This window comes from Pseudoxanthomonas sp. SE1 (genome assembly GCF_029542205.1).
Lineage (GTDB): Bacteria > Pseudomonadota > Gammaproteobacteria > Xanthomonadales > Xanthomonadaceae > Pseudoxanthomonas_A.
Genome location: NZ_CP113783.1, coordinates 1,227,514 through 1,283,847, shown reverse-complemented (window position 1 = coordinate 1,283,847; position 56,334 = coordinate 1,227,514). Strand labels below are relative to the sequence as shown.

General features: G+C 66.6%; 52 protein-coding genes, 1 tRNA gene and 1 pseudogene (2 of these 54 cut by a window edge). 30 read left to right on the top strand and 24 right to left on the bottom strand.

Annotation, left to right across the window (positions count from 1 at the left end; genetic code table 11):
• On the bottom strand, positions 1-689 hold the 5' portion of the coding sequence (locus tag OY559_RS05870) for a bifunctional riboflavin kinase/FAD synthetase (RefSeq protein WP_277729125.1). The gene continues 259 nt to the left of window position 1, outside the view; only the first 689 of its 948 coding nucleotides appear in the window; it begins with the start codon at positions 687-689; its stop codon lies off the left edge, out of view.
• Between the two features lie 79 nt (positions 690-768).
• On the bottom strand, positions 769-2,379 hold the full coding sequence (gene murJ, locus OY559_RS05865) for a murein biosynthesis integral membrane protein MurJ (RefSeq protein WP_277729124.1): 1,611 nt from the start codon (positions 2,377-2,379) through the stop codon (positions 769-771).
• Positions 2,380-2,506: 127 nt separating this feature from the next.
• Here murJ and rpsT point away from each other — a divergent pair, with 127 nt between their 5' ends.
• Positions 2,507-2,776 carry a 30S ribosomal protein S20 gene (gene rpsT, locus OY559_RS05860; RefSeq protein ID WP_062355047.1) on the top strand — a complete coding sequence of 90 codons (270 nt, stop codon included), beginning with the start codon at positions 2,507-2,509 and terminating at the stop codon, positions 2,774-2,776.
• A gap of 127 nt (positions 2,777-2,903) precedes the next feature.
• Here the strand turns inward: rpsT and cgtA are convergent, their stop codons facing one another.
• The 3 genes from cgtA to rplU all read right to left on the bottom strand — a co-directional run bounded on the left by cgtA (position 2,904) and on the right by rplU (position 4,672).
• Complete coding sequence (cgtA, locus tag OY559_RS05855) at positions 2,904-3,956, bottom strand: Obg family GTPase CgtA (protein WP_277729123.1); 1,053 nt, start codon at positions 3,954-3,956, stop codon at positions 2,904-2,906.
• Between the two features lie 134 nt (positions 3,957-4,090).
• The gene (gene rpmA / locus OY559_RS05850; RefSeq protein WP_142123858.1) at positions 4,091-4,351 is read right to left on the bottom strand and encodes a 50S ribosomal protein L27; all 261 of its coding nucleotides are present in this window, start codon (positions 4,349-4,351) and stop codon (positions 4,091-4,093) included.
• Positions 4,352-4,363: 12 nt separating this feature from the next.
• Positions 4,364-4,672 carry a 50S ribosomal protein L21 gene (gene rplU / locus OY559_RS05845; RefSeq protein WP_055935657.1) on the bottom strand — a complete coding sequence of 103 codons (309 nt, stop codon included), beginning with the start codon at positions 4,670-4,672 and terminating at the stop codon, positions 4,364-4,366.
• Between the two features lie 444 nt (positions 4,673-5,116).
• Here rplU and uvrA point away from each other — a divergent pair, with 444 nt between their 5' ends.
• On the top strand, positions 5,117-8,062 hold the full coding sequence (gene uvrA / locus OY559_RS05840) for an excinuclease ABC subunit UvrA (protein ID WP_277729122.1): 2,946 nt from the start codon (positions 5,117-5,119) through the stop codon (positions 8,060-8,062).
• Positions 8,059-8,484: an acyl-CoA thioesterase gene (locus OY559_RS05835; protein ID WP_277729121.1), complete on the top strand. Its 426-nt coding sequence runs from the start codon at positions 8,059-8,061 to the stop codon at positions 8,482-8,484. Before uvrA ends, OY559_RS05835 begins: the two co-directional genes overlap by 4 nt.
• A gap of 103 nt (positions 8,485-8,587) precedes the next feature.
• Here the strand turns inward: OY559_RS05835 and OY559_RS05830 are convergent, their stop codons facing one another.
• Positions 8,588-9,031, bottom strand: coding sequence for a copper chaperone PCu(A)C (locus tag OY559_RS05830; protein WP_277729120.1), 444 nt, complete (start codon positions 9,029-9,031; stop codon positions 8,588-8,590).
• A gap of 38 nt (positions 9,032-9,069) precedes the next feature.
• Here OY559_RS05830 and OY559_RS05825 point away from each other — a divergent pair, with 38 nt between their 5' ends.
• A complete protein-coding gene (locus tag OY559_RS05825) occupies positions 9,070-9,846 on the top strand; it encodes an enoyl-CoA hydratase/isomerase family protein (RefSeq protein ID WP_277729119.1) in 777 nt (258 codons plus the stop codon).
• 12 nt (positions 9,847-9,858) lie between these two features.
• Here the strand turns inward: OY559_RS05825 and OY559_RS05820 are convergent, their stop codons facing one another.
• The 3 genes from OY559_RS05820 to OY559_RS05810 all read right to left on the bottom strand — a co-directional run bounded on the left by OY559_RS05820 (position 9,859) and on the right by OY559_RS05810 (position 12,398).
• Complete coding sequence (locus OY559_RS05820; protein WP_277729118.1) at positions 9,859-10,722, bottom strand: sulfurtransferase; 864 nt, start codon at positions 10,720-10,722, stop codon at positions 9,859-9,861.
• Positions 10,719-11,522, bottom strand: a complete 804-nt coding sequence (locus tag OY559_RS05815) for a CoA pyrophosphatase (RefSeq protein ID WP_277729117.1) — start codon at positions 11,520-11,522, stop codon at positions 10,719-10,721. The genes OY559_RS05820 and OY559_RS05815 overlap by 4 nt, the downstream gene beginning before the upstream one ends.
• 174 nt (positions 11,523-11,696) lie before the next feature.
• The gene (locus OY559_RS05810; RefSeq protein WP_277729116.1) at positions 11,697-12,398 is read right to left on the bottom strand and encodes an FKBP-type peptidyl-prolyl cis-trans isomerase N-terminal domain-containing protein; all 702 of its coding nucleotides are present in this window, start codon (positions 12,396-12,398) and stop codon (positions 11,697-11,699) included.
• A gap of 163 nt (positions 12,399-12,561) precedes the next feature.
• On the opposite strand from OY559_RS05810, the gene OY559_RS05805 reads away from it, so the two are divergent.
• The 3 genes from OY559_RS05805 to nth are packed head-to-tail and all read left to right on the top strand — an operon-like array spanning position 12,562 to position 14,409.
• Positions 12,562-13,344 (top strand): enoyl-CoA hydratase/isomerase family protein, encoded by a 783-nt coding sequence (locus tag OY559_RS05805; protein WP_277729115.1) that lies wholly within the window; start codon positions 12,562-12,564, stop codon positions 13,342-13,344.
• Between the two features lie 10 nt (positions 13,345-13,354).
• Positions 13,355-13,744, top strand: coding sequence for a hypothetical protein (locus tag OY559_RS05800; protein ID WP_277729114.1), 390 nt, complete (start codon positions 13,355-13,357; stop codon positions 13,742-13,744).
• Positions 13,741-14,409: an endonuclease III gene (nth, locus tag OY559_RS05795; RefSeq protein WP_277729113.1), complete on the top strand. Its 669-nt coding sequence runs from the start codon at positions 13,741-13,743 to the stop codon at positions 14,407-14,409. Before OY559_RS05800 ends, nth begins: the two co-directional genes overlap by 4 nt.
• Before the next feature lie 177 nt (positions 14,410-14,586).
• On the opposite strand, the gene OY559_RS05790 is transcribed toward nth, so the two are convergent.
• A complete protein-coding gene (locus OY559_RS05790; RefSeq protein ID WP_277729112.1) occupies positions 14,587-15,885 on the bottom strand; it encodes an OprO/OprP family phosphate-selective porin in 1,299 nt (432 codons plus the stop codon).
• Positions 15,886-16,324: 439 nt separating this feature from the next.
• On the opposite strand from OY559_RS05790, the gene pstS (OY559_RS05785) reads away from it, so the two are divergent.
• The 10 genes from pstS (OY559_RS05785) to rnt all read left to right on the top strand — a co-directional run bounded on the left by pstS (OY559_RS05785) (position 16,325) and on the right by rnt (position 25,181).
• Positions 16,325-17,344, top strand: coding sequence for a phosphate ABC transporter substrate-binding protein PstS (pstS, locus tag OY559_RS05785; protein ID WP_277729111.1), 1,020 nt, complete (start codon positions 16,325-16,327; stop codon positions 17,342-17,344).
• A 214-nt stretch (positions 17,345-17,558) separates the two neighbouring features.
• Entirely contained in the window at positions 17,559-18,653 is a 1,095-nt protein-coding gene (gene pstS, locus OY559_RS05780; RefSeq protein ID WP_277729110.1) for a phosphate ABC transporter substrate-binding protein PstS, read from the top strand.
• An 82-nt stretch (positions 18,654-18,735) separates the two neighbouring features.
• Positions 18,736-19,707, top strand: a complete 972-nt coding sequence (gene pstC, locus OY559_RS05775) for a phosphate ABC transporter permease subunit PstC (protein ID WP_277729109.1) — start codon at positions 18,736-18,738, stop codon at positions 19,705-19,707.
• A complete protein-coding gene (pstA, locus tag OY559_RS05770; RefSeq protein WP_142123844.1) occupies positions 19,707-20,561 on the top strand; it encodes a phosphate ABC transporter permease PstA in 855 nt (284 codons plus the stop codon). Before pstC ends, pstA begins: the two co-directional genes overlap by 1 nt.
• Positions 20,562-20,622: 61 nt before the next feature.
• Entirely contained in the window at positions 20,623-21,408 is a 786-nt protein-coding gene (pstB, locus tag OY559_RS05765) for a phosphate ABC transporter ATP-binding protein PstB (RefSeq protein WP_277729935.1), read from the top strand.
• Positions 21,409-21,416: 8 nt separating this feature from the next.
• On the top strand, positions 21,417-22,127 hold the full coding sequence (phoU, locus tag OY559_RS05760; RefSeq protein ID WP_277729108.1) for a phosphate signaling complex protein PhoU: 711 nt from the start codon (positions 21,417-21,419) through the stop codon (positions 22,125-22,127).
• A gap of 148 nt (positions 22,128-22,275) precedes the next feature.
• Positions 22,276-22,686: an HvfA family oxazolone/thioamide-modified RiPP metallophore gene (locus tag OY559_RS05755; RefSeq protein ID WP_277729107.1), complete on the top strand. Its 411-nt coding sequence runs from the start codon at positions 22,276-22,278 to the stop codon at positions 22,684-22,686.
• A 60-nt stretch (positions 22,687-22,746) separates the two neighbouring features.
• Positions 22,747-23,598: an HvfB family MNIO-type RiPP peptide maturase gene (locus tag OY559_RS05750; RefSeq protein ID WP_277729106.1), complete on the top strand. Its 852-nt coding sequence runs from the start codon at positions 22,747-22,749 to the stop codon at positions 23,596-23,598.
• Positions 23,591-24,340, top strand: coding sequence for an HvfC family RiPP maturation protein (locus tag OY559_RS05745; protein ID WP_277729105.1), 750 nt, complete (start codon positions 23,591-23,593; stop codon positions 24,338-24,340). Before OY559_RS05750 ends, OY559_RS05745 begins: the two co-directional genes overlap by 8 nt.
• Positions 24,341-24,551: 211 nt before the next feature.
• Complete coding sequence (rnt, locus tag OY559_RS05740) at positions 24,552-25,181, top strand: ribonuclease T (protein WP_277729104.1); 630 nt, start codon at positions 24,552-24,554, stop codon at positions 25,179-25,181.
• A 10-nt stretch (positions 25,182-25,191) separates the two neighbouring features.
• On the opposite strand, the gene rhtA is transcribed toward rnt, so the two are convergent.
• Positions 25,192-26,079 carry a threonine/homoserine exporter RhtA gene (gene rhtA, locus OY559_RS05735; protein ID WP_277729103.1) on the bottom strand — a complete coding sequence of 296 codons (888 nt, stop codon included), beginning with the start codon at positions 26,077-26,079 and terminating at the stop codon, positions 25,192-25,194.
• A gap of 114 nt (positions 26,080-26,193) precedes the next feature.
• Here rhtA and OY559_RS05730 point away from each other — a divergent pair, with 114 nt between their 5' ends.
• A complete protein-coding gene (locus OY559_RS05730; RefSeq protein ID WP_277729102.1) occupies positions 26,194-26,733 on the top strand; it encodes a helix-turn-helix domain-containing protein in 540 nt (179 codons plus the stop codon).
• 12 nt (positions 26,734-26,745) lie between these two features.
• On the opposite strand, the gene OY559_RS05725 is transcribed toward OY559_RS05730, so the two are convergent.
• The 4 genes from OY559_RS05725 to rnr form a co-directional block, all read right to left on the bottom strand.
• Entirely contained in the window at positions 26,746-27,939 is a 1,194-nt protein-coding gene (locus tag OY559_RS05725; RefSeq protein ID WP_277729101.1) for a DmpA family aminopeptidase, read from the bottom strand.
• Positions 27,940-27,949: 10 nt separating this feature from the next.
• The gene (rlmB, locus tag OY559_RS05720; protein WP_277729100.1) at positions 27,950-28,693 is read right to left on the bottom strand and encodes a 23S rRNA (guanosine(2251)-2'-O)-methyltransferase RlmB; all 744 of its coding nucleotides are present in this window, start codon (positions 28,691-28,693) and stop codon (positions 27,950-27,952) included.
• Between the two features lie 51 nt (positions 28,694-28,744).
• On the bottom strand, positions 28,745-29,218 hold the full coding sequence (locus OY559_RS05715) for a GFA family protein (protein WP_277729099.1): 474 nt from the start codon (positions 29,216-29,218) through the stop codon (positions 28,745-28,747).
• 395 nt (positions 29,219-29,613) lie between these two features.
• A complete protein-coding gene (gene rnr / locus OY559_RS05710; RefSeq protein ID WP_277729098.1) occupies positions 29,614-32,121 on the bottom strand; it encodes a ribonuclease R in 2,508 nt (835 codons plus the stop codon).
• Positions 32,122-32,214: 93 nt separating this feature from the next.
• Here rnr and OY559_RS05705 point away from each other — a divergent pair.
• The 4 genes from OY559_RS05705 (at position 32,215) to OY559_RS05690 (ending at position 37,421) form a co-directional block, all read left to right on the top strand.
• Positions 32,215-32,299, top strand: a tRNA-Leu gene (locus OY559_RS05705).
• A gap of 161 nt (positions 32,300-32,460) precedes the next feature.
• A complete protein-coding gene (locus OY559_RS05700; protein WP_277729097.1) occupies positions 32,461-34,281 on the top strand; it encodes an SLC13 family permease in 1,821 nt (606 codons plus the stop codon).
• A gap of 58 nt (positions 34,282-34,339) precedes the next feature.
• Positions 34,340-36,583: a DNA topoisomerase IV subunit A gene (gene parC, locus OY559_RS05695; RefSeq protein ID WP_277729096.1), complete on the top strand. Its 2,244-nt coding sequence runs from the start codon at positions 34,340-34,342 to the stop codon at positions 36,581-36,583.
• A gap of 181 nt (positions 36,584-36,764) precedes the next feature.
• Positions 36,765-37,421: a thiopurine S-methyltransferase gene (locus tag OY559_RS05690; protein ID WP_277729934.1), complete on the top strand. Its 657-nt coding sequence runs from the start codon at positions 36,765-36,767 to the stop codon at positions 37,419-37,421.
• Positions 37,422-37,501: 80 nt separating this feature from the next.
• Here OY559_RS05690 and bfr read toward each other — a convergent pair whose 3' ends face one another.
• A complete protein-coding gene (gene bfr, locus OY559_RS05685; RefSeq protein WP_277729095.1) occupies positions 37,502-37,987 on the bottom strand; it encodes a bacterioferritin in 486 nt (161 codons plus the stop codon).
• Between the two features lie 163 nt (positions 37,988-38,150).
• Here bfr and OY559_RS05680 point away from each other — a divergent pair, with 163 nt between their 5' ends.
• Positions 38,151-40,565: a penicillin acylase family protein gene (locus tag OY559_RS05680; RefSeq protein WP_277729094.1), complete on the top strand. Its 2,415-nt coding sequence runs from the start codon at positions 38,151-38,153 to the stop codon at positions 40,563-40,565.
• Here the strand turns inward: OY559_RS05680 and OY559_RS05675 are convergent.
• The 7 genes and pseudogenes from OY559_RS05675 to map form a co-directional block, all read right to left on the bottom strand.
• Positions 40,553-40,921, bottom strand: a complete 369-nt coding sequence (locus OY559_RS05675) for a nuclear transport factor 2 family protein (protein ID WP_277729093.1) — start codon at positions 40,919-40,921, stop codon at positions 40,553-40,555. The two genes, OY559_RS05680 and OY559_RS05675, sit on opposite strands and share 13 nt — an antisense overlap.
• Positions 40,918-42,621, bottom strand: coding sequence for an asparagine synthase B (asnB, locus tag OY559_RS05670; protein ID WP_277729092.1), 1,704 nt, complete (start codon positions 42,619-42,621; stop codon positions 40,918-40,920). Before asnB ends, OY559_RS05675 begins: the two co-directional genes overlap by 4 nt.
• A gap of 325 nt (positions 42,622-42,946) precedes the next feature.
• Positions 42,947-44,092 carry a succinyl-diaminopimelate desuccinylase gene (dapE, locus tag OY559_RS05665; RefSeq protein ID WP_277729091.1) on the bottom strand — a complete coding sequence of 382 codons (1,146 nt, stop codon included), beginning with the start codon at positions 44,090-44,092 and terminating at the stop codon, positions 42,947-42,949.
• A complete protein-coding gene (locus OY559_RS05660) occupies positions 44,089-44,448 on the bottom strand; it encodes an arsenate reductase (protein WP_277729090.1) in 360 nt (119 codons plus the stop codon). Before OY559_RS05660 ends, dapE begins: the two co-directional genes overlap by 4 nt.
• A gap of 159 nt (positions 44,449-44,607) precedes the next feature.
• Positions 44,608-45,438: pseudogene (dapD, locus tag OY559_RS05655) on the bottom strand (2,3,4,5-tetrahydropyridine-2,6-dicarboxylate N-succinyltransferase); the annotation flags it as partial.
• A gap of 47 nt (positions 45,439-45,485) precedes the next feature.
• Positions 45,486-48,128 carry a [protein-PII] uridylyltransferase gene (gene glnD / locus OY559_RS05650; RefSeq protein WP_277729089.1) on the bottom strand — a complete coding sequence of 881 codons (2,643 nt, stop codon included), beginning with the start codon at positions 48,126-48,128 and terminating at the stop codon, positions 45,486-45,488.
• Complete coding sequence (gene map / locus OY559_RS05645) at positions 48,125-48,901, bottom strand: type I methionyl aminopeptidase (protein WP_277729088.1); 777 nt, start codon at positions 48,899-48,901, stop codon at positions 48,125-48,127. The genes glnD and map overlap by 4 nt, the downstream gene beginning before the upstream one ends.
• 321 nt (positions 48,902-49,222) lie before the next feature.
• Between map and rpsB the strand changes: the two genes are divergently transcribed.
• The 3 genes from rpsB to OY559_RS05630 all read left to right on the top strand — a co-directional run bounded on the left by rpsB (position 49,223) and on the right by OY559_RS05630 (position 52,814).
• A complete protein-coding gene (gene rpsB, locus OY559_RS05640) occupies positions 49,223-50,026 on the top strand; it encodes a 30S ribosomal protein S2 (RefSeq protein ID WP_142123818.1) in 804 nt (267 codons plus the stop codon).
• Positions 50,027-50,221: 195 nt separating this feature from the next.
• Entirely contained in the window at positions 50,222-51,100 is an 879-nt protein-coding gene (tsf, locus tag OY559_RS05635; protein WP_277729087.1) for a translation elongation factor Ts, read from the top strand.
• 220 nt (positions 51,101-51,320) lie between these two features.
• Entirely contained in the window at positions 51,321-52,814 is a 1,494-nt protein-coding gene (locus OY559_RS05630) for a GGDEF domain-containing protein (protein ID WP_277729933.1), read from the top strand.
• Between the two features lie 12 nt (positions 52,815-52,826).
• On the opposite strand, the gene OY559_RS05625 is transcribed toward OY559_RS05630, so the two are convergent.
• Positions 52,827-53,522 carry an AIM24 family protein gene (locus tag OY559_RS05625; RefSeq protein ID WP_277729086.1) on the bottom strand — a complete coding sequence of 232 codons (696 nt, stop codon included), beginning with the start codon at positions 53,520-53,522 and terminating at the stop codon, positions 52,827-52,829.
• 64 nt (positions 53,523-53,586) lie between these two features.
• Between OY559_RS05625 and OY559_RS05620 the strand changes: the two genes are divergently transcribed.
• From OY559_RS05620 to frr, 4 genes are all read left to right on the top strand, one after another.
• The gene (locus OY559_RS05620) at positions 53,587-53,943 is read left to right on the top strand and encodes a cupin domain-containing protein (RefSeq protein ID WP_277729085.1); all 357 of its coding nucleotides are present in this window, start codon (positions 53,587-53,589) and stop codon (positions 53,941-53,943) included.
• A gap of 54 nt (positions 53,944-53,997) precedes the next feature.
• A complete protein-coding gene (gene pyrH, locus OY559_RS05615) occupies positions 53,998-54,723 on the top strand; it encodes a UMP kinase (RefSeq protein WP_277729084.1) in 726 nt (241 codons plus the stop codon).
• Positions 54,724-54,894: 171 nt separating this feature from the next.
• The gene (locus OY559_RS05610) at positions 54,895-55,824 is read left to right on the top strand and encodes a cation diffusion facilitator family transporter (RefSeq protein ID WP_277729083.1); all 930 of its coding nucleotides are present in this window, start codon (positions 54,895-54,897) and stop codon (positions 55,822-55,824) included.
• A gap of 77 nt (positions 55,825-55,901) precedes the next feature.
• Positions 55,902-56,334, top strand: partial view of a ribosome recycling factor gene (gene frr / locus OY559_RS05605; RefSeq protein WP_277729082.1) — the 5' portion only. The gene runs 125 nt beyond the window's last position; 433 of the gene's 558 nt are visible here — the first part of the coding sequence; its start codon is at positions 55,902-55,904; the stop codon falls past the right edge of the window.

Below are 56,334 nucleotides of genomic sequence, written 5' to 3'. Positions count from 1 at the left end.
CCGTGCACCCAGGTGGCGTAGATGCCGGAAAGGGCCGGCGTCTTCGGGAAGCGCAGGTTGGCGGTCGGAAACCCGAGCGTGCGTCCGAGCTGCTTGCCGCGCACGACGCGGCCGCCGATCGCATACGCCCGACCCAGCAGGCGGGTGGCGGTGGTGAAGTCGCCGGCCTTCAGCGCTTCGCGGATGCGGGTGCTGGAGACGCGGTCGCCCTGCACTTCGACCGGCGGGATCGAGTCGGCACTGAAGCCGAGTTCGCTCCCCATCGCCTGCAACAGGCCGACGTCGCCGCCACGGCGATGGCCGAAGCGGAATTCCGGGCCGATCCAAACCTCGCGGGCTGCCAGCCGGCCGACCAGCAGGGTGCGGACGAAGTCCTCTGCCGACATCGCCGAAAGCTTGGCATCGAAGCGCAGCAGGCCGACGCGATCAGCGCCAAGGTCCAGCAGGCCCTTGACCTTGGCGCGCGCCAGGGTCAGGCGCGGCGGCGGATGGTCCTTCGAGAAGAACTCGCGCGGCAGCGGCTCGAAGGTGATTACCACCGCCGGCACGCCGAGCGCGCGGGCACGGGCGACGGCATGCCGCACCAGCGCACGGTGGCCCGAGTGCAGGCCATCGAAGGCGCCGATGCAGACCACGCTACCGTGCGGGCACAGAGACCCGCCATCGACGTCACGGAACAGCCTGCTCATGGATTCCTGTCAGAACGGATGCGCCCACGGCGGATCCGGGATATTGCAAGACCTTGAAGTATAGCCGTCCGGGCCCGCTTCAATGCCCACGCAGGTCACGTGGACGGATGCCCTGCAGGTACAGCAGGCCGGCATACAGTCCACCGCCCGCGCCGACCATCACTGCCAGCCGCCAGCCGCGCTCCCACCAGGCCCATGGGGTCCAGTCGACCCAGACGAAGCGGAACGCGACCACCACCAGGGTCATCGCCACCGTCGCAAGGATGATCTGCCGCAGGAACCGGGCCCATCCCGGTTGACGCCGGTACACGCCGGCCTTGCGCAGCAGCCAGGCCAGCTGCAGCGCGTTGACCCAGCCGGCGATGGCGATGGCGAGCGCGAGCAGTGTGTGCGCGCCCTGCACCTGACCCAGGGCCAGCATCAGATTGCCGCCGGTCGCCCGCAGCGCCTGCTGGCCAGGTTCCGTGGCGTGCAGCAGCAGCGCGAAGAACAGCAGCAGGCACAGCGCATTCGTCAGCACCGCCACCACCGCCGCCCTCACCGGGGTGCGGGTGTCCTGCCGCGAATAGAACGCCGGCGCCAGCACCTTGACCAGCAGGAACGCCGGTATCGCGATCGACTGCGCCATCAGGCTCCAGCTGGCCATCCGCACGTCGAGGTCCCCGAACTTGCCGTACTGGAACAGGGTGGACAGCAGCGGTTGGGCGCACAGGATCAGCCCTGCGCAGGCCGGCAGACCGATCAGCAGGCAGAGCCGGAAACCCCAGTCCAGCCCCTTCGAATAGCCCTCGGGATCGGTCTCGGCATGCCGGCTGGAAAGGTGCGGCAGGATCACCGTGCCGATGGCGACGCCGAACATGCCCAGCGGGAACTCGAGCAGACGGTCACTGTAGTAAAGCCAGCTGACGCTGCCGCTGATCAGCAGCGTGGCCACCCAGGTGTTCAACAGCAGGTTGAACTGCGCCACCGAGGACCCGAACAACGTGGGCACCATCAGGGTCATGATCCTGCGGACGCCCGCGTGCGCCACATCCAGCCTGGGTCGTGGCAGCAGGCCAATCCGGAACAGCGAGGGCAGTTGGAAACCCAGCTGCAGCAGGCCGGCGACGAATACACCCCAGCCCAGCACCATGACCGAGCTGCCGAACCATTCCTTGGCGGCTAGCGCCGCCGAGATCATCGCCACGTTCAGCAGGATCGGCGACAGCGCCGGGATGGCGAAGCGCTGGTAACTGTTGAGGATGGCGCCGACCAGCGACGCCAGCGAGATGAACAGCGCGTAGGGGAAGGTGATCCGCAGCAGATCGGTCAACATCGCCGTCTGCCCGGCATCGAAGTTCGGCGCGATGAGCCGGGCGATCTGCGGCGCAATCAGGATGACGATGGCGGTCAGTACCATCAGCGCGGCAGCCAGTGTGCCGGCTACCCGGTCGACCAGGGCCTTGACCTCCTGCGCGCTGCGGGTGGCCTTGTACTCGGCCAGGACCGGGACGAAGGCCATCGAGAAGGAGCCCTCGGCCGACAGCCGCCGCATGAAGTTGGGGATGCGGAACGCCACGAAGAAGGCGTCCATCATCGCGCTGGCGCCGAAGACGTGCGCGTAAACCTGGTCCCGGACCAAGCCGGAGAGCCGGGACAGGAAGGTCATGGAGCTGAAGACGGCGGCCGAACGCAGCAACCTGCCGCTCATCGCCCCCCCTTTTCCCGGGGACGACCCCGGTTGACGCAACCCATTGAATGCCCCATAATTTCCGGCTCAATTACCCGTCTTCCGTTCACCCCCTGAATTCTCTCAGGTATTCACCAGGAATCCCACCGTGGCAAATATCAAGTCCGCCAAGAAGCGCGCCAAGCAGACCGTCGTGCGCAATGCGCGCAACGCCGGTCAGCGTTCGATGCTGCGCACCGCCGTCAAGAAAGTCCTGAAGGCGCTCGACGCCAACGACGCCGCCGGCGCCCAGGCCGCGTTCGTCTCGGCCCAGCCGATCCTCGACCGCCTGAGCTCGCGCGGCCTGATCCACAAGAACAAGGCTGCCCGCCACAAGAGCCGCCTGAACGCCCGCATCAAGGCCCTGCAAGCGGCCTGATTCACGGCGGTACGCAACGCGAAGACACGGGAACCCGCCGAAAGGCGGGTTTCTTTTTGCCTGTGCCCTGGCGATGGCGGAACGGCCACATGAAAAAACCCGCCATCCGGCGGGTTCTGTTCGACACTCAGCCCTCGCGGGCGGCCTCGTCGGCCTCTTCCTTCTGGCGATCGAAGAACGCCATCACATCCTTCATGATCGGCCAGGTGCCTTCGCGCGAAATCGCCGATACCTGGTACCAAGGCTGCGTCCAGCCCAGGCTGGCGATGATCTCGTCGGCGCGCTCCTTGGCCTCGTCCTCGAACATCAGGTCGGCCTTGTTGAGCACCAGCCAGCGCGGCTTCTGCAGCAGCTCGGGGTCATGTTTCTCCAGCTCGCGCTCGATGGCGCGCACCTGTTCGACCGGATCGATGCCGTCCACACCACCTTCCATCGGCGCCATGTCCACCAGATGCAGCAGGATGCGCGTGCGCTGCAGGTGGCGCAGGAACGTCGCGCCCAGGCCGGCACCGTCGGCAGCGCCCTCGATCAGGCCCGGGATGTCGGCGATCACGAAGCTGCGGTGCGCTTCCACGCTGACCACGCCCAGGTTCGGATACAGCGTGGTGAACGGGTAGTCGGCCACCTTCGGCGTCGCCGCCGACACCGCGCGGATGAAAGTGCTCTTGCCCGCATTCGGAAAGCCAAGCAAGCCGACATCAGCCAGCAGTTTCAGCTCCAGCTTCAGCAGGCGCTCCTCGCCCTCTTCACCCGGCGTGGCCTTGCGCGGCGCACGGGTAATCGAGCTCTTGAAATGCATGTTGCCCAAGCCGCCCTTGCCGCCCTTGGCCACCAGCAGACGGTCGCCATGCTGGGTGAGGTCGCCGATCACCTCATCGGTGCTGACGTTGGTCACCACCGTGCCGACGGGCACCGTGATGGTCAGGTCTTCACCCGCCTTGCCGTACATCTGCCGGCCCATGCCGTTCTCGCCGCGCTGGGCGCGGAACTGGGTCTGGTGGCGGAAGTCGACCAGGGTGTTGAGGTTCTCGTCCGCCTGCAGCCAGACGCTGCCGCCGTTGCCGCCATCGCCCCCGTCAGGCCCGCCCAGCGGAATGAACTTCTCGCGGCGGAACCCCACGCAACCGTTGCCGCCGTTGCCGGCGCCGACCTGGATTTCTGCTTCGTCTACGAGTTTCATGGGATTGGACTGACGTAATGAGGGGATGTGGAACGAATGCGGGATGCGACCGGCGTCATGCACTGGAAACGACATGCCCGCAAACGAAAAGCCCCGCACGCGGCGGGGCCCTTCGCTCAGCGTGCGCGAAAGCCTCAGGCTTCCGTCACCACGCTCACGGTACGGCGCTTCTTGGCGCCCTTGATCGAGAACTCGACCTTGCCGTCGACCAGCGCGAACAGCGTGTGGTCTCGGCCCAGGCCGACGCCCGGACCCGGATGGAACTGGGTGCCGCGCTGGCGGATGATGATGTTGCCCGCATCGATCGCCTGACCACCAAAGACCTTGACGCCCAGCATCTTCGGATTGGAGTCGCGGCCGTTGCGCGATGAGCCTACGCCCTTTTTATGTGCCATGACTGCTTCTCCTTACTTGTTGATGCCGGTGATTTCGATTTCGGTGTAATGCTGCCGGTGACCCTGGCGCTTCATGTGGTGCTTGCGGCGGCGGAACTTGATGATGCGCACCTTGTCGGCGCGGCCATGGCCGACGACCTTCGCGGTGACCGTGGCGCCCTTCAGGGCGTCACCCAGGCTGATGGTCTCGCCATCGCCCAGCATCAGGATGTTGTCGAAGGTGAGCTCGTTGCCGGCTTCGGCTTCGAGCTTCTCGACGCGGAGCGTCTCGCCCTTCATCACGCGGTACTGCTTACCGCCCGTGACTACGACTGCGTACATGTGGATTCCTTGGTTTCTGTAGTTATTTTCTGGAGCCTGCCTGCCATCGAGGGCGGACAGAAGCGGAATTTTAGTGGATTCAGCGAGTTACGGTCAACCCCGCCCTCGCGCAGAACCATCACCGGCGCCCTAGGCACCGCCTTCACGGACAGGAATTGTCCGCATCTGCGCGCAGACTGCTGCCTGAAGGCGGTCGCAGGTCCCGCCCGCAACGGGGCAGACCATTGTAGATCAATGACTTGGATGGATCGCTTCCCGTGGCCCGGCTTGCCGACGGCGGTCGCGGGCACGGCGGCGGCCTGGCCCGCCACCCCACCCGGGTCGTCGCGCCCCGCCTGACTGAACTGCCCACCCGAACCCGCCACTTCGCTGGCAATGGCGGTATTTGCCCCCACTTAGGCAGATCGCTACGCTTCCTTGTTCGCTTTCCGGACCCCCCACCCGATGGCCATGGACTTCATCCGCATCCGCGGAGCCCGTACCCACAATCTCAAGAACATCGATCTCGACCTGCCGCGCGACAAGCTGATCGTGATCACCGGCCTGTCCGGTTCCGGCAAATCGTCGCTGGCGTTCGACACGATCTACGCCGAGGGCCAGCGCCGCTACGTGGAATCGCTGTCGGCATATGCACGCCAGTTCCTGAGCGTGATGGAGAAGCCGGACGTCGACCACATCGAAGGCCTGTCGCCGGCGATCTCGATCGAACAGAAGTCGACCAGCCACAACCCGCGCTCCACCGTCGGCACGATCACCGAGATCTACGACTACCTGCGCCTGCTGTACGCACGCGTCGGCCTGCCGCGCTGTCCCGACCACGGCTACCCGCTGGAAGCGCAGACCGTCAGCCAGATGGTCGACCAGGTGCTGGCGCTCGATGGCGAACAGCGCTACATGCTGCTGGCGCCGGTGATCCGCGAGCGCAAGGGCGAGCATGCACAGGTGTTCGACCAGCTGCGCGCGCAGGGCTTCGTGCGCGTGCGCGTGGATGGCGAGCTGCATGAAATCGATGCCGTCCCGCCGCTGGCGTTGCGTCAGAAGCACACCATCGAAGCCGTGATCGACCGCTTCCGCCCGCGCGAGGACCTCAAACAGCGCCTGGCGGAAAGTTTCGAGACCGCGCTGAAACTCGGCGACGGCATGGCCCAGGTGATGTCGCTGGACCAGCCCGAATCCGCACCGCTGCTGTTCTCGTCGAAGTATTCGTGTCCGGTCTGCGACTACTCGCTGCCCGAACTCGAACCGCGCCTGTTCTCGTTCAACTCGCCGGTCGGCGCCTGTCCCACCTGCGACGGCTTGGGCGTCGCGCAGTTCTTCGATCCGGCGCGCGTGGTGGTGCATCCGGAACTGTCGCTGGCCGCTGGTGCGGTGCGCGGCTGGGATCGCCGCAATGCGTACTACTTCCAGCTGATCGCTTCGCTGGCCAAGCACTACCAGTTCGACACCGACGCGCCGTGGCAATCGCTGCCGGAGAAGGTGCAGCAAGCCGTGCTGTACGGCAGTGGCGAAGAAACCATCACCTTCACCTATCTCACCGAATCGGGCGGACGCACGCAGCGCAAGCATCGCTTCGAGGGCATCGTGCCGAACCTGGAGCGCCGCTACCGCGAGACGGAATCGCCCGCAGTGCGCGAGGAACTAGCGAAGTACATCAGCGATCGCCCCTGCCCTGACTGCCAGGGCGCGCGACTCAACAAGTCCGCGCGCAATGTCTTCGTCGCCGACCGTCCGCTGCCGTCGTTGGTGGTGTTGCCGGTGGACGAAGCACTGGCGTTTTTCCGCGGCCTCGACCTGCCAGGCTGGCGCGGAGAAATCGCCACCAAGATCGTCAAGGAGATTGCGGAACGCCTTGGCTTCCTGGTCGACGTGGGCCTGGACTACCTGACGCTGGAGCGCAAGGCCGACACGCTCTCCGGCGGCGAAGCGCAGCGCATCCGACTGGCGTCGCAGATCGGCGCCGGGCTGGTGGGCGTGATGTACGTGCTCGACGAGCCCAGCATCGGCCTGCACCAGCGCGACAACGAGCGTCTGCTGGGCACGCTGACGCGCCTGCGCGACCTCGGCAACACCGTGATCGTGGTGGAGCACGACGAGGACGCCATCCGCATGGCCGACTACGTGCTCGACATCGGGCCGGGCGCCGGTGTGCACGGTGGCGAGATCGTCGGCCAGGGCACGCTGCAGGACCTGCTGGAAGCGCCGCGTTCGCTGACCGGCCAGTACCTCTCCGGCAAGCGCCAGATCGAGGTACCGAAGGCGCGCCACAAGGCCAACCCGAAGATGACGCTGCACCTGCGCGGCGCCACCGGCAACAACCTGAAGGACGTCGACCTGGACATTCCGTCGGGACTGTTCACCTGCGTCACCGGCGTGTCGGGTTCGGGCAAGTCCACGCTGATCAACGACACGTTGTATTCGCTGGCCGCCAACGAGATCAACGGCGCGTCGCACAAGCCGGCGCCGTATCGCGAAGTGACCGGACTGGATCTGTTCGACAAAGTCGTCGACATCGACCAGTCGCCGATCGGGCGCACGCCGCGTTCCAATCCGGCGACCTACACCGGTCTGTTCACGCCGTTGCGCGAACTGTATGCGCAGGTGCCGGAAGCGCGCGCACGCGGCTATTCGCCGGGCCGCTTCAGCTTCAACGTGCGCGGCGGCCGCTGCGAGGCCTGCCAGGGCGATGGCATGATCAAGGTGGAGATGCACTTCCTGCCTGACGTGTACGTGCCCTGCGACGTCTGCCACGGCAAGCGCTACAACCGCGAGACGCTGGAGATCCTCTACAAGGGCTACAACATCAACGACGTGCTGGAAATGACCGTCGAGGATGCGCTGACCCTGTTCGAGCCGGTGCCGTCGATCGCGCGCAAGCTGGAGACGCTGATGGACGTGGGCCTGAGCTACATCAAGCTGGGCCAGAGCGCGACCACGCTGTCCGGCGGCGAAGCGCAGCGCGTGAAACTGTCGAAGGAACTCTCGCGCCGCGATACCGGCCGTACGCTGTACATCCTCGACGAGCCGACCACCGGCCTGCACTTCCACGATATCGAGCACCTGCTGGCCGTGCTGCACAAGCTGCGCGACGACGGCAACACCATCGTCGTCATCGAACACAACCTGGACGTCATCAAGACCGCGGATTGGGTGGTGGACCTGGGTCCGGAAGGCGGCCACCGTGGCGGACAGATTCTCGCGACCGGTACGCCGGAAGAGATCGCGGCGCATCCCGGTTCGCACACTGGCCGTTTCCTCGCCAAGCTGCTGCCCGAATCGAAGGCGCCCAAGGCCAGCAAGCCGGCTGCCGTCGCCAAGCCCGACGTGCTGCCCCCGCGCAAGTCCGCCACCAAGAAAACCACCAAGTCCACGACGAAGAAGGCCGCACGATGAGCGCAACCGATCCCAACGCCGCCGGCCGCAAGCTGCTGGCGAAGATTCCGATCGGCGTGCGCTGGCGCGACATGGACAGCATGGGCCACGTCAACAACGCCAAGTACATTTCGTACCTGGAGGAAGCCCGTGTGCGCTGGATGCTGACGGTGCCGGAAGTGTCGATGACCGACCGCATCGCGCCGGTCGTGGCGGCCAACAACATCAACTACAAGCGCCCGCTGACATGGCCGAATGATGTGGTGGTTGAACTCTACGTCGACCGGCTGGGCACCAGCAGCGTCACCATCGGCCACCGCATCGTGTCGGCCAAGGACGACAGCGTGCTGTATTCCGACGGCAACGTGGTGGTGGTCTGGATGGACACGCAGACCGGCCACAGCGCGCCACTGCCGGCGGCGATCAGGGCGGTGTCGGAATAGGTCCAGCAAGCAACCCTGTGGGAGCGACGTGAGTCGCGATATGCGTGATCTGGCGCGGTTGCATTCGCGACTCACGTCGCTCCCACACCTGCACTCCAGGATCTCAGGGCGACGACTTGCGCACCTCGAACTGCACCGGCAACGAGCGGCCATCGGCCAGCTTCAGCGTGATCACGACCTTCTCGCCGGCGGCCAACGACTGGTAGGGACCGTGCAGCATCAGGTGCAGGCCACCCGGCTTCAGCTCTGCCACCTTGCCGGGCGCGATGGGCAGCGCGGCCACTTCGCGCATCCGGCTTACGCCGTTCTCTTCGCGCGTTTCGTGCAAGGACACGTCGTCGAAGGCGAGGCTCTCGGCACCGACGATGCTTACCGGCGCCTTGCACGGATTCTCGATGCGACCGAAGCCCGCCATCATCGGCATCGCGACCGGCGGCAGGCGCACCCAGGCAGCCTTCACCACGGGAAGGCACTCTGCCGCGTTGGCGGAGCCGATGCAGGCGATCAAGAGCGCGGACAGGCCGATCATTCCAGTGCGATGGTTCATGCGCCTATGATACCGGCCTGACTTCAGGGAGCGGATGAATGACCGGACTCATCGACACCTTCGACCATGGCGACATCCGCGAGATCCGGCTGGCGCGCCCGCCCGTCAATGCTCTGAACACAGAGCTGTGCCGCGCCCTGATCGACGCGCTCAACGCCGCGCTGGACCATGGGGTGCGCGGCATCGTGCTGGCCGGCAACCCGAAGATCTTCTCTGCCGGCATGGACGTTCCCTATCTGCTGTCACTGGGCGACGACCGCAAGGCACTCCTCGACGCCTGGCAGGCATTCTTCGGCGCGGCGCGCACGCTGGCCGAATCACGCGTCCCGGTAGTGGCGGCCATCACCGGCCACGCGCCGGCTGGCGGCTGCGTCCTGGCGCTGTGCTGCGATTACCGCGTGATGGCGCGCAGCGCGGATCCCGCCCGTCCCTTCGCTCTGGGCCTCAACGAGACCCAGGTGGGGCTGGTCGTACCGGAGGGCATCCAGCGCCTGATGCGTCGCGTCGTGGGCACCTACCGCGCGGAACGCCTGCTGGTCGCGGGCGAGATGGTGCCCGCCGAACGCGCCTTGGAGATCGGCCTGGTCGATGAACTGGTCGGTCAGGACGAAGTCACCGCACGTGCCGCCGCATGGCTGCAGCAACTGCTGCGCCTGCCGCACCACCCGATGTTGCAGACACGCGCCCTCGCCCGTCGCGACCTGGTCGAGGCCCTGGATCCTTCCCTGATCCAACTGGAACGCTTCGTCGATGCATGGCACGCGCCCGATACGCAGCAGGCGTTGCGGGCGCTGGTGGACAAGCTGAAGAAGTGAAGCGTCGCGCCGTCAGTCGCCGCGGGCGACCGGACGCGATGGATCGCTGATCCAGCCGCTCCACGAACCGGGATACACCCGCGCACCGCGCAGGCCGGCGTGTTCGAAGGCAAGCAACAGGTGGCAGGCCGTCACGCCGGATCCGCACATCAACACGCTGTCGCCGGGAGCGCGCGTGCCCAGCAGCGAAGACAGCTCGAGGTGGAGCTCCCCGGCCGGCTTGAAACGGCCCTCGCGCAGGTTCTGTGCGAACGGCCGGTTGAGCGCGCCCGGTACGTGTCCGGCGACCGGATCGATGGGCTCGACGTCGCCACGGAAGCGCTCGGCCGCCCGCGCATCCACAAGCCAGCCGCTGTCCTCGTCCAGCCGGTCCAGGACTTCGTCCGCACTGACGAGCTGACGGCCATCGATACGCGACGGATATGCGGCGATGGCTGGCGGCGCGGCCACCTCCGCGGTTTCCTCTCCGCCGATGGCACGCCATGCGGCCAGTCCTCCATCCAGCACCGCCACGCGCGGATGCCTCATCAACCTCAACAACCACCACAGGCGCGCGGCCGCCATGCTGCCGTCGCCGGCGTCGTAGACCACCACCTGGTGTTCCGGCCCGATCCCCCATTCGCCCAGCCTGCGGGCGAACACCTCGCTGTCGGGCAACGGATGGCGACCCTCGCCGACCTTCGACAGATCCGACAGGTCGAGATTCAGATCGGCGTACACCGCGCCCGGCAGGTGCGACGCGGCGTAGGCCTGGCGACCCGCATCCGGCGCCGCGTTGAGCATCACGAAACGCGCATCCACCAGCCGCAGGCCCGGATCACCGAGAACGGCGGACAATGCAGGCGCATCGACCAGGGTGGTCCAGTTCGTGTTCATGCAAGCTGCTCCAGCCGTTGTCGCAGGTTGAACAGGATGGCCGCCGTCGCACCCCAGATGCGCTGTCCCGGCCACGCGTACTCCAGCACGACGCGCCGGCGCCCGCGATAGTCGACTTCGACGCGGCGGAGGTTGTCCGGCGACAGCAGGTAGTCGAGCGGCACTTCGAACACATCGGCCACTTCATTCGGTTCGGGCACCGGCACGAACGCCGGATCGACCAACGCGACCACCGGCACCACGCGGAATCCGCTGATGGTCGTGAATGGATCGAGGAAGCCCAGCGGCGTCACCTGCGACGCCGGCAACGCGATTTCCTCGTGGCTTTCGCGCAAGGCCGCCGCGACGGCATCGGCATCGGTCGGCTCGATGCGTCCGCCCGGGAAGCTCACCTGCCCGCCGTGGTGGCGCAGGCCATCGGTGCGGCGGGTCAGCAGCACCTGGGTGCCCTCGTCGCGAGGAACCAGTCCCGCCAGCACGGCGGCTTCGGCCAATGGTCCCGGCGGCAGCAGGTCGGCCAGATCATCGTGATTCCAGCCCGCTTCGGCCGGCATGGCGCCCAGCGGATGCAGTGCACGGCGCAGTGCACCGCCTTCGCGCAAGCGCTGCTCCAGCGGCGAGCGCACGCGTTCGCGCGCAGGCAGCACGTACTCCATCAGACGCAGGCGTTCGTCATCGTTCATCAGCGACCAGCGCGCGATCTCGGATGTGGTACGGAGGCAGCCTTCACACAACCCGTTGTCGTCCAGCGTACAGACGCCGATGCATGGGCTGAGCACGGCGCGGAAAGCGGTATTCATTTCATCTGGCACCTGCGGAGGGTAGCGCGGAAACGCTGCCCGGCGCTGGAAAGCACTGCGCCGGCACAAGGCCGGCGCAGACGGAACGTTGCTTTGACAGCCACTGGATCCCCGCCTGCGCGGGGATGACGCGGTGACCAAGGCGCCCGCGCGGTGCGCGGACGCGTCATTGCGTCACTTGACGCTGACCAGCTTGATCTCGAAGACCACCGCCACGTTGGGCGGGAAACCGGTGCGCGGATCGGCACCATAGGCCTTGTCCGGCGGCAGTGCGACTTCCCACTTGGCGCCTGCGGGCATCTGCAGCAGGGCTTCACGCATGGCCGGCATCTCGACGGCGCTGACCTTCAGGTCCTTCATCTGCTGCGCCGGGCGTGCCTCGGCCGGGCGCTGGCCGAACGGATACGGGCCGGACACCAGCAGTTCAACCGTGCTGGCCTGGGTCGGCTTGGCACCGTTGCCATTCTCCAGCACCTTGTAGGGAACGCCGCTGGCCAACGACTTCACGCCCGGCTGACCCTTGAAGGTACCGATGAACTGGTCGCTCTTGGTCTTGTTCTCGGCCGCCACCTTGTCGTACTCGGCCTTGGCCTGCTGCGCACGGGCCTGCTCGCGCTTCTGGAAGGCCTCCAGCGCGGGCTTCAGCTGCTCGGACGTCAGCGCCGGTTTCTGCTTGGCGTAGGCGTCCTGCAGGCCCTTCACCACCGAATTGATGTCCAGCTGTTCGCCACGCGCGGTCAGCTCGGCCAGATTGTTGCCATAGTCGTAACCGAAGTAGTAGCTCAACTTGCCCTTCTCGGACGAGACGTCCTGGGCCAGGGCGCTACCGGCCATGGCGAATGCCGCAACTGCGACCACTAACGAACGCACCTTCATCAACACACTCTCCGGATTGGGCGGCGGCATACCGCCTGGAAATGGACGCGCTAGGATAGCCGCCGGGGCGCTTAACCGCCACTGACGACAGCCTGGTCTGACCGGGCCTTCATGGCAGAGTTCCCGCTTCACTCAAATTTTACAATTCACTGCAGAAAACCCCATGTCCGACAGTCTCGTCCTTGTTTCCGATGCGGAAGGCGTCCGCCGCATCACCGTGAACCGCCCCGACAAGCTGAATGCCCTCAATGCCGCCACGCTGGATGCATTGCAGATGGCGTTCGACGCGGCGGCCGCCGACACCACTGTCAGGGTCGTAGTGTTGACCGGCGCCGGCCCCAAGGCATTCGTCGCAGGTGCCGACATCGCTGAAATGGCGGACCTGCGCGCCACGGAGGGCCGCGATTTCTCCCTGCGTGGCCAAAAGCTGATGCGCTGCATCGAGACGCTGCCCAAGCCGGTCATCGCGATGGTGAATGGCTTCGCCCTGGGCGGTGGGCTGGAACTGGCCATGGCCTGCCATCTCCGCATTGCCGCGGATACCGCCAAGGTGGGCCAACCGGAGATCAACCTCGGCCTGATCCCCGGTTTCGGTGGAAGCCAGCGATTGCTGCGCCTGGCCGGGCGCTCGGCCACGCTGGAACTTTGCCTGCTCGGCGCGCCGGTTACCGCCGAGCGTGCGCTGCAACTGGGCATCGTGACCCGCGTGGTGCCGGTGGCGGAGCTGGAAGCGGAGACGGCGAAGATCGCGGCCCAGCTGGCAGCGTCCGCGCCGCTGGCGTTGCGCGCCACGCTCGATGCAGTGAATGTCGGTGGCGAGTGCGGCATCGAAGAAGGCTTGCAGTACGAAACCGCCCAGTTCGGCCTGATGTTCGCCACCGATGACATGCGCGAAGGCACCCGCGCCTTCATCGAGCGCCGCAAGCCGGCCTTCACCGGCCGCTGAGCGGAAGGGCATGGCGTTGACACCATCTCGTTGCCCGACGTGCGACCTCGCGCAGTCTCTACACGCCCTGCTCATGGCAGACGATGTGGATGGCGCCATCGAGGCAGGCCTGATGTCATTCGCTGCCTGCGATTGCACCAACGACGACACCGTCACCATCACGTCGGTGATGCAGGCACAGGCGCGACTGCGTACCGCCTGGGACGCCCGCCGCCGCTACCGGCTGCGGCAGGCGCGCCTGGCGCGACGCGCCCAGGAACGCGAAGCCCGACGCCTGGCCGCGGCGCCGGCCACCACGGACACCGCATGTTCCGCACCCAAACGTCCCGCACTGCCCGCCAGCGCCGCAGCGATCCTGGCGCGTGCCCAGGCCAAGGCGGCCGACAGGATGAAGCGATGACGCGCGCGCCCCGGCGCAATGCCACGTTGACGCGCGCGGAAGTCGTGGAACTCTTCTCGCGCTTGCGCGAGCTCAACCCGAAGCCGACCACCGAGCTGGAATACGGCACGCCATTCGAATTGCTGGTCGCGGTGACCTTGTCGGCGCAGGCAACCGACGTGAGCGTCAACAAGGCGACCCGGCGCCTGTTTCCCGTGGCCAATACGCCGGCGGCCATCCTGGCGCTGGGCGAGGATGGGCTGAAGAAGTACATCTCGACCATCGGCCTGTTCAACGCGAAAGCGAAGAACGTCATCGCCGCCTGCCGCATCCTGCTCGACGAGCACGGCGGCGAAGTGCCACGTTCGCGCGAAGCACTCGAAGCCTTGCCCGGCGTGGGCCGCAAGACCGCCAACGTGGTGCTGAACACGGCGTTCGGCGAGCCCACCATGGCGGTGGACACGCACATCTTCCGCGTCGCCAACCGGACCGGGCTCGCACCCGGCAAGGATGTGCGGGCGGTGGAGGACAGACTGGTGAAGGTGGTGCCGGCGGAGTTCATGCAGGATGCGCATCACTGGCTGATCCTGCATGGCCGTTACGTCTGCAAGGCGCGCAAGCCGGATTGTCCGCAATGCGTGATCCGGGACCTTTGCCGGTTCAAGGACAAGACGCTGCCTCCGTGAACGCCCGCAGGTATGTCCGTGGCAGGCCTCGGAGGCAACCCTGTGTGGGAGCGACGTAAGTCGCGATGGGGGCGCGGGTAAAGCCTCATCGCGACTTACGTCGCTCCCACAGTGAAACCCTATATAAAAAAACCCCGGGACATGCCCGGGGCTTTTCGTTTGCAGCCTGTGCGGTGCTTACCAGCTGAACTGCGTGCGCAGTGCGTACTGGGCGGTCTCGTCGCCGGTGACTTCGTTGTCGCCCTGCGTGTAGTTGAACATGAAGCGCAGGTTCGGGTTGACGTAGTAGTTCATGCCGAGGATCCAGCTGGTGACTTCGCGGTTCAGCGTTTCATTCTCCGCGTAGTCGTAGCGACCGGTCAGCTCCCACAGGCCCTTGTCGGCGACCTTGGGCGAGCCGAACACGCCGGTGCCGCCCTTGTACGGCTTGTGGCCACCGTTGAGCATGAAGCTGCCCTGCACGTAGTACGTCTTCACGTCCTGGTCCGCGCCCAGCGGCTGACCGAACGAGGCGTCGGCGTACTCGGCCTGGAAGAACGCCGGGCCGAACGAGCCAGCGGCTTCGACGGCGTACACGGTGACTTCATTGCGGCTGGCGCCGGTGGTGGTGGCGATGTTCTGCGACGGACCGCGACGACCGGCGTAGTTGAAGGAGGCCGACAGGTTGTCCGAACCCTGGTTGGCGTTCTCGTAGCTGTACCACGCGCCCAGGTGCAGGGTGTTGTTGTCGTTGTTGATCGGCGCGAAGGTCACGCGGCCGGAAGCACCCATGCCTTCGTTGCGCGAGCTGGCCGCGCCGCGCAGGTTGAACACGGTGGCACCGGCGGTGTAGTTGTCGCCGGCACGCAGGTAACCCACGCCCTGCTGGAACTGGCGACCGCCGAACAGGCCCGTGGCGGAGGCGAACGGACGCTCCATCACCAGCAGTTCGTTGGAGCTGGTCAGTTCTTCCATCGCGCGGTACGGCTTGAAGTGACCGATGGTGAACTTGCCGCCCAGCGCCGACTTGGCGATGTAGGCGTCACGCAGGCCGTCCAGGTTGGTGCCGGCGCCGAAGTCCTGCTCCAGCTTGTAATCCCAGCCGTAAGCCTTGCCGCCCAGGGTCAGGCGGGCGCGGCGGAACTCGGTGGTGCCGGTGGTGCTGGCGATATCGCGATCGAACGCGTAGGTGTCGAAGTGGATGCGGCCGCCCACGGAGGCTTCGAACTTGCCGTCGGCCGAGGTCACCTTGATGCCGCCCTTGGTGTCGATCTTCGGCGAACCGGTGTTGAGCTTGTCCAGCTGCGCGGCCGTGTCCAGGTTCACGTCCGACTGCGCGTCGGTACGCTCTTCCAGTTCCAGCAGTTTGGTCTGCATGGCTTCCAGCTGCGCCCTCAGTTCGGCGATCTGCTGGTCACGGGTGTCGGCAGCCGCGGCCGAAAAGCTGGTGCTGCCCATGGCGACGGCAAGCGCGGCAGCCAGGAGGGAATAACGCATGGTGACTCTCCGAGTGGAAGTAGGAGTAAGAACGCTGGCTTCGTGGACGCCGTGCTTCACTTTCGAGATGACCTTCGAAAATCATTAAGCGCCCGTCAAAGATGCGCTAAAGGATGGGAGTGAAATCTTGCAGTCACATGTGAGTTTCATGACCGTCGTGTGACAGTGAGGCTGCCGCTACGCCCACCAGCGGCCCCTCAGTGGTCAGCCACCTATAAAGAAGGGATCGGATGGCGGATCGAGTCCGATGGTCGGTTGCCCGCCCGGCTCTGCTTGCCTTCAGTCACGGGGGGCGGCGCATGGCGACCCCGCATGGATCGCCCGGGTTCCGTCACGCGACTGTCGCAATCACGACACGGCGCTGTCACACAAACGTCGTGGAATGGCCACCCAACGGGCACGCCTGTGCCTTTCACCCTGCCAAACCCAGGAGACTTCAGTGCTCAAATCCATCAAAGCCCGCGCGGCGGCCGTGGCGTTCGCCGCCACGCTTTCGACCGGCGTGCTTGCCGCCGATATCACCGGCGCCGGCGCGACGTTCATCTATCCGCTGCTGTCCAAGTGGTCGGCCGACTACAACACCGCCACCGGCACGAAGATCAATTACCAGTCCATCGGTTCGGGTGGTGGTATTGCGCAGATCAAGGCAGCGACGGTGGACTTCGGTTCGTCGGACGCCCCGATGAAGCCGGAAGAACTGGCCAAGTACGGTCTGGGCCAGTTCCCGTCCGCCATCGGCGGCGTGGTGCCGGTGGTCAACGTGGCCGGCGTCAAGGCTGGCGCGATGAAGTTCGACGGTCCGCTGCTGGCCGACATCTTCCTGGGCAAGGTCAAGATGTGGAACGATCCGCGCATCGTCGCGCTGAACGGTGGCGTCCAATTGCCGGAACAGAAGATCACCGTCGTGCACCGCTCGGACGGCTCGGGCACGACCTTCAACTGGGTCAACTACCTGTCCAAGGTAAGCCCGGAATGGAAGACCACCGTCGGTGAGGGCACCAGCGTGAAGTGGCCGGCCGGCGTGGGCGGCAAGGGCAACGAAGGCGTCGCTGCCTACGTGAAGCAGATCAAGGGTGGCATCGGCTACGTCGAGCTGTCGTACGCGCTGCAGAACAAGATGGCCTATGCCCGCATGAAGAATGCTGCCGGCAACTTCGTGCTGCCGAGCGAGGAGACGTTCCAGGCCGCCGCCGCCAGTGCCGACTGGGCCAAGTCGAAGGACTTCTACCTGATCATGACCAACGCCCCGGGCGAGAACGCCTGGCCGGTAGCGGCGACGAACTTCATCATCATGTACAAGAAGCCGAAGAACGTGGAGCGTGCCAAGGCCACCAAGGAGTTCTTCCGCTGGGCCTACGCCAACGGTGACGCCCAGGCCAAGTCGCTCGACTACGTGCCGCTGCCGGATCCGCTGGTCAAGCAGATCGAGGCGTACTGGGCGCAGAACTACAAGTTCTGATGCTGGTAGGCCAATGCGCTCTCTCCGCGCATTGGCAGGCATGCAGCACCCCTCCCTCAGCTGCATGCGCTAGGCGGGCCTTCGGGCCCGCCTTTTTTGTGCCCATCGAACAAGCCCGGCCTGTCGCATGACAGCGCGAGACCAGCATGTCATCACGCTGTAACAAAAACATCATTTCATAGCGTGGATCACAAACGACACGCCCGGAGATCCCATGCACGCCCACAACGCCCGCTTGGCCACGCTGGCCCTCGCCACTGCCCTGTTCGTCGCCGGTTGCGGCGGCAAGACCGACGCGCCGGCCGCGACGGCAGGCAGCGACTCCGCATCCGCGCCCGCCGAAGGCGTGCAGCAGATTTCCGCCGAAATCACCGGCGCCGGCGCGACCTTCATCTATCCGCTGCTGTCCCGCTGGTCCGCCGACTACAACAAGAGCACCGGCGCCAAGATCAACTACCAGTCCATCGGCTCGGGTGGCGGCATCGCCCAGATCAAGGCCGGCACGGTGGACTTCGGCTCGTCCGACAAGCCGCTTCCGCCGGAGGAGCTCGCACAGGCAGGCCTGGGGCAGTTCCCCTCCGCCATCGGTGGCGTGGTCCCGGTCGTCAACATCGAAGGCATCGAGAGCGGCAAGCTGCGCCTGACCGGCACGACGCTGGCGGACATCTACCTGGGCAAGATCACGACCTGGAACGACCCGGCGGTGGTCGCGCTGAATCCCGGCCTGCCCCTGCCCGCCACCAAGATCAACGTGGTCAAGCGTTCCGACGGTTCGGGCACCACCTTCAATTTCGTCAACTACCTGTCCAAGGTCAGCCCCGAGTGGAAGGACAAGGTCGGCGAAGGCACGTCGGTCAACTGGCCGGTCGGCATCGGCGGCAAGGGCAACGAGGGCGTCGCCGCCTACGTCAAGCAGATCAAGGGTTCGATCGGCTACGTCGAACTGGCCTATGCAACGCAGAACGGCATGGCGTACACCGCCATGCAGAATGCCGCCGGCTCGTTCGTACAGCCGAGCGCCGCCAGCTTCCAGGCGGCCGCCGCCACCGCCGACTGGACCAATGCCAAGGACTTCAGCCTGGTCATCACCAACGCACCCGGCGCGGATGCCTGGCCGATCGCCGCCACCAATTTCATCCTGATGTACAAGCAGCCCAAGGACGCCAAGCGTTCCAAGGATGCGTTCGATTTCTTCAAGTGGGCGCTCGAGAACGGGCAGCCGCAAGCGGACGAGTTGCACTTCGTCCCGCTGCCGAAGCCGCTGGTGGAACAGGTGGAAGCCTACTGGGCATCCGAGTTCAAGCTGTAACAGGAACGACATCGTGTACGGGCCACCATGGGGCCCGTGCACGCTTACCCCAGCACACCACTCTTCCGGTTGAACCCCCACGATGAATGCTGCTGCCTTGCCCGCTGCGAAAGTCAGTGACCGCGACGTGAAAGACACCCGTGCCGACCGCGGATTCCGCTGGCTGGTGACGGGTGCGGGTCTTCTCGTCCTGCTGTCCCTGACCTCGGCAGCGCTTTCGATGCTGTGGGGCGGACGCGCCGCCTTCGCCAAGTTCGGACTTGAGTTCTTCTGGCGTGATGCCTGGAACCCGGTGCTGCAGGACTTCGGTGCGCTGGTACCGATCTACGGCACGCTGGTCACCGCACTCATCGCCATGCTCATCGCCGTGCCGGTAAGTTTCGGCATCGCCATGTTCCTGACCGAAATCGCGCCCAAGTGGCTCCGCACGCCCATCGGTGCGGCCATCGAGCTGCTCGCCGGCATTCCCTCCATCATCTACGGCATGTGGGGCCTGTTCGTGCTGGTGCCCTTCCTGGCGGAACACATCTACCCGTGGATGGATGAAAACATGGGTCAGATTCCGCTGGTCGGCGCGCTGTTCTCCGGACCGCCACTCGGCCTGGGCATGGGCACGGCCGGCCTGGTATTGGCCATCATGGTGATCCCCTTCGTCTCATCGGTGATGCGCGAGGTCTTCCTGACCGTGCCGGGCCGCCTGAAGGAATCGGCGTATGCGCTCGGCTCGACTCGCTGGGAAGTCGTGTGGGACATCGTGCTTCCGTACACGCGCTCCGCGGTGATCGGTGGCGTGTTCCTTGGCCTGGGCCGTGCATTGGGCGAGACGATGGCAGTGACCTTCGTGCTCGGAAATGCGCACAGCCTGACCCTGTCGCTGCTGGAACCCGGCAACTCGATCGCCGCCACCATCGCCAACGAGTTCGCCGAAGCAGACTCGCCGATGTATCTGTCCTCGCTGATCGCGCTCGGCTTCGTGCTGTTCATGGTGACGTTCGTGGTACTGACCATCGCGCGATTGATGTTGCGCCAGCTCAGCAAGCGGGAGGGCAACTGATGAGCGCTTCCCTTTACGGTGTCCGCCGGTTCAAGAACATCGCGGCGCAGACGCTCGCCATCGCGGCCACCGTGTTCGGGCTGTTCTGGCTGGTGTGGATCCTGTGGACCACGTTCACCAAAGGCCTGAGCAGCCTGAACATGGACCTGTTCACGCACATGACGCCACCGCCGGGCGATGAAGGCGGCGGCATGCTCAACGCCTTCTTCGGCAGTGCCGCCATGAGCCTGCTGGGCATCGCGATCGGCGCGCCGGTGGGCGTGCTTGCCGGCACCTTCCTGGCCGAATACTCGCAGAAGAGCTGGATCGGCGAATCCGTGCGTTTCGTCAACGACATCCTGCTGTCGGCGCCGTCCATCGTGCTTGGCCTGTTCGTGTACACGCTGGTGGTCGCGCAGATGGGCCACTTCTCGGCGCTGGCGGGCGGCATCGCGCTGGCCTTCATCGTGCTGCCGGTGGTCGTCCGCACCACCGACGAGATGCTGCGGCTGGTGCCTTCGCAGATGCGCGAAGCCGCGTTGTCGCTGGGTGTGCCGCAGTGGAAGGTGATCGTGCAGGTGCTCTACCGCTCGTCGCTGCCGGGCATCGTGACCGGCATCCTGCTGGCGCTGGCGCGCATCAGTGGCGAAACCGCACCGCTGCTGTTCACCGCGCTCAACAACCAGTACTGGACCACCGATCTCACCTCGCCGATGGCCAATGTGCCGGTGGTGATCTTCCAGTTCGCCATGAGCCCCTACGAGAACTGGCACACGCTGGCCTGGGCGGGCGCCTTTGTCCTGACCATGTTCGTGCTGTTGATCAGCCTGCTGGCCCGCGCCATCGTCCTGCGGAACAAGATCACCCATGAATGACCTGACTTCCCCTACCGTTGCCCGGACCCCGGCCATGAACGACGCACGACTCAACCTCGCGATGCCAGACCGCGCCGTCTCCGACGAGCATGCCAACGTCAAGCTGGCCGCCAAGGACCTGGACTTCTACTACGGCGACTACCACGCGCTGAAGAACATCAACCTGGAAATCCCGGAGAAGCGCGTGACCGCGCTGATCGGCCCGTCCGGTTGCGGCAAGTCCACGCTGCTGCGCGTGTTCAACCGCATCTACTCGCTCTATCCGAAACTGCGCGCGACCGGCGTGGTGTCGCTGGACGGGGAAAACATCCTGGACGCCAAGTACCCGATGAACCGCCTGCGCAGCAAGGTGGGCATGGTGTTCCAGAAGCCGGTGCCGTTCCCGATGACCATCTACGAGAACGTCGCGTACGGCATCCGCCACCACGAGCGCCTGGGCAAGGCCGACATGGACAACCGCGTCGAGCAGGCCCTGCGCCAGGCCGCCCTGTGGGACGAGGCCAAGGACAAGCTGAAGCAGAGCGCGCTGGGCCTGTCCGGCGGACAGCAGCAGCGCCTGTGCATCGCGCGTGCGGTGGCGCTGCGTCCGGACGTGATCCTGCTGGACGAGCCGACCTCGGCGCTGGACCCCATCTCGACCAGCAAGATCGAACAGCTGATCGAGGAACTGAAGCACCAGTACACCATCGCCATCGTCACCCACAACATGCAGCAGGCGGCGCGCGTATCGGACTACACCGCCTTCATGTACCTGGGCGAGCTGGTGGAGCACGACGTCACCTCGACGATCTTCTCCAACCCCGGCAAGCAGCAGACGGAAGACTACATCACCGGCCGTTTCGGCTGAGGACGCCCATGAACACCCAACCGAACGACCATATCGTGAAGAGCTACGACGAAGAACAGCGCCGCATCGTGGCCGAGATCGTGCGCATGGGCGAAACCGCCGTCGCCCAGTTGGAAGCCGCGCTGGACGTGGTCGAGCGCCGCGACGACAAGGCCGCCCAGCGCATCATCGCCAACGACGAAGCCATCGACGCCATCGAGCACCAGGTCAGCCATGACGTAATGCACCTCGCCTTGCGCGGACCGATGGCGCGCGACCTGCGCGAGATCCTCGCCGGCCTGCGCATCCCCGCCGATATCGAGCGCATCGGCGACTATGCGGCCAACGTCGCCAAGCGCTCGATCGCCCTCAACGTGTCGCCGCCGATGCCGCAGATCACCGGCCTGCGCGCGCTCGGCAAGCTGGCGGCCCGCCAGGTACGCGACGTGATGGTGGCCTACCAGAACAGCGACGCCGAACAGGCTGTCCAGGTGCGCGCACGCGATGCCGAACTGGATGCGCACTACACCGCGCTGTTCCGCGAGCTGTTGACCTACATGATGGAAGACCCGCGCAACATCACGCCGTGCACGCATCTCCTGTTCATGGCCAAGAACCTGGAGCGGATCGGCGACCACGCCACCAACATCGCGGAGAACGTCTGGTTCCTGGTGCACGGCGAGCAGCCCCTGCCCCCGCGCGACAAGCGCGACGAGACCAGCACCACCGGCGCCATCTGAGCCTTTCGCCGCACCGCAACACCCGGAACGCCCCGCCATCGCGGGGCGTTTCCGTTCCAGCCCCTGCCCACACGAACCGCTAACGTCCCGCAGCTACAATCCCGCCACGTTGGTGCGGATACCCCGCCCATTCCCGGGAGAGACCACGATGTCCAAGAACACCACCAAGCCCGCCGCCATCGCCGTTGCCCTGGCGGGCGGCATCCTGCTGGCCGGTTCCAGCTTCGCGATGGAACCGCTGGCCCAGGGCTACCTGCTGGCCGCGCCCGAAGCCGCCAAGGCCGGCGAAGGCAAGTGCGGGGAAGGCAAATGCGGCGAAGGCAAGTGCGGCATGGCCAGGGCCGATACCGACAAGGACGGCAAGGTCTCGCAGGTCGAGTTCGCCGCTGCCCATCCGGACAGGACGGCCACGTTCGCCAGCATCGACACCAACAAGGACGGCTTCATCGACGCGGCCGAGCACAAGGCCCACGCGGGCACCAAGGGCGCCGAGGGCAAATGCGGCGAAGGCAAGTGTGGCGAAGGCAAGTGCGGGGCCGACAAGAAGAAGGAAGGCTGATCCGGCCTCATTGAATGACCATCCCGCCTTCCCCGGAAGGCGGGACGTCACCACAGCGCGATGACGGCTTCCCTGCTCCCCGCCTCTGCCGGCCTCGGCCTGCGCCGCGCGCTGCTGGACGAACTGCTGGCAGCGCCGGCTGGAGCATTCGACTTCCTCGAATGCGCGCCCGACAACTGGATCGGGGTGGGCGGCCGCTACGGCGAAGCGCTGCAGACCCTTTCCTCACGCCATGCACTGACCTGCCACGGCCTGTCGCTGTCGCTCGGTGGCGTGGCGCCGCTCGACGACACGTTCCTCGCCCGCACGCGCCGCTTCCTCGACCAGCACGGCGTGACGCTGTACAGCGAACACCTGAGTTACTGCACCGACGACGGCCACCTGTACGACCTGATGCCGATTCCCTTCACCGAGGAAGCGGTGCGGCATGTCGCGGCGCACATCCGCCAGGCGCAGGACGCCCTCGGCCGGCGCATCGCGGTGGAGAACGTCTCCTACTACGCCGCGCCTTACCAGGCGATGGACGAAGCCGACTTCATCATCGCGGTGCTGTCCGAAGCGGACTGCGACCTGCTCCTGGACGTCAACAACATCTACGTCAATGCGATCAACCATGGCTACGAAGCACGCGATTTCCTGACGCGCATGCCGTCGGCACGGATCGCCTCGTACCACATTGCCGGCCACTACGACGAAGCCGATGATCTCAAGGTGGACACGCATGGCGCGCCGGTGAAGGACGATGTGTGGTCGCTGCTGTCGCTGGCCTACGCAACGCACGGTGTGCGCCCCACCCTGCTGGAGCGCGATTTCAACTTCCCGCCGCTCGCCGAGCTCGCGGTGGAAGTCCAGCGCATCCGCGAGCTTCAATCGGCGCACGCGACCTCCGACGGACACGCGCTGCATGGCTGACGCGCTGCACGACCAGCAGTTCGCCCTGTCGCGCCACCTGCGCGACCCGTCGTCGCATCCGCCGCCGCCCGGCATCGAGGACCGACGGCTGGCGATCTACCGTGACCTGTTCTTCAACAACGTCGAAAACCTGCTGGCCGGCAACTTCCCCGTGATCCGCAAGACCCTGGGTGATGACGCCTGGCGCACGCTGGTACGGCAGTTCTATGCCGAACATCGCAGCAGGACGCCGCTGTTCCCGGAAGTCGCGCGCGAGTTCATCCGCTACCTGGAATCACGTGCGGAGCGCGACGACCCACTGCCCGCCTGGCTGCGCGAGCTGGCGCACTACGAATGGGTCGAACTGGCGCTGCAGATCGCCGACGACCCCGAGCCACCCCACCTGCCGGACGGCGACCTTGTCGCGGGTGAGCCGGTGGTGTCGCCCTTCGCCTGGGCGCTCGCCTATCACTGGCCCGTGCACCGCATCGGACCGGACTACCTGCCCGACACAGCGCCCTCCGAACCGACCTTCCTGCTCGTCCGACGCGATGCCCGCCACCAGGTGAGATTCGCCGCCATCTCGCCGTTGGTGTACCGGCTGATGGAACTGCTGGGCGAAGGCGGTCGCACCGGCAAGGATGCGCTGCGACAACTCGCCGTCGAAGCGGGCGTGGATGACCTGCCCGCCTTCGTCCACGAGGGGGGCGCCATGCTTTCCCGCATGCGTGAAGAAGGCACGCTGCTGGGTACGCGCCCCTGACTCCTGCAGGAGCGACGTGAGTCGCGACCGCAGACCCGGGGCGCACGCGTGCCCGTCCGACAGGCGGGTGTCGCATGACCGCTACGCGAATATCCGGGAGAACCGGAACGCCGATCTCATGCGGTCGCGACTCACGTCGCTCCTACAACTGCGAGCTCGCGGTTGGGCTTCCAGCAGAGGAAGCGCCACGCCGTCTGCTACCCTTCCCCGCATGGAAAACGCCACCGAACCCACCCGCATTACCCCGATGGCCCAGCGCTTCCGTGGTTACCTGCCGGTGGTGGTTGACGTGGAAACCGGCGGTTTCGACTGGAACCGCCACGCGCTGCTGGAAATGGCCGCGGTGCCGCTGGAGCTGGACGAAAACGGATTGCTGGTCTGCGGCGAGACCGCCAGCGTGCACCTGCATCCGGCGCCCGGCACCGAAATCGATCCCAAGTCGCTGGAAGTCACCGGCATCGACCTCGACCACCCGTTCCGTTTCGCCAGGCACGAGAAGGACGCGTTGGACCATGTCTTCGCGCCGGTGCGTGCCGCGGTGAAGAAGCACGGGTGCCAGCGCGCGATCCTGGTGGGCCACAACGCCCACTTCGACCTGAACTTCCTCAATGCGGCGGTCACGCGCGTGGCGCACAAGCGCAACCCGTTCCATCCCTTCAGCGTGTTCGATACGGTGACGCTCGCCGGGGTGGCCTATGGCCAGACCGTGCTGGCGCGCGCCGTGCAGGCCGCAGGCTTCGACTGGAATGCCGAGGACGCACACTCCGCCGTCTACGATGCCGAACAGACGGCGCGGCTGTTCTGCAAGATCGCCAATGCGTGGCCGCGCCCGCTGGGCTGAGCGCGCTATCTCAACCCTGGCCGCTGCCGGCGGCCGCCACTACCGGACGTGCCGTCATCGCGGCACCCGCCGACGCGACGATGATCGCGGCGATGGCCAGCCACTGCAGCAGCGACAGGCGCTCGTGCAGGAACAGCAGGCCGCACAACGCGGCGATGGCCGGCTCCAGGCTCATCAGCATGCCGAAGGTGCGCGTCGGCATCTTCGTCAGCGCGACCATCTCCAGGCTGTAGGGAATCGCGGTGGACAGCAGCGCCACCGCCAACGCGACGGGCAGCAACGCGGGCGACAGCAGCGCTGCCCCGGCGTGCGCGACACCGAACGGCACCGCCACCGCCGCGGCGATGCAACTGCCGATCGCGACCGTCTGCGGGCCGTGCGCGTTGCCCGCCTTCTGGCCGAACACGATGTACATCGCCCAGCACGCCCCGGCGCCGAGCGCGTACGCCACGCCCACGAGGTCCACTGCCTGGGCGCCCTGCTCCGGCACCAGCAGCACCAGCCCGGCGACGGCCAACGCCACCCAGACGACGTCGCGCAGATGGCGCGAACCGAACAGCGCCACAGCGAGGGGGCCGGTGAATTCCAGCGCGACGGCGATACCCAGCGGCACCGTTTCCAGCGACTTGTAGAACAGCAGGTTCATCAGCCCCAGCGAGGCGCCGTAGAACAGCAGCAGCGGCCATTGCGTCCGCGTGATGCGTGCGCGCCATGGGCGGAACACGGCCACCAGGATCAACATCGCCAACGACAGCCGCAGCGCGGTGGCGCCGGTGGCACCCACCGCCGGGAACAGACCCTTCGCCATCGACGCGCCGGCCTGGATGGACAGCATGGCGACGAGCAGCAGCGCGATCGGCTGCCAGTGGACGGGCGCGGGGGAATTCTGGCGGGACATGAAGACACTACCTGCGGACGCCGGAAGCGCCGCGCTTGAAGGATGAACGGGATGCGCACTATATTGCGCAATCGAAGCTTACCGTGTGCGCAATATACTGCGCAACCCCTGCCCATGAGCGTACTTGAACACGTTGCCGAGAACGTCCGCCGCCTGCGGACCGAAGCCGGCCTGAGCCAGCAGGTGCTGGCCGATGCTGCGGATGTCAGCCGCCGCATGCTGGTCGGCATCGAATCCGGCGATGCCAATGTCAGCCTGAATACCCTCGACCGGATCGCCGCAGCGCTGGAAGTGACCTTCGCCGATCTGGTGAAGGCGCCGAGCAATCCGAACCGGGACCGCATCGACGCCCTGGTCTGGAGCGGACGCACGCCGGGTTCGAAAGGCGTGCTGCTGGCCAGTGCGCCGGCCACTCGAGAGGTGGAACTGTGGTCGTGGACATTGATGCCCGGCGACCGCTACACGTCGGCAGCCGACCCGACCGGATGGCATGAAATGTTCTTCGTCATCGAAGGCAGGCTGGTGGTGGAACTGCCCGACGGAGAACATGCCATCGACGCAGGCGACTTTTTCGTTTTCCCCAGCGACCGCGACTACGCCTACCGCAACGACGGCGACATGCCGCTGCGCTTCATCCGCAACGTGGCGCATTGATCGCGCGATGGATTACCGGACCGGTGGCGCAATGCCGTGGCGCCGCAGCACCTCGCGCACCCTGTCCAACGGAATCGCCTCGACCGTCTCGCCATTGCCGCTGACGGTGGTGGCCATGAACAGCGAGTTGTAGATCGCCTCTTCCACCGCTTCCACGCTGGCCTGGAATACCGCGCTCATCTGCTCGTTGGCGAGTTCTGCGGCTTCCAGCCGTGGCGCATCGAAGGCGCGCCGCACCGATTCCGCGGTCGAAAACGCCAGAATGTAGTCGCCACTGCCGTTGGACGCGGAACTGCCGGTGCGGCCCAGGCCCATCATCGCGCGCGAGGCGACGCGGCGCAGGTTGCGGTCGCCCAGCGGTGCATCGGTGGCGATGACGATGATGATCGATCCATCGCCACGGTCGTCCGCAAGGCCGCGGCGTCCATCGGCCTGCACGGCGACGGCGTTCTGGAAGGCGTAACGATCCAGTTCACGTCCCACCGGCGCACCCGAGACCTGCAACACGCCGCCGAAATTGCTCTGCACCAGCACGCCCAACGTCCAGCCGCCCAGTGATGCGGGCAGCTTGCGCGACGATGTGCCGATGCCGCCCTTCCAGCCGAACGCCACCGTCCCGGTGCCGGCACCGATGCTGCCTTCCCGTACCGGACCATCGGTCGCTGTTTCGAGTGCACGCCGCACGGCATCCGCCGTGACCGGCCGCGCCCGGATGTCGTTGAGTCCACCATCATTGGTCTCGCCAACGACCACGTTGAGCGAACGCACCTGCTGCATGTCGGGCCGCTCCAGCATCCATGCCGCCATCGCATCGGCGGCCTTCCACACGCACAGCGTGCAGGTCAGCAGGATCGGCGTTTCCAGCTCGCCCAGTTCGTTGACCTGCGTGCTGCCGATGAACTTGCCGAATCCGTTGCCGACATGCACCGCGGCCGGCACGCGCGAGCGATAGACGTTGCCTGCGTGCGGCAGGATCGCAGTGACGCCGGTGCGCACGGTGTCGCCTTCCTTCAACGTCACCTGCCCGATGCGCACGCCGGCGACATCGGTGATCGCGTTGTACGTGCCGGGGGCGAAGATGCCGGGGGCGACACCGAGGTCGCGGGCCCGTGCGCGCGGCGCTTCCTGCGCCATGGCGGTGAGCGAGGACAGCCCCAGCAGCAGCGCCGCCAGTCGAAGGAATGAAGGATGCGGCGTGCGGGACATGCGGGCTCCTCTACTGGCGCTGGCGGACGGCCTCGAACAGGGTGACGCCGGCCGCGACCGACACGTTGAGGCTTTCGATGTCGCCGGGCATGGGAATCTTCACCAACCCGTCGCAATGTTCGCGGGTCAGGCGGCGCAGGCCATCGGCTTCGCCACCCAGCGCCAGTGCCACGTTGCCACGCAGGTCGATGGAATACAGCGAAGCATCGGCTTCCCCGGCCAACCCATAGATCCACACCCCGAGTTGCTGCAGGTCGCGCAGGCACCGCGACAGGTTGGTGACCTGCACGACCGGGATACGGTCGGCCGCACCGGCCGACGTCTTGCGCACGGTCGCGTTGACGCCGACCGACTTGTCCTTGGGAATGATCACGGCGGTGACGCCGGCCGCGGCGGCGCTGCGCAGGCAGGCGCCAAGATTGTGCGGATCCTGCACACCATCCAGCACCAGCAGCAGCGCCTTGCCTTCGGCGGCTTCCACCAGGCCCTGCAGTTCGTTCTCGTCCCAGGTCCGGGCAGCGGCATAGCGTGCCACCACGCCCTGGTGACGCAACGCCCCCGCCACGCCGTCCAGCGCCTGGCCGGTCACGCGGCGCACGTCGATGCCCTTGCGGCGTGCGTTCTCCTCGATCTCGGTCAGGCGCGCGTTCTTGCTGCCGCCCTCAAGCAGGATTTCGCGCACGTTGTCGGCATCGTTCTCGACAGCCGAAGCGACCGCGTTGACACCGACAATCCATTGATTCTGCTTGCTCATGCGCTGTACGGCCGCGTTGGAAAGGCCGGCATTATCGCACCGACCGGTCGCTCAGCGCGGCGACCACGCGGCCGTGTCGTGGTCCGGATGCTGGAACGACACCACCCCCGCCAGGAAGGCCGCAGCCGCCTCGTCCTCCTCGGTGCGCCTCTGCGGCAATGCCGGCAGGGTGTCCACGTAAGGCAGCTTGCCTTCCACCCCGTACTGGACCCACGGCGACAATCCCGAGGGGTCATCGAATGCACCCGCCGCCAGCGCCACGCCATCGGGGGCCTCGTAGGTCAGTGGCGTGCCACATTCGCCACAGAAACCACGCCGGACGACACTGGACGATTGGAAGCGCTTCGGTTCGCCCCGCGTCCACTCCAGCATTGCGCCACGCGTGGACACCAGCGGCGCGTAATACGCGCCGAACGCTTTCTGGCACATGCGGCAATGGCAGATGGAAGCGTCCTTCAGCTCGCCGCTGACGCGGAAGCGGATGGCACCGCATTGGCAGCCGCCGGTGTGGATCGGGATGGACATGGGCTGACGCTCCTGGCATGGGATTCGTATGTCGTTGCAGGACCACGCCCATCCTGCAGCGCCCGAAGACAAGGGCCGCGTCATCCCCACAAATGCCGGACGATGTTACGGCTTTTGCTCGTCAGTCCGGCGAAAGCCGGGATCCATCTTGAGTCTGCTCCTGCACGCACACCCGTGCGAAGAGAGTAAAGATCAAGATGGGTCCCAGCCTGCGCTGGGACGACGGTGCGGATTCTGCTCGTCATCCCGGCGAAAGCCGGGATCCACCTTGATTCTGCTTCTGCACGCACACCCGTGGGAAGAGAGTGAAGATCAAGCTGGGTCCCAGCCTGCGCTGGGACGACGGTGTGGCATAGGCTCGTCATCCCGGCCTGCGCTGGGACGACGGGCCTCAATCAGTACTTCTGCTTCCTGCGCTTGGCCGGTTGCCCACGCGGCTGGGGCGAGGGCGTGCCACCGTCTTTCGCCTTGTCGTCGACCAGACGGAAGTCGATCTTGCGTTCCTCCAGGCTGGCCTTCAGCACGATGATGCGGACGCGGTCGCCCAGTCGGAACGACATGCCGCGGCGCTCGCCCGACAAGGTCTTGCGCAGCGGATCGAAGTGGTAGTAGTCCTGCGGCAACTGGGTCACGTGGACCAGGCCGTTGACCTTGGACTGGTCCAGTTCCACGAACAGGCCGAAGCTGGTGACGCCACTGATCACGCCATCGAACTGGCCGCCGACATGCTGCTCCATCCACGCCGCGCGGTAGCGTTCGTCGACCTCGCGCTCGGCTTCGTCGGCGCGGCGCGCACGTTCCGAACACTGCAGCGAAAGCGCCGCCATCTCGTGCCCGGAATACAGGAATTTCTCCGGCTTGCCCTTGGTCAGCGCGTACTTGATGGCACGGTGCACCAGCAGGTCGGGGTACCGGCGGATCGGCGAAGTGAAATGCGCGTAGGCTTCCAGCGCCAGGCCGAAGTGGCCTGCGTTGTCCGGCGAGTAGACCGCCAGGCTCTGGCTGCGCAGCACCACCGATTCCAGCAGGGCCACGTCGGGACGCTCGCGGATCTTCTTCAGTAACTGGGTGAAATCCCGTGGCTGCACCTTGCTCCAGGCCGGCAGGCTCAACTTGAATTCCTTGAGGAACTCGAGCAGATCCGCGTACTTGGATTCCGGTGGCCGGTCGTGCACGCGGTACGGCGCGGGAATGCGCGCGCCCAGCAGGAACCGGGCGGCCTCCACGTTGGCCGCGATCATGCATTCCTCGATCAGCTTGTGCGCATCGTTCCGCTGCAACATGCCGGCCTGGGTGACTTCCCCGCGGTTGTCCAGTTCGAAGCGGACTTCGGACGTCTCGAACTCGATCGCACCGCGCTTTTCGCGCGCCTTGGCCAGCAGGCCATACAGTTCATGCAGGCGTTCGACCTGCGGCAGCAGCGTACCGATGGACTGGCGCGCCTCGGCGTCGCCCTCACCCACCGCCTTCCACACCTGGTCGTAGGTCAGGCGTGCGTGCGAGCGCATCACCGCCTCGTAGAACTTCGATTGTGTGACTTCGCCCTCGCTGTTGACCTGCATGTCGCAGACGAAACACATGCGGTCCACTTTCGGATTCAGCGAGCATATGCCGTTGGACAACGTCTCCGGCAGCATGGGCACCACGAAACCGGGGAAGTACACCGACGTCGCGCGCTTCTGCGCCTCATCATCCAGCGGCGTGCCGGGGCGCACGTAGTGCGAGACATCGGCGATGGCCACGACCAGACGGTAGCCGCTGCGGTTCTTCATGCGCAGGCCCTGGCGATTGCTTTCGCAATACACCGCATCGTCGAAGTCCTTCGCATCGGCGCCGTCGATGGTCACCAGCGGCATGTCGCGCAGGTCGACGCGGTCGCCGATCATCGAAGGTTCGATCACCAGCGGCACCGCGGTGGCCTCGTCCAGCACTTCCTGCGGGAACTCGTGCGGCAGGTTGTGGCCGTGGATCGCGGCCTCGACCACCAGCGATGGCGTCAGGCTGTCGCCGAGCACGGCGATGACCTTGCCGATGGGCGGGCGCCGCGTGTCCGGCGCCTGGGTCAGTTCGACCACGACGAGCTGGCCGTCGCGCGCGCCACCGGTCGCATCCTGCGGGATCTGGACATTGCGCTGGATACGCTTGTCGTCCGGCGCCACGTAGGCGATGCCCACTTCGAAACCGAACCGCCCGATCAGGCGGGTGACGCCACGCTCCAGCACGCGCGCGATGCTGCCTTCGCGACGACCGCGGCGATCGATGCCGGTGACATTGGCCAGCGCGCGGTCGCCATGCATGACCTTGCGCATTTCATAGGGCGGCAGGAACAGGTCGTCGCCGCCCGCATCCGGACGCAGGAAACCGAAGCCATCCGGATTGGCGATCACCGTGCCGGAGATGAGGTCGGTCTGCTGCACCGGCGCAAAGCCTCCGCGCCGGTTCTGCACGAGCTGGCCATCGCGGACCATCGCCCCCAGGCGCTTGGACAGCGCATCGAAACGCTCTGGTGCGTCCAGGCCCAGCGGACCGGCGATTTCCTCCGCCGTCTGCGGACCCTCCGCGGCTTCGAGGAAACCGAGGATGGCCTCGCGACTGGCGATAGGCTGTTCATAGCGCTGCGCTTCGCGTTGCGCATGCGGGTCGACGAAACGACCGCCCGTGCGTGACCCGGACCCCGGGTTCCGGCGGGCGGCGGGTGCACCGCCGGCATGCGTGCGGGAAGGCGCCCGCGCGGGCACATCAGGCATCCAGGGCGGGAGATTCTTCTTGGCCGGCTTGCCAGACTTGCCAGACTTGCCCGGGGGGGCCGCCTTGCCGGCGTTGCGGGAACCTGGCGCGCCGCCCGGCTTGCTTCCTTTTCCGGCGGGCGTCTTGCCGCCGCTGCGTGGTGTCTTCTTGGTCATGGGGGGATGGTACACCCCGCCTGAACAACGCCATGCGAAGGGAACCGTTGACAATCCCCTGCACTCCCCACAAAATGCGCGCCTCGCTTACCTGCCCAGGTGGCGGAATTGGTAGACGCACTAGTTTCAGGTACTAGCGGGTAAAACCGTGGAGGTTCGAGTCCTCTCCTGGGCACCATGCATCATGAAACCCTCGCGCAAGCGGGGGTTTCTTGTTTTACGGCGCCGCACATCCCGCCATGGCGCGACCGCCGCCCAACGCAACGCCGGGCGCACGCGCCACCACACGCGTTAGGCTGGGCACCCGAGACCCGACCCGACATCGAACAGGGGGCGCGAATGGAGTTCCAGCAGATCCTCTTCCTTGCCATCCTGGCAATCACGTTGGGTCTGTTCGTCAGCGAGAAACTCCGCGTCGACCTGGTCGCTCTGCTTGCGCTGCTCGCGCTGACGCTGTCAGGCATCCTCGGCCCGAAGGAAGCGCTGTCGGGCTTCGCGAGCGAGCCGGCGATCATCGTGGCCGCCGTGTTCGTACTGTCGGCCGGCTTGTCCGCCACCGGCATCACCGATCGCATCGGGGCCGGCATCGGCAGGGCGGCCGGCGGCAGCGAATGGCGAACCATCGCCGTGGTGATGCCCGCCACGGCCGCGCTGGCGGCGTTCTCGCACCACGTGATGGTCACCGCGATGATGCTGCCCATCCTGATGCGGATCGCGCGCGAGCAGAAACTGGCGGCATCGCGCCTGCTGATGCCGATGTCGCTGGCGGCCTCGCTCGGCACCACGCTGACCTTGTTCAGCGCGCCGGCCTTCCTGCTTTCCAACGACCTGATCAAACGTGCGGGATTGCCGGGGCTGGACATCTTCGCCATCACGCCCATCGGCGCCGCCCTGGTGGTGCTGGGGACCGCCTACATGCTGCTGGGGCGCTGGCTGGTGCCCAAGCGCGAGGGTGAAACGCCGCAGGGCGACTACCTGAAGCTGGACCGCTACTACACCGAACTGCTGGTGGAAGACGCCTCGCCATGGGTGGGCAAGACGCGCGGCGAATTCGCCGAAGCGTTCGACAAGCGGCTCCAGGTGGTGGACTGGCTGCGCCAGGGCATGCGTCGCCGCAACCAGCGGATGGACGGCAAGCTCGACGCCGGTGACGTACTGCTGGTGCGCGCCTCGCCGGACGAGATCGCCTCCATCCGCAACGAACCAGGCCTGGCCCTGCACGCGGTCGCCAAGTACGGCGAAAAACCGAGCGAGCAACCGAAGACCGAAGCCCTGGGCGAAGAGCAACTGGTGCAGGCCGTGGTCGCGCCGCACTCCGAGTTCGTCGGCCGCAGCGTCGCCGACATCGATTTCCTGCGGAACCTCGGCGTGGTGGTGGTCGGCCTGTGGCGCCGCGAAGGCTGGCTGCATGGCGAGCTCTCGGAAATGGTGCTGCAGGAAGGCGACCTGCTCGTGCTGTGGGGCCAGCAGCAGAACCTCGAACCGTTGGCGGCCCATCACGGCTTCCTGATGCTGATGCCGTTCGGCGGCAGGGAGAAGCCGCGTCGTCGCGCGCCCATCGCCCTGCTGATCATGGCGGCGGCGGTAGCGGCCGCGGCCACCGAGGTGCTCGCGCCGCACATCGCCTTCCTCGCCGGCGCGGTCGCCATGGTGCTGACGCGCTGCGTGGACATCGAGCGCGCCTACCAGGAAATCGATGTGCGCATCTTCGTGATGATCGGTGGCGTCATCCCGCTGGGCATCGCCATGGAGAAGACCGGCACCGCGGCGCTGGTGGCGGACCTGCTGCTCAACCACACCGCGCACTGGTCGCCGCTGGTGCTGCTGCTGGTGATGTTCGGTACCGCCGCGTTGCTCACGCAGATCCTGTCCGACGCCGCGACGACGGTATTGCTCGCCCCCATTGCGCTGGCGTTGGCGGCGGGGCTGGAACTGAATCCGGTGCCCTTCGTCGTGTGCACGGCGATGGGAGCGGTGGCGTCGTTCCTCACCCCCATCGGCCACCACGGCAACCTGCTGATCCTCAATCCCGGCCGTTACACCTTCGGTGATTTCCTGCGGGTCGGCATTCCCCTCACGCTGGCCATCGCCTTCACCACGGCCTGGCTGGCGCGCTGGCTGTGGCTGGACGGTCCACTGCTGCCGGGTAGCATCGGGTGAGACGGGGTGGCGGGTAGAATGGCGGGGTCGACCACGACCCACAGACTGCACGCCCGCAATGACCGAAACGATCCGCCCCACCTTCCACGGCTTCGAGCAGATCCCGCTGCGCGAGTACGCCGAGCGCGCCTATCTCGATTACTCCATGTACGTGGTGCTGGACCGCGCCCTGCCCTTCATCGGCGACGGCCTCAAGCCCGTGCAGCGCCGCATCGTCTATGCGATGAGCGAGCTGGGACTCAATGCCGGTGCCAAGCCGAAGAAGTCCGCGCGCACCGTCGGTGACGTCATCGGCAAATACCACCCGCACGGCGACAGCGCGTGCTACGAGGCGCTGGTGCTGATGGCACAGCCGTTCTCCTATCGCTATCCGCTGATCGAAGGTCAGGGCAACTTCGGCTCGCCGGACGATCCCAAGTCGTTCGCAGCCATGCGCTACACCGAATCCAAGCTCACCCCCATCGCCGAGGTGCTGCTGGGCGAACTCGGCCAGGGCACGGTGGACTGGACGCCGAACTTCGACGGCACGCTCGAAGAGCCTACGTGGCTGCCGGCCCGCCTGCCGCACCTGCTGCTCAACGGCACCACCGGCATCGCGGTCGGCATGGCCACCGACGTGCCGCCGCACAACCTCAACGAGATCGTCAGCGCCTGCATCCGCCTGATCGATGATCCGGACGCGACCATCGCCGACCTGTGCGAACACGTGCGCGGCCCGGACTACCCCACGAAGGCGGAGATCATCACCGCCGCCTCCGATCTGCGCGCGATGTACGAGAACGGCACCGGCAGCGTCCGCGCGCGCGCCACCTGGCGCAAGGACAACGCCAACATCGTCATCGATGCCCTGCCCTACCAGGTGTCGCCGTCGAAGGTGATCGAGCAGATCGCCGCGCAGATGCGCGCCAAGAAGCTGCCGTGGCTGGAAGACATCCGCGACGAGTCCGACCACGCCAACCCGGTGCGCGTGGTGCTCATCCCGCGTTCCAACCGCGTGGACGCCGAGCAGCTGATGGGCCACCTGTTCGCCACCACCGACCTGGAGAAGAGCTGCCGGGTCAACCTCAACATCATCGGCCTGGATGGGCGTCCGCAGGTGAAGAACCTGAAGATGTTCCTGACCGAATGGCTGGCGTTCCGCAGCGATACCGTCACCCGCCGCCTCAAGCACCGGCTGGAGAAGGTCGAGCGCCGCCTGCACCTGCTGGAAGGCTTGCTGGTCGCGTTCCTCAACCTGGATGAAGTCATCCGCATCATCCGCACCGAGGACGAGCCGAAGGCCGCGCTGATCGCCCGCTTCCAGTTGAGCGAGGAGCAGGCGGACTACATCCTCGATACCAGGCTGAAGCAGCTCGCCCGCCTTGAGGAAATGAAGATCCGCGGCGAGCAGGACGAGCTGCAGGCCGAGCGCGAGAAGATCGCCGGCATCCTGGACTCGAAGGCCAGGCTGAAGAAGCTGATCAAGGACGAGTTGACCGCCGATGCGAAGAAGTTCGGCGACGCGCGTCTTTCGCCGCTGGTGCAGCGCGACGCCGCGCAGGCGCTGGACGAAACCGAACTGGTCGCCAGCGAACCGATGACCGTGGTGCTGTCGGCGAAAGGCTGGATCCGTGCTGCCAAGGGCCATGACGTGGATGCTTCCACCCTGTCGTATCGCGATGGCGACAGCCTGCTGGGCGCGGTGCGCTCGCGTAGTACCCAGCAGGTCGCCTTCCTCGATTCGGAAGGCCGCAGCTACTCGACCGCGGTGCACACACTGCCGTCGGCACGCGGCAACGGCGAACCGCTGACCGGCCGTTTCTCGCCGGCGGCGGGCGCGTCGTTCCAGGCGTTGGCCACGGGCGACAACGACAGCCGTTTCGTGCTGGCGTCTTCGCACGGCTACGGCTTCGTCACCCGCTTCGAGAACCTCACCGGCCGCCAGAAGGCCGGCAAGGCGATGCTCAACCTGACCCCGGGCGCGAACGTGCTGCAGCCCGCGCAGGTATCCGACACCGGGACAGATCGCATCGTCGCCGTCACCAGTGCCGGCCACCTGCTCGCGTTCCCGGTCAGCGAACTGCCGGAACTGGACAAGGGCAAAGGCAACAAGATCATCGAGATCCCGAAGGCCAAGCTGGGCACCGAGCATGTCGTCGCCATCGCCGCGGTGTCGCCGGGCGGCACGCTGCAGGTGAAGAGCGGCCAGCGCACGATGAGCCTGTCGTTCAAGGACCTGGATGCCTACGTCGGTGCGCGCGCGACGCGGGGTGGGTTGCTGCCGCGGGGTTGGCAGAAGGTCGATGGACTGGAAGTCCAGTAATTCACCGAGACGCGCTGCGGCGCGTTCGTCATCGCGACGACGTGCATGCAGCAGGGCGGCATTGCTGTAGGAGGGGCTTCAGCCCCGAAGCTCTTTGCGCTGTAAAGCGATCGGGGCTGAAACCCCTCCTGCAACAGCCGCGCGAGTTCGACTCCACGGATTTCCAATGAGGGCCGCACGAATGGACGCCGAATTCTGGCTGCAACGCTGGCAGGAAGGCCAGATCGGCTTCCACCGCCACGACGTGATGCCGTTGCTGCAGAAGCACTGGCCTTCGCTGCAGCTGCAGGAAGGGTCGCGCGTGCTGGTACCGCTGTGCGGCAAGTCGCTGGACATGCACTGGCTGGCGGCGCAAGGGCACCGCGTGCTGGGCGTGGAGCTGTCGCCGCTGGCGGTGACGCAGTTCTTCGAGGAGGCGAACCTCGATCCCGTGCGAACGACCAGCCGCTACGGCCAGCACTTCAGCGCCGGCCCGATCGAGATCATCCTGGGTGACGCCTTCGGCCTGGATCCCGCCCTGCTCGCGGATGTGGCCGGCGTCTATGACCGCGCCGCATTGATCGCACTGCCCCCGGACCTGCGCCAGCACTATCGCGATACGGTCTATGCGTCCTTGCCCACAGGGTGCCAGGGATTGTTGATCACCCTGGAATATCCGCAGACCGAGAAAGCCGGCCCGCCGTTCTCGGTGGAACCGGCGGAAGTCGAGACACTGTTCGCCGCACCGTGGCGGCACACGCTGCTGGAACGGCGCGACATCCTGGACCAGGAGCCGCGCTTCCGCGAAGAAGGCCTCAGTGTGCTGGAGACCGCGGCCTACCGTCTGCAGCGGCCGTAGAGCGGAGCGAGCTCCGCTGCTTTTCCGCGGCGGCATACGCGCCGCGCTCAGCCGGGCAAGCTCGGCTCTACGGGGAACGGTTATTCCGCAACAGGTTCGCCGTCGAGCTTGGACGTGAGGTACAGCTCGATGCCCAGGCGCTTGATCAGGCCCAACTGCTGCTCCAGCCAATGCGCATGGTCTTCCTCGGTGTCCTTCAGCTGGGCCAGCAGGATCTCGCGGCTGACATAGTCGCCATGCTGTTCGCACAACGCCACGCCCTTGGCCAGATGCGCACGCACGGCATACTCGACATCAAGGTCGCGCTGGAGCATTTCTTCGACCGTGGTGCCGGCCACGAAGGGCTCCGGCCGCATGTCCGGGTCGCCTTCCAGGAACAGGATGCGGCGCAGCAGGGCGTCGGCATGCTGGGTTTCTTCCTGCATCTCATGATCGAGCCGGTGGAACAGGGCCTTCAGCCCCTGGTCTTCGTAGCGGCGGGAATGGATGAAGTACTGGTCGCGCGCGGCAAGTTCGCCACGCAGCAGGAACTTGAGGTAATCGACGACGTCGGGGTGGCCTTTCATGGCACTTGGCTCCGGTAGCGAGGCGCACAGGATGCCGCATCCGGCGCCACCATGACCGAATCGGAATCAGTCTCGTTCGTCGTTGCGCTGCGGCAGTGACGGTCATGGCTTCCATGGAATAATCGGCCGCGACCATCACGCCCCCTACCGCAAGGATCCCGCAATGCTGAAGTGGACCCGGCGCATCGCGCTGCTGCTGTTGGCCCTCGTTGTCGTGGCAGTGCTGGTGGTCTGGTGGTCGATGCGGGGCAGCCTGGCCCGGCTGGAAGGCGAGGCGGGCCTGGCCGGACTGTCGGCGCCGGTCTCGATCCAGCGCGATGCGCTGGGCGTGGTGACCATCGATGCCGCCAGCGAGGCCGACGCGACCCGCGCACTGGGATATGTGCACGCCCAGGAAAGGTACTTCGAGATGGACCTCATGCGGCGCAGTTCCGCGGGCGAACTGTCGGAACTGTTCGGGCCGATCGCCGTGGACATGGACAAGAAGCGTCGCACCCACCGTATCCGCGCACGGGTATCCGCGCACCTGGGCGAGTTCGCGGGCGACCGCATGCCACAGCTCGAAGCCTATGCCGATGGCGTCAACGCCGGACTCGGCGACCTGCGCACGCGTCCGTGGCCCTACCTGCTGCTGCGGCAATCGCCGCGCGCATGGGAAGTGGCCGACTCCGCGCTGGCCGGGTACGCGATGTACTTCGACCTGCAGGATTCGGAGAACCTGCGCGAACTCGGCCTGTGGAAGATCCGCCAGCACGTGCCGCCGGCCTTGTTCGACCTGCTGACCCACGACGGTACCGAATGGGACGCGCCTCTCTACGGACAGGCACGTGGCAATGCAGTGCTTCCCCCCGCGACGGACGTCGACGTGCGTGCGCTGCCGATGCCGGACACCGAGTCGCACCAGCGCCTGGCCGACAAGGGCACGCCCGGCAGCAACAACTGGGCGGTGGCCGGCGCACTGACCGCCGACGGCCGCGCCATCGTCGCCGATGACATGCACCTGGGCCTGCGGGCGCCGAACATCTGGTTCCGCGTACGCCTGCGTTACCCAAACCCGCGCGCGCCCGGCGGGAAGGTCGATGTATCCGGCTTCAGCCTGCCCGGCCTGCCCGCCATCATCGTCGGCAGCAATGGGCATGTGGCATGGGGGTTCACCAACAGCTATGCGGACACCGCGGACTGGTATCCGGTGAAGCCCTGCAACAAGGGCGATGATCCGGCCAGCTGCGATGCGACCGAACGCCATGCCGAAACCATCCGCGCGGCCGGCGCCGATGACGTCACGCTGGATGTCATCGACACGCGCTATGGCCCCATCGTGCACCCCGCCGCCCCGGGCAAGCCGGCGCTGGCCCTGCGCTGGGTCGCACACCAGCCCGGCGCACTGAACTTCGGCCTGGCGGATTTCGCCACGGCCGGCGATCTTCCCGCCGTACTCTCGGTCGCGCAGCGCACCGCCACGCCGGCGCAGAATCTCGTCATCGCCGACCACAAGGGACGCGTCGCGTGGCGCATCCTGGGCCCGCTGGCGTCGCGCGAGGGTGCATGCACGCACTCGCTGGAGTTTACGCGCGGCAGTGCGGACGCATCCGCAGCCATACCCGCACCCCCAACCCGGTGCACGCCGTGGCTCATCTCCAGCCAGCTCACGCCGGTATTGACCTCGCCGCCCAACCAACGTTTATGGACCGCGAACGCGCGCGTGCTGGAGGGAGATGCGCTGGCGCGGGTAGGCGATGGGGGGTATGCGCTCGGCGCGCGTGCGAAACAGATCCGCGACGGCCTGCTGGCGAAGGAGCGTTTCACCGAGAAGGATCTGCTGGCCATCCAGCTCGACGATCGCGCCGTGTTCCTGCAGCGCTGGTGGCGACTGCTGCAGGACGAAGCCGCAAGATCGCCGGCGGACTCGCCCGTGAAAGCGCTCGCGGATGCGGGCAAGACGTGGGAAGGCGTCGCCAGCGTCGACTCCGTCAGTTACCGCGTCGTGCGTGCCTGGCGCCTCGCCGTGCATGCGCGCATCGCCGACGGCCTGACCGCGCCGGCGCAGGCCGCACTGGGCGACGACTTCCTCATGCCCGACCTGCCGCAACTGGAAGGCGTGGTGTGGCCGCTGCTGGAGCAGCGTCCAACCCACCTGCTGTCCCGCCGCTACAAGACCTGGGACGCCCTGCTGGAAGATGCCGCGAAGGAAGTGCGCGACGACCTGGCCGAACAGGGACCGCTGGCCGAGCGCCGCTGGGGCGAGCGCAATACCGCGAAGATCTGCCATCCGCTCGCCAACGCGCTGCCCGCCTTCCTCAAGCCCAAGCTCTGCATGCCGGGCGAACCGCTCGCTGGTGACGGTGCCATGCCGCGCGTGCAGGGTCCGGCCTTCGGCGCTTCGGAACGCATGGTGGTGTCGCCCGGCCACGAGGCCGACGGCATCATCCACATGCCGGGCGGCCAGAGTGGCCACCCGATGTCGCCGTTCTGGGGCGCAGGCCATGACGACTGGGTACACGGACGGCCGACGCCATTCCTGCCGGGCGACGCCATCCACACGCTCACGCTGCGGCCCGCCAACGCTCAACCCAGGTAGTGGTCCGGGACCGCCAGCCCCTGCTGGCGGAAGAAGCTGAGCTGGTCGAAGTAGCCGCGCTGGAACACGATGCGGCCTTCGCGCACCTGGAAGAAACCGCAGCCGCGCAGTCCGAGCGGATCGCGCCATTCCATGACGGCCCACTCGCCGTCCTCAAGGATCTGCTCCACCTCGCACACCATCGTCGCGCGCGCGAATTCGGTGCGGAACAGGTTCGCGATCGCCTTGCGGCCGTGCAGCGGATCGGTCACCACCTGGTGGTTGACGGCCTCGTCCGCGTACAACGCTGCCAAGCCATCGACGTCCGCCATATTGAAGCGACGGACCCATTCGCGCACGACCTCGGACGGCGTCATGTCGTCGTCGCCTGCAGCGCGGACGCATGCACGCCAGCGACGGCGCGGCCCGAGGGATCCGCCATCTTCGCGAAGCTGGCGTCCCAGGCGATGGCGGCCGGCGACGAGCACGCGATCGACTTTCCGCCCGGCACCGTCTCCGCACAAGCCTGCCCGGGGTAGTGCTGCTCGAACAGCGTGCGATAGAAGTACGCCTCCTTGGTCTGCGGCGGGTTGACCGGGAAGCGCTTGTCGGCCGCCGCCAGTTCACGATCGCTGACCTGTGCTTCCGCATGTGCCTTCAGCCCGTCGATCCAGCCGTAGCCGACGCCGTCACTGAACTGCTCTTTCTGCCGCCACAGGATCGACTCCGGCAGATAGCCCTCGAACGCCTCGCGCAATACGCCCTTTTCCATCCGCTGTGCGCCGGCACTGCCCTTGTCGATCATCTTGTGCAGGGCATCCATCTTCATCGCCACATCGAGGAACTCCACGTCGAGGAACGGCACGCGCGGCTCCACGCCCCAGGCCATCATCGACTTGTTGGCGCGCAGGCAATCGTAGTTGTGCAGCGCGTCCAGCTTGCGCACCAGCTCCTCGTGGAATTCGCGTGCGTTCGGTGCCTTGTGGAAATACAGGTAGCCACCGAAGATCTCATCGCTGCCCTCGCCCGACAGCACCATTTTCACGCCCATCGCCTTGATGCGACGGGCCAGCAGGTACATCGGCGTTGACGCACGGATGGTGGTGACATCGTAGGTTTCGATGTGGCGGATCACTTCCGGAATCGCATCGAGACCTTCCTGGAACGTGTACGTGAAGCCGTGGTGCACGGTGCCCAATGCCTTCGCCGCGACCTCCGCCGCCGCCAGGTCGGGCGACCCTTCCAACCCGATGGCGAACGAGTGCAGCCGCGGCCACCAGGCTTCGGTCGTGTCGTTGTCCTCGATGCGGTGCCGCGCATAACGCGCCGCGACCGCCGCGACCAGCGAGGAATCCAGGCCACCGGACAGCAACACGCCGTAGGGCACATCGGTCATCAGCTGGCGATGCACGGCGCGCTCGAAGGCTTCGCGCAGTTCCTGCTTGGCCAGCTCCACGCCTTCCACGGCGGCATAGTCGCGCCACGGCTTCTCGTAGTACTTCACCAGCGTCCTGCTGGTGGTGTCGTAGTAGTGGCCCGGCGGAAACTGCGCCACGTCCGCGCAGATCGGCGCCAGCGCCTTCATCTCCGAGGCCACGCACAGGCGGCCTTCGCGGTCGTGTCCCCAGTACAGCGGGCAGACGCCCAGCGGGTCGCGCGCGATCAAGGCCTGCCCTTTCGCCCGATCCCACAGCGCGAACGCGAAGATGCCGTTGAGGCGGTTGAGGAAGGAGGCAGGTTCGTCCTCGCGATACAGCGCATTGATGACCTCGCAGTCCGAGCCCGTCTGGAACGCGTAGTCCTGCGTCAGTTCCGCCTTCAGTTCGCGATGGTTGTAGATCTCGCCGTTGACCGCCAGCACCAGCTCGCCGTCCGCCGAGCGCAGCGGCTGCGAGCCACCGGCCGGATCGACAATGGCCAGGCGCTCGTGCACCAGGATGGCGCCATGGTCGTGATACACGCCACTCCAGTCGGGGCCGCGGTGGCGCTGCTTCTGCGAGAGTTCCAGCGACTGCCGTCGCAGGGCCTGGACGTCGTCGCCGGGCTGCAGCCCGAAGATGCCGAAGATGGAACACATGGGTGGAAGCTCCTGGGTGGGGTTCGGAATCGGGGGCCTGAAACGAGGAAACCCGCATCTTGCGATGCGGGTTTCTGGAATCCGGCAGGTCTTTCTTGCCTAGTCGCAGAGCCGCATCGCCCGCGTCCCGTTGTTCGGGCGCAGGTTGTTGCGGTTGTTATTGATGTAGGTGCGGCAGGGCATGGGGCGACCGTAACCGCTCAGGCCAGCGCTTGGCAAGCCCCGCAAAAGTTGCACCTGCAACCACCAAGATCCCTGTAGGAGCGCCCTCGGGCGCGATGTTTCAGAGGAACAGGCGTGAAAGGCATCGCGCCCCAGGGCGCTCCTACAAAGCAGCGCGAACCGGCAGCATCAGCCGCTCAAGCAGCTTCTGGTAAAGGCCGGGCAGCGCATCGAGATCCGTCACGCGGATGTTTTCGTCGACCTTGTGGATGCTGGCGTTGACCGGTCCCACCTCGATGCATTCCGCACCCAGCGGTGCGATGAAGCGCGCATCGGACGTGCCGCCGGCCGTGCTCTCCTCCGGCGGCGCACCAGCGAATTCGCCCAGCACCGCGCGCGCGGTGGCGCGCAGGTGGCCCTCCGGCGTGTAGAACGGCTCGCCGCCGCGCAGCCACTGGAGGCTGTAGTCCACGCCGTGGCGACGGAAGATGCCCTCGATCTCCTGCTCCAGCCGTTCCGCTGTCCAGCTGGGATTGAAGCGCAGGTTGAACACCACCTGCAACTCGCCCGGGATGACATTGCTGGCGCCGGTACCGGAATGGATGTTGGAAATCTGCAGGCTGGTCGGCGGGAAGGTTTCGTAGCCTTCGTCCCACTGCCGCGCCGCCAGCTCGTCCAGCGCCGGCAGCGCCTTGTGGATGGGGTTGAGAGCTTTGTGCGGATACGCCACATGGCCCTGCACACCGCGCACGGTCAGCGTCGCGGTCAACGTGCCGCGGCGCCCCACGCGCAGCAGGTCGCCCAGGACCTCCTTGGACGAGGGTTCGCCGGTGATGCACCAGTCGATCTTCTGGCCACGCTCCCGGAACAGCGCGGCTACCTTCTTTACGCCATCGTGCGCGTCGCCTTCCTCGTCCGAGGTCACCAGCAGCGCAACCGTCCCGGGATGGTCCGGGTGCGCGTCGACGAAACGCTCCAGCGCGATCGTGCACGCCGCCAGGCTGCATTTCATGTCGGCCGTACCGCGGCCGTAGAGCACCCCGTCGCGCACCGTCGGCACAAAGGGATCGCTGGTCCACGCATCCAGCGGGCCGGGCGGCACCACATCGGTATGTCCGAGCAGCACCAGCACCGGTGAGCCGGTTCCGTGCGTGGCCCACAGGTTGTCGGTGTCGCCAAAGCGCAGGTGTTCGCAATGGAAGCCCCATTGGCCGAGGCGTGTCGCGAGCACCTGCTGGCAACCGGCGTCATCGGGCGTCACCGAATGGCGACGGATCAGCTCGCTGGACAGTTCGACGACATCGCTCATGCGCCGGCTCCGAAGATCTTCTTGAAGCCATTGTCGCTGAAGCCCTGTGAAAACCCGCCTTCACCGGTGATGATCACCGGGCGGCGGATCAGCTGCGGGTATTCTTTCAGCAGCAATTTCCACTCCGCATCCGATCCTGGCGACTTGCGGTTCTCCGGCAATTGCCGCCAGGTCGTCGACGACTTGTTGATGAGCGCGTCCCAGCCACCTGCTTTCCCCGCCCAGTCCTTCAGGGTCTCGGGCGACTGCCGGTTGTCGCGGTAGTCGATGAATTCGTACGCGATGCCGAAGCGGTCCAGCCACTTCGTCGCCTTCCCGCAGGTGTCGCAGTTCTTCAAACCATAAAGCGTGGTCATGTGTGCTCGATTCCGCAATATCGTGAGCCGTCGTCCCAGCGCACGCCGGGACCCATCTTGATTCTGCCCTCGCTCAACGCGCCTCGAAAGAACGCCGATCGGGTATCGACGCGAGACAGCGCGCAGCGATGAGATGCCGCCCAACCGGGCATGGACGCGTCAGTCCGCCAGCCCGCGCAGAAGCTCGTTGACGCTGGTCTTGCTGCGCGTCTTCTCGTCGACCTGCTTGACGATCACCGCGCAGTACAGGGAGTGCGAACCGTCGGCGGCCGGCAGCGAGCCGGAGACCACCACGCTGCCCGGCGGCACGTAGCCGTAGGTGATCTCTTTCGTGGCGCGGTTGTAGATGCGCGTCGACTGGCCGATGAACACGCCCATGCCGATCACGCTGTGATGGCCGATCACCACGCCTTCGACGACTTCCGAACGCGCGCCGATGAAGCAATGGTCCTCGATGATCGTCGGGCTGGCCTGCAGCGGTTCCAGCACGCCGCCGATGCCGGCACCGCCGGACAGATGACAGTGCTTGCCGATCTGCGCGCAGGAGCCGACGGTCGCCCAGGTGTCGACCATCGTGCCTTCACCCACGTACGCACCGATGTTGACGAAGCTGGGCATCAGCACCACGTCCTTGCCGAAGTACGTGCCGCGGCGCGCGATCGCACCCGGGACGACGCGCACGCCGAGCTTGCGGAAATCGTTCTCGTCGAACGTGCCAAAGCGCGCCTCGACCTTGTCCCAGAACGGCGCGGGATAGGCTTCGACCAGCTCCATCTCGTTGACGCGGAAATACAGCAGTACGGCCTTCTTCAGCCATTCGTTGACCTTCCAGCCCCCCTTGCCGTCGGGCTCGGCCACGCGCAGTTTCCCGCTCTCCAGGCCCTCGATGGCCAGTTCGATGGCCGCCCGGGTGGACCCCTCGATCTCGGCCGGCGTCAGCTCGGCGCGGCGCTCGAACGCGCTCTCGATGGTGGACTTCAGTTCTTCGTTCTTGGTGGCTTTGCGGGTCATCGAAAGGTCTGCCGGATGATCGGGTCTCAGGTGGGGGTGTCCATGCCGGCACGCAGCGCATCGCGCAGCGCATCCTGCAAGGAAATGTCGGTAAGTGGCTGGTCGTGCTCGTCGGTGATCTGGAACACGTCCTCCGCGCGTTCGCCGAACGTGGCGATGCGTGCGTCGTGTACGCGCAGGCCTTGCCGGCGCAGCACCTGGGCCACGTCGGACAGCAGCCCCGGGCGATCGGGCGCGACCAGACCGAGGATGGTGCGGCGCCCGTCGGGCGTGGTGCCGAACTCGATGCGCGGCGCGAAACGGAAGTGCCTGAGCTGGCGTGGCACTGCGCGCCGCGACGTGCGCACGCTGTCGAGCGGTCGCGCCAGCGCCTCGCCGAGCGTGTGCTCGATGTCAGCGGGATCGCGTGGCGCATACGCATCGGCGGGCAGCACTTCGAAGGTGTCGTAGACCGCGCCCTGCGGCCCCACCAGCACGCGCGCCTGGTGGATGGCGAACCCCATGCGGTCCAGGGTGGCGAGGATGGCGGCGAACAGGCCGTCGCGGTCGGGCGAATGGACGAACACTTCCATCGCATCGGCATCGTCGGCGATGCGGCGCGCACGCACCCGCGTCTCGCCGGCAGTGGCGCCACGGATGGCATGGGCCTGCCACGCCAACTGCTCGGGGCGGAAGCGCAGGAAGCTCTCTTCGGGCATGACGGCGAACAGCGCATCCGCCTGCGCGGCCGACATGCCCTGCACCTCCAGCAGCGCGCGCACGCTGCCACGGGCTTCGTCCAGCCGCTCGTCCAGCGCCACCGGATTCTCCAGACCTTCGCGCAGCACGCGGCGCGCGGCGAAATACAGATCCGCCAGCAACCGGTCCTTCCAGGCGTTCCACAGTTTGGGGCTGGTGCCGGCGATGTCCGCACAGGTCAGCAGGTACAGGTAGTCCAGGCGCTCGCGGTCCTCGACCAGCGCGGCGAAGGCATGGATGACGTCCGGATCGGAGATGTCCTGCTTCTGCGCCGTCACCGACATGCGCAGGTGCTGTTCCACCAGCCACGCCACCAGTGCGGTGTCCGCATCGCTGAGTCCGTGGGCGGAACAGAATTCACGCGCATCGACCGCGCCCAGTTCCGAATGGTCGCCACCACGGCCCTTGGCGATGTCATGGAACAGGCCCGCCAGCAGCAGCAGTTCCGGCTTGCGCAGGCGGGGCCACACTTCGTGCGCGATGGAGAAGCGATCATCCGCGCGCCCGGCGGCGAACGCGGCGATGTTCCGCAGCACCATCAGCGTGTGCTGGTCGACGGTGTAGACGTGGAACAGGTCGAACTGCATGCGCCCGGATACGCGCGCGAACGCGGGGATCCATTGCCCCAGCACGCCCAGGCGCGCCATGCGGGTCAGCGTTTCCACCGCGCGCGGACCGCGCAGCAGGGCCATGAACGCGTCGCGCTGCTCGCGCGTCGCGGCGGGATAGGCGGACAGCTTCGGCAGCGACTCGGCCAGCGCACGCGCGGTGCGCGAATGCAGGCCGCGCACCTGCGGATGGGCAGCCCATACCGCGAACAGCGCGAACACCCGGCCAACGTCCTCCGTTGGCCAGTCGCCATCGCGCGCGGCGAGGTAGCCGCGACGCAGGGCGAAGTGTCCGTCCAGCGGTTCGGGCAATGCCTCGCCGTCGAACTGCTCTTCGAAGCGTTGCAGCAGGCGGTCGCTGATGCGCCGCACGATCGCCGCGCTGCGGTAGAAACCCTGCATCATCTTCTCGACGCCAAGGCTCTCCGCGTCGTCGGCGAAGCCCAGTCGCTGCGCAAGTGTCTTCTGGTAATCGAACCGCAGGCGTTCTTCCGGCCGGTTCGCCACGCGGTGCAGACCATAACGCAGGCGCCCCAGCGCGCGTCGCTCGCGTGCCAGTGCGGCGGCTTCGTCGGGCCCCAGGTGGCCCAGGCCGACCAGAGCCTCCAGGTCGCGCACGCCGAACGTACGCAGCGCCATCCACCCCAGCGTATGCAGATCGCGCAGGCCGCCGGGGCCTTCCTTGATGTTGGGTTCCAGGTTGTCGGATGTGTCGCCGAACCGGGCATGGCGGATGCGCAGTTCCTCGCGCTTGGCGACGAAGAAATCCCGTGGCGGCCAGACCCGCGCAGGGCCGATGGCATCGATCAGCAGGCCTTCGTCGACCGGTTCGCCGACGATCAGCCGCTCTTCAATCAGCGCAGTCAGCACGCTCTGGTCGGCCGCCGCCGCCGCAGTGCATTCGGCCGCCGAGCGCACGCTGTGGCTGATCGGCAGGCCGGCATCCCACAGCAGGGCGAACAGGCGCGCCACCGCACCATGATGGGCCTGCTGCACGTCCGGCGCGGCCAGCACCAGCACGTCGACGTCAGAATGCGGGAACAGTTCGCCGCGGCCGTACCCGCCGACCGCGAACAGCGCCATCGGCGCATCCGGCGGAATGCAGCGCAGCCAGGCGTCCTTCAGCAGGTGGTCGACCGCCCGCGCGCGCAGCGCGAGGATGCGGTCCATGCCATCGTCCTGGTCGAAGCGCTTGTCCAGCCGCGCGTCGGTGTGGCCCAGCGACGCGCGCGCCGCCGCCGACCAGGCCGCATCATCGGCGACGTCCGGGCCGATGTCCGGAAGCCGCGTCGCATGTCCGTTCGCGGCTGGAGGGCTGCTCACAGGTCGTTGTCGTCGCCCGGCACGCGGGTGAGGATCTCGACGCCGTCCTCGGTCACCGCGACGGTGTGCTCCCACTGCGCGGACAGCTTGCGGTCCTTGGTGACCACGGTCCAGCCGTCGGGCAGCACGCGGGTGTGGCGCGCGCCCTCGTTGATCATCGGTTCGATCGTGAAGGTCATGCCGGGCTTCAGCACCACGCCCTCGCCGGGGCGGCCGTAGTGCAGCACCTGAGGCTCGTCGTGGTAGACCTTGCCGATGCCGTGGCCGCAGTACTCGCGCACCACGCTGAAGCGTTCGGCTTCGGCGTACTGCTGGATCGCGTGGCCCACGTCACCCAGGGTGGCGCCCGGCTTCACCGCGCGGATGCCGCGGAACATGGCTTCGCGGGTGGTGTCCACCAGCCGCTTCGCCATCACCGACGGGGTGCCGACGACGTACATGCGGCTGGTGTCGCCGTGCCAGCCATCCTTGATGACGGTGACGTCGATATTGAGGATGTCGCCGTCCTTCAGCACCTTCCCTTCACTGGGGATGCCGTGGCAGATGACATTGTTGACCGAGGTGCAGACCGTGGCCGGGAAGCCCTTGTAGCCCACGTTGGCCGGGATGGCTTTCTGCACGTTGACGATGTGATCGTGGCAGATGCGGTCCAGTTCGGCGGTGGTGACGCCGGGCTTCACGTGCGGGGCGACCACCTGCAGCACTTCGGCGGCCAGTCGGCCGGCGATGCGCATCTGGGCGAGGTCTTCGGGAGTCTTGAGCTGGATGGCCATTGGCCGATTATCCCCCATTTGGCGCCCGGGCTGAACGGCCCGGACCGGGCGCCCGCTCCGGCCAGGCAAGCTTGGTTTGCGGCAGCGGGGGCAACACCGCTATACTCCCGCGGCTTCGCGTCCGGGTCCGCCCGGCCGGACCGCCCACGTCGGGCGACACCGACGAATCCACACCTGCTGCCCCAACCCGTGCCGGGGTGCCCTTCGCTGAAGGGTTCGGACACGGAAGCCGCAGGGAGGCCCAACCCCGGAACCCCGCCCTCACCGGCGCCGTCCTCCATAGAACCGGACGGTGGGTTCCCCTTCGATGGAGTCATTGCAATGCCCCAAGTCACCATGCGCCAGATGCTGGAAGCCGGCGTCCATTTCGGCCACCAGACCCGTTACTGGAACCCCAAGATGGCGCCGTACATCTTCGGTGCCCGCGGCAAGATCCACATCATCAACCTCGAGAAGACCGTTCCGCTGTTCAACGACGCGATGAACTTCATCTCGGGCGTCGCGCAGAAGCGCGGCACCATCCTGTTCCTGGGCACCAAGCGCAGCGCGCGCGAGGCCGTGAAGGAAGAAGCCGAGCGTTGCGGCATGCCGTTCATGACCCAGCGCTGGCTGGGCGGCACGCTGACCAACTTCGCCACCGTGAAGAAGTCGGTCGCCCGCCTGAAGGAACTGGAAGCCGCCGAAACCGACGGCACGTTCGAGAAGCTGGTCAAGCACGAAGTGCTGGGCCTGCGCCGCGAGCGCGAGAAGCTGCTGGCCTCGCTGGGCGGCATCAAGGAAATGAACCGTCTGCCGGACGCGCTGTTCGTCATCGACATCGGCCATGAAGACATCGCCATCAAGGAAGCCAAGAAGCTCGGCATCCCGGTGATCGCGGTGGTCGACTCGAACTACGACCCGGCCCTGGTCGACTACGCCATCCCCGGCAACGACGACGCCATCCGCGCCGTGCAGCTGTACGCCCGTGCCGCCGCCGACGCCGTGCTGGAAGGCAAGGCCGCCCAGCCGAACGCCGCCAGCGTGCGCGAGGAAGAGTTCGCCGAAGGCGGCGACGACAAGGGTGCCCGTCGCGCCCCGGCCAAGAAGGCCGCCGGCAAGAAGTCCGACGAAGCCGCCGCCGAGTAATCCGGCTGCAACGCCGCCGCGCCATGCTGCGCGGCGGTCCATGTTCTTCCTTCTCCCCTCGGGAGAAGGTGCCCGAAGGGTGGATGAGGGTACGGAGCACGTCGACGCTGCATGCATCGCGACTCCACCGCACCCTCACCCCAACCCCTCTCCCGACGGGAGAGGGGCTTTGCCAATCCAAATAGAGGTAATCCCGTGGAAATCACCGCTTCCCTGGTCAAGGAACTGCGCGAGCGCACCGGCGCCGGCATGATGGAGTGCAAGAAGGCGCTCACCGAGAACAACGCCGACATCGACGCCGCGGCCGAGTGGCTGCGCAAGTCGGGCCTGGCCAAGGCCGACAAGAAGGCCGACCGCGTCACCGCCGAAGGCCGCGTGGCCGTGGCCCAGGATGGCGGCAAGGCCGTGCTGGTCGAGATCAACTCCGAGACCGACTTCGTCGCCAAGGACGCCAACTTCATCGCCTTCACCGACGCCATCGCGCAGGCTGCGCTGACCTCCGGCGCCGCCGACGTCGAAGCGCTGAAGAGCGCCAAGCTGGCTTCGGGCGAGACCGTCGAGGAAGCCCGCGCCGCCGCCATCGCCAAGCTGGGCGAGAACATGCAGATCCGTCGCCTGGTGTCGATCGACAGCGCCAACAACGTCGCGGCCTACGTGCACGGCGGCAAGATCGGCGTGCTGGTCGAGGTCAAGGGCGGCGATGCCGAACTGGCCCGTGGCCTGGCGATGCACATCGCCGCGATGAATCCGCCGCACAACAAGGCCGCCGACGTGCCGGCCGAGTTCGTCGCGAAGGAAAAGGAAATCGAGCTGGCGAAGATGTCGGACAAGGACAAGGCCAAGCCGGCCGACATCCTGGAGAAGATCATCTCCGGCAAGATCAACAAGATCGTCAACGAAGTGACGCTGTACGGCCAGCCGTACGTGCTGGACAGCGACAAGTCGGTCGAGCAGGTGGTCAAGGCCGCCAGCGCCGACGTGGTCGGCTTCCAGCGCCTGGTGGTCGGCGAAGGCATCGAGAAGGTGGTGGAAGACTACGCCGCCGAAGTCATGAAGCAGGCCGGCCTGGCGTAAGCCTTTCCGCTCCGCTTCGACGGAAAAGCCGCGGGGAACCGCGGCTTTTTTGTTGCCTGCAAAGATCGCGGGGCGGATGCCGCGCTGTGCACGCCACGACCGTTCGTCGAACACGACTCAAGTTTGCACGTCCCGTGCCGAAACTGGTTTCAAACGTGACACTTCGTCGCGCATTGCCGGCATCCTGCCTGCAATTCCCACCTGCGTGGCCCGCACCCGGATGCGTCCCGAACTCGAAGCCCAGTTGCTGAACTGCCGCAACCTGCCCAGCCCGCCCGGCGTTGCAGTGCGGATCATCGAGCTTGCCCAGGATCCCGACGTGGTAATGGCGACGGCCGCCGACACGATCGGCCTGGACGCGGCACTGAGTGCGCGCATGCTGCGCATCGCGAACTCTCCGCTCTACGCCAGCCGCCGCCGGGTGGAAAACCTTTCCCAGGCACTGACGGTGCTGGGCCTCAATGCCACGCTGACCTTGGCACTGGGGTTCTCGCTTGCCCACTGCCGCAGCGGCAGCCACCCGGTCGCGCAGGAACGCGTCTGGCGGCGCAGCGTGATCGCCGCACTGGCCAGTCGCGTACTGGGCCAGCACGCCGGCGTGCGCAAGGCAGAAGAGCTGATGCTGGCCGGCCTGCTGCAGGACATCGGGATGCTGGCCCTGCTGGAAGTCCTCGGCGACGACTATGCGCGGCTGATCGAACGCACCACCGGCAACGCCGAACTGCTGGCGGCCGAGCGCGACTGGCTGGGGTGCGACCACGCCACGATAGGGGGCTGGCTGGCCCGTCAATGGAACCTGCCCGCGCTGCTGAGAGAAGCGATCATCGAGAGCGAAATGTCGGCGTCGGACAGTACGTTCAATGCCTGCGTGGCCGTGTCCGGCCACGTGGCCGACATCTGGCTGGCCGGCATGGACGAGGCACGGACGGAGGAAGCCCATCGCCACGCCGCCATGCAGGCGGCGACGCGGCTCGGGATGGATTACCCGGCATTCCTCGCCACGACAGAGGAAATGCTCGCCGCGTTGCCCGAGGTCTACGCGATGTTCGACGTGCCGCCCGCAGCGCCCGCCCGCATCCAGGCCTTGCTGGACCATGCGCGCGAGCTGCTGGTCGTGCGCAACCTGCGCGAAATCCAGGACGCGGCGCGTGCCCGCAAGGAAGCCAACGAGCACGAAGACCGTGCGCGCCGGCTGGAGGAGGAGGTGCGGCGCGACCCCTTGACTGGCGCGTACAACCGCAGCCAGCTGGAAGAAGTTCTCGAGAAGGAGTTCGACACCGCCACGCGGCATGGCTGGCCGCTGTCGATCGCCTTCATCGACCTGGACGACTTCAAGCAGGTCAATGATCGCTGGGGGCACCTGGTCGGCGATGAAGTGCTGCGCAATTTCGCCAAGGCGCTGATGCGCCAGGTGCGCAGCAGCGACATCGTCGCCCGCTACGGTGGCGAGGAGTTCCTGGTGGTGTTGCCCGGCATCGGCGAAGAGGCTGCCGCCCAGGTCGTGCGGCGCATCCTGTCGGAAGTGGCCGACGTCGCGATGGCCGATGTCGACGGAAAGCCACTGCACATCACCTTCTCCGCAGGCCTGGCGACCCAGGGCGCACTGGAACAGTTCCGTCACGTCGACGACCTGCTCCGTGCGGCGGATGAGGCGCTGTATGGCGCCAAGCGCGAAGGGCGCAACCGGGTATCGGTAGGTGCCATCGCGCCCTGAGGGGCGGGGTGGCTACTGCCTCGGCTGCAGCGCCACTTCTTCGTAAGGCTGTACCACCACCCAGCCGTCACCCGCGAAACGCAACTGGATGCTCTCGCCCGACCCGCGCCCCAGCAGGGTGCCGAGCGAAATATCGGTGATGATTTCCGGCGTCAGCCCGCCCGACCAAGCCACGGTGGCATTGGGGTCGGTGAACACGGGGCCGGTCTGCGCATTCACCGGCAGCGTAAGGGGTTCGTAGTGCGACGTGATGGCGACGATGCCGTGTCCGCTCAGTCGCACGTTGAACAGCCCGCCCGACAACATCCCGGCCACCTTGCGCATCATCGTGATCCGGCTTTCGATGCCCGATTCGACCGCCAGCACATCGTTGCCATTGACGAAGATGGCTTCGCCCGCCAGCCGCAGCAGCGTGATCCGTTTGCCGGCATCGGCCAGGTAGACGCGCCCCTGCCCCTCGATCTTCATCAGTTGCATGCCTTCGCCGCTGACGGCCTTCTTCAGCAGGTTGCCCAGTCCCTGCTCCAGCACGCCCTGCCGGGTGAACTTGACCGCACCCTTGCGCGCGACCATCGCCCCGGCCTTGGCCCAGACCAGGCCGTCCAGCCGCACCTCCAACAGGTGCGGACTCTCCAGTTCGAAGGCTTCCGGACTGGCGTCCTTCTCCCGGGACGAGGCGAGGAATTCCTGCAGGGTGCGCACGCTCATGGTCGTTTCTTGATGGCTGCCGAGGAGGAGGGCCATCATAGCGGCCCACTCCCAGGTGCCGCCCATGCCCCGCATCGTCGCCGTATCGCACACGCCGGATGACGCCACGCGCGCACCGGTCGCCGCCGAACGCCTGGTCGAAGGCTCGCCGCTCCAGGCCGTCGCCAATGCGTATTCCACGCACGACGCGAAGTTCCACTGCGGGGTCTGGGAGGGTGGCGCGGGTGTTTGGCGCGTGCACTACACCGAGCACGAGTTCTGCCACCTGCTCAGCGGGCGCGTGCGCCTGCGCGGCGATGACGGCAGCGAGATCCTGCTGGAGGCCGGACAGAGCTTCGTCGTGCCGGCGGGCTTCACGGGTACGTGGGAAGTGCTGGAAACCGCGCGCAAGCTCTACGCGATCTACGAACCCGGCGACTGAGGGAGGGGCACTCGGCTAGAATTGCCGCGTTTGCCCCCTCGCCGAGAACACCCCATGCCCGCTCCCCTCGTCTATCGCCGCATCCTGCTCAAACTGTCCGGCGAGGCGCTGATGGGGGCCGAAGACTACGGCATCGACCCGGCCGTCATCACCCGCATCGCCCGCGAGATCATCGAGGCACGCGACGCCGGGGCCGAAGTGGGCCTGGTGATCGGCGGCGGCAACATCTTCCGCGGCGCGGGCCTGGCCGCCGGTGGCATGGACCGCGTTACCGGCGACCAGATGGGCATGCTGGCCACGGTCATCAACGCGCTGGCCATGCAGGACGCACTGGAAAAACTCGGCGCCAAATGCCGCGTGATGAGCGCCATCAAGATCAACGACGTGTGCGAGGACTACATCCGACGCCGCGCCATCCGCCACTTGGAAAAGGGTCGCATCGCGATCTTCGCCGCCGGCACCGGCAATCCCTTCTTCACCACCGACTCCGGCGCCGCCCTGCGCGCGATCGAGATCGGCGCGGACCTGCTGCTGAAGGCGACCAAGGTGGACGGCGTCTACGACAAGGACCCCAGCAAGCACGCCGACGCCGTCCGCTACGACCAGCTGACCTACGACGACGTCATCGCCCGCGACCTGCAGGTGATGGACACGGCCGCCTTCGCCCTGTGCCGCGACAGCGACGTGCCGCTGCGCATCTACGACCTGTCCGTGCCCGGCAACCTGATGCGCATCCTGCGCGGCGAGCATGTGGGCACGCTGGTGAAAGGCCGCAGCTGACGGCGCCGTCCCTCTGGAGCGCTCCAAAGGCGCGATGTTCTTTGGCAACGCTACGCAGAGCATCGCGGGCATGGCCCGCTCCTACAGACCGTTCATGGGCGTCGGGGGCTTCGCGTGCCCGCTGTCGCCCTGTAATAGTGTTCGCCTACTGCCACGGGCACCCTAGCCGCCATGGGACACGGACACCACCACGGCCACGGGGCGCATGCCCATCCGCAGGCATCGACCACGCGCACCTTCGCGTGGGTCACCCTGATCAACCTCGCCTATACCGCCATCGAGGCGGGCTACGGTTTCCACACGAACTCGCTGGCGCTGCTGTCGGACGCGCTGCACAACCTCGGCGACGTGCTCGGGTTGGCGCTGGCCTGGGGTGCCGCCGTCCTGGCCGGGCGGCGGCCGCGCGGACGCCACACCTACGGCTGGCGACGCGCCACCCTGCTGTCGCCGCTGGCCAACGCGGTCCTGCTGGTGGTCTTTTCCGGCGCGCTGGGCTGGGAAGCCGTCCGCCGTTTCAGCGCACCGCCCGAAATCCCCGCCACACCGGTCATCGTGGTCGCCTCGCTGGGCATTCTGGTCAATCTGGGCGCCGCTTGGCTGGTGAAGGATGGCCATGCGCACGACCTCAACAAGCGGGGCGCCTTCCTGCACCTGATGGCCGACGCCGCCGTATCGCTGGCCGCGGTACTGGCTGGTGTCGGCATGGCCACGCTGGGCTGGGCCTGGCTGGATCCGGCCACGGCGCTGCTGATCGCGGTCGTGGTCGCGGTCGGGTCGTGGGGACTGCTCCGCGCCAGCTTCGACGCGGCCATGGATGCCGTACCGGCCAGCGTGGACCCGGACGACGTCCGCCGCTTCCTGCACGAGCAGCCCGGCGTCTCGGCCGTGCACCACCTGCACATCTGGTCGCTGGGCGCCAATGAGATCGCCCTGACCGCGCACCTGGTGCGTGCGCGGGAGGACGACCACGATGCCTTCATCGACGCCACCGTGCACACGCTGGACCATCGCTTCGGCATCAACCACGCCACCCTGCAGATCGAACGTGGTGGGGCATGCGGCCACGACCTGCACGATGCGGCGCCGCATCATTCCCGCTGACCCATGCGCGGCAGGTCGGCAACGGCACCGAATCGCCCTATAATCGGTCGTTTACAGGCTTTGCAACGGAAAGGGCGATGCTCAACGACATCAAGAAAGACGCGCAGGCGCGCATGACCAAGAGCATCGAGGCGCTCCGCCACACGCTGGTGAAGGTCCGCACGGGGCGCGCTTCCACGGCCCTGGTCGAGCACCTGAAGGTCAACTACTACGGGTCGGACATGCCACTGAGCCAGGTCGCCACCGTGACCGTCTCCGACTCCCGTTCACTCACGATCACCCCGTGGGAAAAGCAGATGGTCGGCGCAGTCGAGAAGGCCATCCTGGCGTCCGACCTGGGCCTGACCCCGAATACCGCCGGCACCACCATCCGCCTGAACCTGCCGGCGCTGACCGAAGAGCGCCGCAAGGAGCTGTCCAAGGTCGTCCATGGCGAAGGCGAGGACGCGAAGGTGGCGATCCGCAACATCCGCCGCGACGCCAACCAGCAGGTCAAGGACCTGTTGAAGG

Bases quoted from the DNA above. Each gene is read 5' to 3' on its own strand.
- murJ (WP_277729124.1), bottom strand. From the start codon at position 2,379: ATGAGCGGCAGGTTGCTGCGTTCGGCCGCCGTCTTCAGCTCCATGACC.
- cgtA (WP_277729123.1), bottom strand. From the start codon at position 3,956: ATGAAACTCGTAGACGAAGCAGAAATCCAGGTCGGCGCCGGCAACGGC.
- rpmA (WP_142123858.1), bottom strand. From the start codon at position 4,351: ATGGCACATAAAAAGGGCGTAGGCTCATCGCGCAACGGCCGCGACTCC.
- rplU (WP_055935657.1), bottom strand. From the start codon at position 4,672: ATGTACGCAGTCGTAGTCACGGGCGGTAAGCAGTACCGCGTGATGAAG.
- uvrA (WP_277729122.1), top strand. From the start codon at position 5,117: ATGGCCATGGACTTCATCCGCATCCGCGGAGCCCGTACCCACAATCTC.
- OY559_RS05835 (WP_277729121.1), top strand. From the start codon at position 8,059: ATGAGCGCAACCGATCCCAACGCCGCCGGCCGCAAGCTGCTGGCGAAG.
- OY559_RS05830 (WP_277729120.1), bottom strand. From the start codon at position 9,031: ATGAACCATCGCACTGGAATGATCGGCCTGTCCGCGCTCTTGATCGCC.
- OY559_RS05825 (WP_277729119.1), top strand. From the start codon at position 9,070: ATGACCGGACTCATCGACACCTTCGACCATGGCGACATCCGCGAGATC.
- OY559_RS05820 (WP_277729118.1), bottom strand. From the start codon at position 10,722: ATGAACACGAACTGGACCACCCTGGTCGATGCGCCTGCATTGTCCGCC.
- OY559_RS05815 (WP_277729117.1), bottom strand. From the start codon at position 11,522: ATGAATACCGCTTTCCGCGCCGTGCTCAGCCCATGCATCGGCGTCTGT.
- OY559_RS05810 (WP_277729116.1), bottom strand. From the start codon at position 12,398: ATGAAGGTGCGTTCGTTAGTGGTCGCAGTTGCGGCATTCGCCATGGCC.
- OY559_RS05805 (WP_277729115.1), top strand. From the start codon at position 12,562: ATGTCCGACAGTCTCGTCCTTGTTTCCGATGCGGAAGGCGTCCGCCGC.
- OY559_RS05800 (WP_277729114.1), top strand. From the start codon at position 13,355: ATGGCGTTGACACCATCTCGTTGCCCGACGTGCGACCTCGCGCAGTCT.
- nth (WP_277729113.1), top strand. From the start codon at position 13,741: ATGACGCGCGCGCCCCGGCGCAATGCCACGTTGACGCGCGCGGAAGTC.
- OY559_RS05790 (WP_277729112.1), bottom strand. From the start codon at position 15,885: ATGCGTTATTCCCTCCTGGCTGCCGCGCTTGCCGTCGCCATGGGCAGC.
- pstS (WP_277729110.1), top strand. From the start codon at position 17,559: ATGCACGCCCACAACGCCCGCTTGGCCACGCTGGCCCTCGCCACTGCC.
- pstC (WP_277729109.1), top strand. From the start codon at position 18,736: ATGAATGCTGCTGCCTTGCCCGCTGCGAAAGTCAGTGACCGCGACGTG.
- pstA (WP_142123844.1), top strand. From the start codon at position 19,707: ATGAGCGCTTCCCTTTACGGTGTCCGCCGGTTCAAGAACATCGCGGCG.
- pstB (WP_277729935.1), top strand. From the start codon at position 20,623: ATGCCAGACCGCGCCGTCTCCGACGAGCATGCCAACGTCAAGCTGGCC.
- phoU (WP_277729108.1), top strand. From the start codon at position 21,417: ATGAACACCCAACCGAACGACCATATCGTGAAGAGCTACGACGAAGAA.
- OY559_RS05755 (WP_277729107.1), top strand. From the start codon at position 22,276: ATGTCCAAGAACACCACCAAGCCCGCCGCCATCGCCGTTGCCCTGGCG.
- OY559_RS05750 (WP_277729106.1), top strand. From the start codon at position 22,747: ATGACGGCTTCCCTGCTCCCCGCCTCTGCCGGCCTCGGCCTGCGCCGC.
- OY559_RS05745 (WP_277729105.1), top strand. From the start codon at position 23,591: ATGGCTGACGCGCTGCACGACCAGCAGTTCGCCCTGTCGCGCCACCTG.
- rnt (WP_277729104.1), top strand. From the start codon at position 24,552: ATGGAAAACGCCACCGAACCCACCCGCATTACCCCGATGGCCCAGCGC.
- rhtA (WP_277729103.1), bottom strand. From the start codon at position 26,079: ATGTCCCGCCAGAATTCCCCCGCGCCCGTCCACTGGCAGCCGATCGCG.
- OY559_RS05730 (WP_277729102.1), top strand. From the start codon at position 26,194: ATGAGCGTACTTGAACACGTTGCCGAGAACGTCCGCCGCCTGCGGACC.
- OY559_RS05725 (WP_277729101.1), bottom strand. From the start codon at position 27,939: ATGTCCCGCACGCCGCATCCTTCATTCCTTCGACTGGCGGCGCTGCTG.
- rlmB (WP_277729100.1), bottom strand. From the start codon at position 28,693: ATGAGCAAGCAGAATCAATGGATTGTCGGTGTCAACGCGGTCGCTTCG.
- OY559_RS05715 (WP_277729099.1), bottom strand. From the start codon at position 29,218: ATGTCCATCCCGATCCACACCGGCGGCTGCCAATGCGGTGCCATCCGC.
- rnr (WP_277729098.1), bottom strand. From the start codon at position 32,121: ATGACCAAGAAGACACCACGCAGCGGCGGCAAGACGCCCGCCGGAAAA.
- OY559_RS05700 (WP_277729097.1), top strand. From the start codon at position 32,461: ATGGAGTTCCAGCAGATCCTCTTCCTTGCCATCCTGGCAATCACGTTG.
- parC (WP_277729096.1), top strand. From the start codon at position 34,340: ATGACCGAAACGATCCGCCCCACCTTCCACGGCTTCGAGCAGATCCCG.
- OY559_RS05690 (WP_277729934.1), top strand. From the start codon at position 36,765: ATGGACGCCGAATTCTGGCTGCAACGCTGGCAGGAAGGCCAGATCGGC.
- bfr (WP_277729095.1), bottom strand. From the start codon at position 37,987: ATGAAAGGCCACCCCGACGTCGTCGATTACCTCAAGTTCCTGCTGCGT.
- OY559_RS05680 (WP_277729094.1), top strand. From the start codon at position 38,151: ATGCTGAAGTGGACCCGGCGCATCGCGCTGCTGCTGTTGGCCCTCGTT.
- OY559_RS05675 (WP_277729093.1), bottom strand. From the start codon at position 40,921: ATGACGCCGTCCGAGGTCGTGCGCGAATGGGTCCGTCGCTTCAATATG.
- asnB (WP_277729092.1), bottom strand. From the start codon at position 42,621: ATGTGTTCCATCTTCGGCATCTTCGGGCTGCAGCCCGGCGACGACGTC.
- dapE (WP_277729091.1), bottom strand. From the start codon at position 44,092: ATGAGCGATGTCGTCGAACTGTCCAGCGAGCTGATCCGTCGCCATTCG.
- OY559_RS05660 (WP_277729090.1), bottom strand. From the start codon at position 44,448: ATGACCACGCTTTATGGTTTGAAGAACTGCGACACCTGCGGGAAGGCG.
- map (WP_277729088.1), bottom strand. From the start codon at position 48,901: ATGGCCATCCAGCTCAAGACTCCCGAAGACCTCGCCCAGATGCGCATC.
- rpsB (WP_142123818.1), top strand. From the start codon at position 49,223: ATGCCCCAAGTCACCATGCGCCAGATGCTGGAAGCCGGCGTCCATTTC.
- OY559_RS05630 (WP_277729933.1), top strand. From the start codon at position 51,321: ATGCGTCCCGAACTCGAAGCCCAGTTGCTGAACTGCCGCAACCTGCCC.
- OY559_RS05625 (WP_277729086.1), bottom strand. From the start codon at position 53,522: ATGAGCGTGCGCACCCTGCAGGAATTCCTCGCCTCGTCCCGGGAGAAG.
- OY559_RS05620 (WP_277729085.1), top strand. From the start codon at position 53,587: ATGCCCCGCATCGTCGCCGTATCGCACACGCCGGATGACGCCACGCGC.
- pyrH (WP_277729084.1), top strand. From the start codon at position 53,998: ATGCCCGCTCCCCTCGTCTATCGCCGCATCCTGCTCAAACTGTCCGGC.
- OY559_RS05610 (WP_277729083.1), top strand. From the start codon at position 54,895: ATGGGACACGGACACCACCACGGCCACGGGGCGCATGCCCATCCGCAG.